Origin of the sequence: Streptomyces sp. NPDC018031 (assembly GCF_044327625.1) — a bacterium.
Taxonomy (GTDB): domain Bacteria; phylum Actinomycetota; class Actinomycetes; order Streptomycetales; family Streptomycetaceae; genus Streptomyces.
On sequence record NZ_JBIRFT010000001.1, the window covers coordinates 604,514 to 660,364 of the forward strand.

General features: G+C 73.5%; 53 protein-coding genes and 1 pseudogene (1 of these 54 running past the window's edge). 23 read left to right on the top strand and 31 right to left on the bottom strand.

The window, feature by feature from the left end; all coding sequences use genetic code 11:
• Together ACH4B3_RS02555 and ACH4B3_RS02560 are read left to right on the top strand one after the other, a co-directional pair.
• A pseudogene (locus ACH4B3_RS02555) lies at positions 1-382 on the top strand (DEAD/DEAH box helicase); the annotation flags it as partial.
• A 264-nt stretch (positions 383-646) separates the two neighbouring features.
• Positions 647-1,543: an alpha/beta fold hydrolase gene (locus ACH4B3_RS02560; RefSeq protein ID WP_398460863.1), complete on the top strand. Its 897-nt coding sequence runs from the start codon at positions 647-649 to the stop codon at positions 1,541-1,543.
• Between the two features lie 39 nt (positions 1,544-1,582).
• Here the strand turns inward: ACH4B3_RS02560 and ACH4B3_RS02565 are convergent, their stop codons facing one another.
• Positions 1,583-2,512 (bottom strand): NYN domain-containing protein, encoded by a 930-nt coding sequence (locus ACH4B3_RS02565; RefSeq protein ID WP_398460864.1) that lies wholly within the window; start codon positions 2,510-2,512, stop codon positions 1,583-1,585.
• A 254-nt stretch (positions 2,513-2,766) separates the two neighbouring features.
• On the opposite strand from ACH4B3_RS02565, the gene ACH4B3_RS02570 reads away from it, so the two are divergent.
• Positions 2,767-2,919: a hypothetical protein gene (locus ACH4B3_RS02570; protein WP_398460865.1), complete on the top strand. Its 153-nt coding sequence runs from the start codon at positions 2,767-2,769 to the stop codon at positions 2,917-2,919.
• 110 nt (positions 2,920-3,029) lie between these two features.
• Here the strand turns inward: ACH4B3_RS02570 and ACH4B3_RS02575 are convergent, their stop codons facing one another.
• The 4 genes from ACH4B3_RS02575 to ACH4B3_RS02590 form a co-directional block, all read right to left on the bottom strand.
• Positions 3,030-3,635 (bottom strand): MarC family protein, encoded by a 606-nt coding sequence (locus ACH4B3_RS02575; RefSeq protein WP_398460866.1) that lies wholly within the window; start codon positions 3,633-3,635, stop codon positions 3,030-3,032.
• 110 nt (positions 3,636-3,745) lie between these two features.
• On the bottom strand, positions 3,746-4,639 hold the full coding sequence (locus ACH4B3_RS02580; protein ID WP_398460867.1) for a PHP domain-containing protein: 894 nt from the start codon (positions 4,637-4,639) through the stop codon (positions 3,746-3,748).
• A 355-nt stretch (positions 4,640-4,994) separates the two neighbouring features.
• Positions 4,995-5,633, bottom strand: coding sequence for a DUF6758 family protein (locus ACH4B3_RS02585; RefSeq protein WP_398460868.1), 639 nt, complete (start codon positions 5,631-5,633; stop codon positions 4,995-4,997).
• Positions 5,634-5,866: 233 nt separating this feature from the next.
• Positions 5,867-6,460 carry a suppressor of fused domain protein gene (locus tag ACH4B3_RS02590; RefSeq protein ID WP_398460869.1) on the bottom strand — a complete coding sequence of 198 codons (594 nt, stop codon included), beginning with the start codon at positions 6,458-6,460 and terminating at the stop codon, positions 5,867-5,869.
• 546 nt (positions 6,461-7,006) lie between these two features.
• Between ACH4B3_RS02590 and ACH4B3_RS02595 the strand changes: the two genes are divergently transcribed.
• Positions 7,007-8,134, top strand: coding sequence for a magnesium and cobalt transport protein CorA (locus tag ACH4B3_RS02595; protein WP_398460870.1), 1,128 nt, complete (start codon positions 7,007-7,009; stop codon positions 8,132-8,134).
• A 134-nt stretch (positions 8,135-8,268) separates the two neighbouring features.
• Here ACH4B3_RS02595 and ACH4B3_RS02600 read toward each other — a convergent pair whose 3' ends face one another.
• On the bottom strand, positions 8,269-8,790 hold the full coding sequence (locus tag ACH4B3_RS02600) for a hypothetical protein (protein WP_398460871.1): 522 nt from the start codon (positions 8,788-8,790) through the stop codon (positions 8,269-8,271).
• Positions 8,791-8,890: 100 nt separating this feature from the next.
• Between ACH4B3_RS02600 and ACH4B3_RS02605 the strand changes: the two genes are divergently transcribed.
• Positions 8,891-9,898: a DMT family transporter gene (locus ACH4B3_RS02605; RefSeq protein ID WP_398460872.1), complete on the top strand. Its 1,008-nt coding sequence runs from the start codon at positions 8,891-8,893 to the stop codon at positions 9,896-9,898.
• A gap of 213 nt (positions 9,899-10,111) precedes the next feature.
• On the opposite strand, the gene ACH4B3_RS02610 is transcribed toward ACH4B3_RS02605, so the two are convergent.
• Positions 10,112-10,879, bottom strand: a complete 768-nt coding sequence (locus tag ACH4B3_RS02610; protein ID WP_398461559.1) for a hypothetical protein — start codon at positions 10,877-10,879, stop codon at positions 10,112-10,114.
• 218 nt (positions 10,880-11,097) lie between these two features.
• On the opposite strand from ACH4B3_RS02610, the gene ACH4B3_RS02615 reads away from it, so the two are divergent.
• The 3 genes from ACH4B3_RS02615 (at position 11,098) to ACH4B3_RS02625 (ending at position 14,134) form a co-directional block, all read left to right on the top strand.
• A complete protein-coding gene (locus ACH4B3_RS02615; RefSeq protein ID WP_398460873.1) occupies positions 11,098-12,435 on the top strand; it encodes a magnesium transporter MgtE N-terminal domain-containing protein in 1,338 nt (445 codons plus the stop codon).
• Positions 12,425-12,931, top strand: a complete 507-nt coding sequence (locus ACH4B3_RS02620) for a DUF1003 domain-containing protein (protein WP_398460874.1) — start codon at positions 12,425-12,427, stop codon at positions 12,929-12,931. Before ACH4B3_RS02615 ends, ACH4B3_RS02620 begins: the two co-directional genes overlap by 11 nt.
• 69 nt (positions 12,932-13,000) lie before the next feature.
• Positions 13,001-14,134, top strand: coding sequence for an Mrp/NBP35 family ATP-binding protein (locus ACH4B3_RS02625; RefSeq protein ID WP_398461560.1), 1,134 nt, complete (start codon positions 13,001-13,003; stop codon positions 14,132-14,134).
• Positions 14,135-14,265: 131 nt separating this feature from the next.
• Here ACH4B3_RS02625 and ACH4B3_RS02630 read toward each other — a convergent pair whose 3' ends face one another.
• The 5 genes from ACH4B3_RS02630 to sigE form a co-directional block, all read right to left on the bottom strand.
• On the bottom strand, positions 14,266-15,009 hold the full coding sequence (locus tag ACH4B3_RS02630) for a hypothetical protein (RefSeq protein WP_398460875.1): 744 nt from the start codon (positions 15,007-15,009) through the stop codon (positions 14,266-14,268).
• A 116-nt stretch (positions 15,010-15,125) separates the two neighbouring features.
• The gene (locus ACH4B3_RS02635) at positions 15,126-15,587 is read right to left on the bottom strand and encodes a sec-independent translocase (RefSeq protein ID WP_398460876.1); all 462 of its coding nucleotides are present in this window, start codon (positions 15,585-15,587) and stop codon (positions 15,126-15,128) included.
• 173 nt (positions 15,588-15,760) lie between these two features.
• Positions 15,761-17,773 (bottom strand): trypsin-like peptidase domain-containing protein, encoded by a 2,013-nt coding sequence (locus ACH4B3_RS02640; RefSeq protein WP_398460877.1) that lies wholly within the window; start codon positions 17,771-17,773, stop codon positions 15,761-15,763.
• A gap of 226 nt (positions 17,774-17,999) precedes the next feature.
• Positions 18,000-18,902, bottom strand: a complete 903-nt coding sequence (locus ACH4B3_RS02645; RefSeq protein WP_398460878.1) for a zf-HC2 domain-containing protein — start codon at positions 18,900-18,902, stop codon at positions 18,000-18,002.
• Positions 18,899-19,717 (bottom strand): RNA polymerase sigma factor SigE, encoded by an 819-nt coding sequence (gene sigE, locus ACH4B3_RS02650; protein WP_398460879.1) that lies wholly within the window; start codon positions 19,715-19,717, stop codon positions 18,899-18,901. Before sigE ends, ACH4B3_RS02645 begins: the two co-directional genes overlap by 4 nt.
• Positions 19,718-19,848: 131 nt before the next feature.
• Between sigE and ACH4B3_RS02655 the strand changes: the two genes are divergently transcribed.
• On the top strand, positions 19,849-20,514 hold the full coding sequence (locus ACH4B3_RS02655) for an O-methyltransferase (RefSeq protein WP_398460880.1): 666 nt from the start codon (positions 19,849-19,851) through the stop codon (positions 20,512-20,514).
• Positions 20,515-20,847: 333 nt separating this feature from the next.
• Here ACH4B3_RS02655 and ACH4B3_RS02660 read toward each other — a convergent pair whose 3' ends face one another.
• Positions 20,848-21,015 (bottom strand): DUF3117 domain-containing protein, encoded by a 168-nt coding sequence (locus tag ACH4B3_RS02660; RefSeq protein WP_003966491.1) that lies wholly within the window; start codon positions 21,013-21,015, stop codon positions 20,848-20,850.
• 309 nt (positions 21,016-21,324) lie between these two features.
• Here ACH4B3_RS02660 and ACH4B3_RS02665 point away from each other — a divergent pair, with 309 nt between their 5' ends.
• Positions 21,325-22,128, top strand: a complete 804-nt coding sequence (locus ACH4B3_RS02665; protein WP_398460881.1) for an enoyl-CoA hydratase/isomerase family protein — start codon at positions 21,325-21,327, stop codon at positions 22,126-22,128.
• Positions 22,129-22,296: 168 nt separating this feature from the next.
• Here the strand turns inward: ACH4B3_RS02665 and ACH4B3_RS02670 are convergent, their stop codons facing one another.
• Together ACH4B3_RS02670 and ACH4B3_RS02675 are read right to left on the bottom strand one after the other, a co-directional pair.
• On the bottom strand, positions 22,297-22,890 hold the full coding sequence (locus ACH4B3_RS02670) for a DNA-3-methyladenine glycosylase I (RefSeq protein WP_398460882.1): 594 nt from the start codon (positions 22,888-22,890) through the stop codon (positions 22,297-22,299).
• On the bottom strand, positions 22,887-23,657 hold the full coding sequence (locus ACH4B3_RS02675; protein WP_398460883.1) for a DivIVA domain-containing protein: 771 nt from the start codon (positions 23,655-23,657) through the stop codon (positions 22,887-22,889). The genes ACH4B3_RS02670 and ACH4B3_RS02675 overlap by 4 nt, the downstream gene beginning before the upstream one ends.
• Positions 23,658-23,895: 238 nt before the next feature.
• Here ACH4B3_RS02675 and folP point away from each other — a divergent pair, with 238 nt between their 5' ends.
• Positions 23,896-24,795 (top strand): dihydropteroate synthase, encoded by a 900-nt coding sequence (gene folP / locus ACH4B3_RS02680; protein ID WP_398460884.1) that lies wholly within the window; start codon positions 23,896-23,898, stop codon positions 24,793-24,795.
• Between the two features lie 16 nt (positions 24,796-24,811).
• Here folP and ACH4B3_RS02685 read toward each other — a convergent pair whose 3' ends face one another.
• Together ACH4B3_RS02685 and dapE are read right to left on the bottom strand one after the other, a co-directional pair.
• Positions 24,812-25,561 (bottom strand): TIGR00730 family Rossman fold protein, encoded by a 750-nt coding sequence (locus ACH4B3_RS02685; RefSeq protein ID WP_398460885.1) that lies wholly within the window; start codon positions 25,559-25,561, stop codon positions 24,812-24,814.
• A 204-nt stretch (positions 25,562-25,765) separates the two neighbouring features.
• Complete coding sequence (gene dapE / locus ACH4B3_RS02690) at positions 25,766-26,836, bottom strand: succinyl-diaminopimelate desuccinylase (RefSeq protein WP_398460886.1); 1,071 nt, start codon at positions 26,834-26,836, stop codon at positions 25,766-25,768.
• A gap of 130 nt (positions 26,837-26,966) precedes the next feature.
• Here dapE and ACH4B3_RS02695 point away from each other — a divergent pair, with 130 nt between their 5' ends.
• Together ACH4B3_RS02695 and ACH4B3_RS02700 are read left to right on the top strand one after the other, a co-directional pair.
• Positions 26,967-27,911 carry a hypothetical protein gene (locus ACH4B3_RS02695; protein ID WP_398460887.1) on the top strand — a complete coding sequence of 315 codons (945 nt, stop codon included), beginning with the start codon at positions 26,967-26,969 and terminating at the stop codon, positions 27,909-27,911.
• Between the two features lie 290 nt (positions 27,912-28,201).
• Positions 28,202-28,633 (top strand): ATP-binding protein, encoded by a 432-nt coding sequence (locus ACH4B3_RS02700; RefSeq protein WP_398460888.1) that lies wholly within the window; start codon positions 28,202-28,204, stop codon positions 28,631-28,633.
• 215 nt (positions 28,634-28,848) lie between these two features.
• On the opposite strand, the gene dapC is transcribed toward ACH4B3_RS02700, so the two are convergent.
• Both dapC and fdxA read right to left on the bottom strand, forming a co-directional pair.
• A complete protein-coding gene (dapC, locus tag ACH4B3_RS02705) occupies positions 28,849-29,946 on the bottom strand; it encodes a succinyldiaminopimelate transaminase (protein WP_398460889.1) in 1,098 nt (365 codons plus the stop codon).
• Between the two features lie 186 nt (positions 29,947-30,132).
• Positions 30,133-30,453, bottom strand: coding sequence for a ferredoxin (gene fdxA, locus ACH4B3_RS02710; RefSeq protein ID WP_398460890.1), 321 nt, complete (start codon positions 30,451-30,453; stop codon positions 30,133-30,135).
• A 138-nt stretch (positions 30,454-30,591) separates the two neighbouring features.
• On the opposite strand from fdxA, the gene ACH4B3_RS02715 reads away from it, so the two are divergent.
• The 3 genes from ACH4B3_RS02715 to ACH4B3_RS02725 all read left to right on the top strand — a co-directional run bounded on the left by ACH4B3_RS02715 (position 30,592) and on the right by ACH4B3_RS02725 (position 33,283).
• Positions 30,592-31,626 (top strand): GNAT family N-acetyltransferase, encoded by a 1,035-nt coding sequence (locus ACH4B3_RS02715; protein ID WP_398460891.1) that lies wholly within the window; start codon positions 30,592-30,594, stop codon positions 31,624-31,626.
• A 58-nt stretch (positions 31,627-31,684) separates the two neighbouring features.
• Complete coding sequence (locus ACH4B3_RS02720) at positions 31,685-32,551, top strand: tetratricopeptide repeat protein (RefSeq protein ID WP_398460892.1); 867 nt, start codon at positions 31,685-31,687, stop codon at positions 32,549-32,551.
• 156 nt (positions 32,552-32,707) lie between these two features.
• The gene (locus ACH4B3_RS02725; RefSeq protein ID WP_398460893.1) at positions 32,708-33,283 is read left to right on the top strand and encodes a GNAT family N-acetyltransferase; all 576 of its coding nucleotides are present in this window, start codon (positions 32,708-32,710) and stop codon (positions 33,281-33,283) included.
• Positions 33,284-33,503: 220 nt separating this feature from the next.
• Here ACH4B3_RS02725 and ACH4B3_RS02730 read toward each other — a convergent pair whose 3' ends face one another.
• The 4 genes from ACH4B3_RS02730 to ACH4B3_RS02745 form a co-directional block, all read right to left on the bottom strand.
• Complete coding sequence (locus tag ACH4B3_RS02730; protein ID WP_398460894.1) at positions 33,504-35,942, bottom strand: hypothetical protein; 2,439 nt, start codon at positions 35,940-35,942, stop codon at positions 33,504-33,506.
• 202 nt (positions 35,943-36,144) lie between these two features.
• Positions 36,145-36,825, bottom strand: a complete 681-nt coding sequence (locus ACH4B3_RS02735) for a DUF6113 family protein (RefSeq protein ID WP_398460895.1) — start codon at positions 36,823-36,825, stop codon at positions 36,145-36,147.
• Positions 36,822-37,730, bottom strand: a complete 909-nt coding sequence (gene mshB, locus ACH4B3_RS02740) for an N-acetyl-1-D-myo-inositol-2-amino-2-deoxy-alpha-D-glucopyranoside deacetylase (protein WP_398460896.1) — start codon at positions 37,728-37,730, stop codon at positions 36,822-36,824. The genes ACH4B3_RS02735 and mshB overlap by 4 nt, the downstream gene beginning before the upstream one ends.
• 252 nt (positions 37,731-37,982) lie before the next feature.
• On the bottom strand, positions 37,983-38,177 hold the full coding sequence (locus ACH4B3_RS02745; protein WP_398460897.1) for a hypothetical protein: 195 nt from the start codon (positions 38,175-38,177) through the stop codon (positions 37,983-37,985).
• A gap of 241 nt (positions 38,178-38,418) precedes the next feature.
• On the opposite strand from ACH4B3_RS02745, the gene ACH4B3_RS02750 reads away from it, so the two are divergent.
• On the top strand, positions 38,419-40,668 hold the full coding sequence (locus tag ACH4B3_RS02750; protein ID WP_398460898.1) for a prolyl oligopeptidase family serine peptidase: 2,250 nt from the start codon (positions 38,419-38,421) through the stop codon (positions 40,666-40,668).
• A gap of 51 nt (positions 40,669-40,719) precedes the next feature.
• Here the strand turns inward: ACH4B3_RS02750 and ACH4B3_RS02755 are convergent, their stop codons facing one another.
• Entirely contained in the window at positions 40,720-41,919 is a 1,200-nt protein-coding gene (locus ACH4B3_RS02755) for a hypothetical protein (protein WP_398460899.1), read from the bottom strand.
• A gap of 405 nt (positions 41,920-42,324) precedes the next feature.
• On the opposite strand from ACH4B3_RS02755, the gene ACH4B3_RS02760 reads away from it, so the two are divergent.
• The 5 genes from ACH4B3_RS02760 (at position 42,325) to ACH4B3_RS02780 (ending at position 48,571) form a co-directional block, all read left to right on the top strand.
• A complete protein-coding gene (locus ACH4B3_RS02760; RefSeq protein ID WP_398460900.1) occupies positions 42,325-43,353 on the top strand; it encodes an ABC transporter permease in 1,029 nt (342 codons plus the stop codon).
• A 16-nt stretch (positions 43,354-43,369) separates the two neighbouring features.
• A complete protein-coding gene (locus tag ACH4B3_RS02765; protein WP_398460901.1) occupies positions 43,370-45,172 on the top strand; it encodes an ABC transporter substrate-binding protein in 1,803 nt (600 codons plus the stop codon).
• A gap of 188 nt (positions 45,173-45,360) precedes the next feature.
• A complete protein-coding gene (locus tag ACH4B3_RS02770; RefSeq protein ID WP_398460902.1) occupies positions 45,361-46,338 on the top strand; it encodes an ABC transporter permease in 978 nt (325 codons plus the stop codon).
• A gap of 32 nt (positions 46,339-46,370) precedes the next feature.
• Positions 46,371-47,513, top strand: a complete 1,143-nt coding sequence (locus ACH4B3_RS02775; RefSeq protein ID WP_398460903.1) for an ABC transporter ATP-binding protein — start codon at positions 46,371-46,373, stop codon at positions 47,511-47,513.
• A complete protein-coding gene (locus ACH4B3_RS02780; protein ID WP_398460904.1) occupies positions 47,510-48,571 on the top strand; it encodes an ABC transporter ATP-binding protein in 1,062 nt (353 codons plus the stop codon). The genes ACH4B3_RS02775 and ACH4B3_RS02780 overlap by 4 nt, the downstream gene beginning before the upstream one ends.
• 20 nt (positions 48,572-48,591) lie before the next feature.
• Here the strand turns inward: ACH4B3_RS02780 and ACH4B3_RS02785 are convergent, their stop codons facing one another.
• Together ACH4B3_RS02785 and ACH4B3_RS02790 are read right to left on the bottom strand one after the other, a co-directional pair.
• Positions 48,592-49,098, bottom strand: a complete 507-nt coding sequence (locus ACH4B3_RS02785; protein ID WP_398460905.1) for a hypothetical protein — start codon at positions 49,096-49,098, stop codon at positions 48,592-48,594.
• Positions 49,099-49,509: 411 nt separating this feature from the next.
• Positions 49,510-50,025 (bottom strand): SRPBCC family protein, encoded by a 516-nt coding sequence (locus ACH4B3_RS02790; protein WP_398460906.1) that lies wholly within the window; start codon positions 50,023-50,025, stop codon positions 49,510-49,512.
• A gap of 144 nt (positions 50,026-50,169) precedes the next feature.
• On the opposite strand from ACH4B3_RS02790, the gene ACH4B3_RS02795 reads away from it, so the two are divergent.
• Positions 50,170-50,637 (top strand): lamin tail domain-containing protein, encoded by a 468-nt coding sequence (locus tag ACH4B3_RS02795; RefSeq protein ID WP_398460907.1) that lies wholly within the window; start codon positions 50,170-50,172, stop codon positions 50,635-50,637.
• A gap of 140 nt (positions 50,638-50,777) precedes the next feature.
• Here ACH4B3_RS02795 and ACH4B3_RS02800 read toward each other — a convergent pair whose 3' ends face one another.
• The 5 genes in view from ACH4B3_RS02800 to ACH4B3_RS02820 are tightly spaced (at most 11 nt apart) and all read right to left on the bottom strand, a layout consistent with a single transcriptional unit that may run on beyond the window.
• Entirely contained in the window at positions 50,778-51,935 is a 1,158-nt protein-coding gene (locus ACH4B3_RS02800) for an ABC transporter ATP-binding protein (RefSeq protein WP_398460908.1), read from the bottom strand.
• Entirely contained in the window at positions 51,925-52,968 is a 1,044-nt protein-coding gene (locus ACH4B3_RS02805) for an ABC transporter ATP-binding protein (protein ID WP_398460909.1), read from the bottom strand. The genes ACH4B3_RS02800 and ACH4B3_RS02805 overlap by 11 nt, the downstream gene beginning before the upstream one ends.
• 11 nt (positions 52,969-52,979) lie before the next feature.
• Entirely contained in the window at positions 52,980-53,957 is a 978-nt protein-coding gene (locus ACH4B3_RS02810) for an ABC transporter permease (protein WP_398460910.1), read from the bottom strand.
• On the bottom strand, positions 53,950-54,873 hold the full coding sequence (locus ACH4B3_RS02815) for an ABC transporter permease (RefSeq protein ID WP_398460911.1): 924 nt from the start codon (positions 54,871-54,873) through the stop codon (positions 53,950-53,952). The genes ACH4B3_RS02810 and ACH4B3_RS02815 overlap by 8 nt, the downstream gene beginning before the upstream one ends.
• A 4-nt stretch (positions 54,874-54,877) precedes the next feature.
• Positions 54,878-55,851, bottom strand: the 3' portion of a protein-coding gene (locus tag ACH4B3_RS02820; RefSeq protein WP_398460912.1) for an ABC transporter substrate-binding protein. It continues 691 nt past the right edge of the window; 974 of the gene's 1,665 nt are visible here — the last part of the coding sequence; its start codon lies off the right edge, out of view; its stop codon occupies positions 54,878-54,880.

Here is a 55,851-nt window from a genome sequence, read left to right on the forward strand (position 1 = left end):
GGCCCCCGCCAAGCCGCGCCGCCGCACCCGCACCACCAAGGCCAAGGCCGAAACGGCCGACGCCACCGCGGAGACCACCACCGAGGCCGCCGAGGCCGCCGGGGTCGAGGCGCCGGCCAAGCCGCGCCGCCGGACCCGGGCCACCAAGGCCACCGAGGCCGCCGAGGCCGTGGTGGACACCGTGGCAGGCGGCACCGCCGACGCGGCCGCGGAGGCCGGCGAGGCCCCCGCCAAGCCGCGCCGCCGCACCCGCACCACCAAGGCCAAGGCCGAAACGGCCGACGCCACCGCGGAGACCACCACCGAGGCCGCCGAGGCCAAGCCGGTCCGTCGTCGCCGCACCCGCGCGGCGGCCGCCGCGGAGGCACCGGCCGAGGGCTGACCGTCCCGCACCACGGCCGAGGGGCTCCTTTCCGATGGGGAAGGGGCCCCTCGGCCGTTCGCCGTCCCGCCCCCGCCGTCCCGGTCCCGGACCGCCACCGCGTTCGTCACGGCCACGGCCCCCGCACCGCACGGCACCGCCGGCGTCACGGCCACGGCTCCCGCACCGCACGGCACCGCCGCCGCCGGGAGCGCGGCCGGGCCGCCGGGGTACGGGAGCGGCCGGGCCTCCCCGGTGCCGGGCGGGGCCGATAACCTCGGCGTCATGAGCACGCCGCCGACCCTCGCCCTCCCGTCCTGCGCCCGCGCGTACCAGCTGGAGACCGGGCGCGGGCGGTTCGCCGTCCACGACGCGCGGCCGAGCGGCCCGGTGCGCGGGACCGCGCTGCTGGTGCCGGGGTTCACCGGCAGCAAGGAGGACTTCATCGCGCTGCTCGAACCCCTGGCCCTGGCCGGGTTCCGGGTGGTGGCGGTGGACGGCCGGGGGCAGTACGAGAGCGCCGGGCCGCGCGACCCGGACGCCTACGCCCCGGAGGAGCTGGCCAGGGACGTCCTCGCGCAGACCGCCGCGGTGGCCGCGGACGCGGGCGCGGCACCGGACCGCGACGGCACCGGCGGGGTCCATGTGCTGGGGCACTCGCTGGGCGGGCTGATCGTGCGGGCCGCGGTACTGCGCGACCCCGCGCCGTTCGCCTCGCTGACGCTGATGAGTTCCGGCCCGGCCGCCATCTCCGCGCCGCAGCAGGCCCGGACCAGGATGCTGCTGGAGGCGCTGGCGGTCCTCGACATGGAGTCCGTCTGGCAGGCCATGCGGGAACTCGATCCGCCGGAGGCGCCGGAGTCCGGTGACTCGGCGGAGATCCGGGACTTCCTCCGGCGCCGCTGGCTGAGCACGGTGCCGGAGCAGCTCGGCGCCACCGGGCGGCAGCTGCTCCACGAGCCGGACCGGGTGGCCGAGCTGGCCGCGGTGGCGCCGCCCACGCATGTGCTCTCCGGGGAGGTGGACTACGCGTGGCCGGTGCCGCTGATCGACGCGATGGCGGTCCGGCTGTCGGCCCGCCGCTCCGTGATCCCGGGTGCCGGGCACTCCCCCAACGCGGAGCGGCCCGCGGCCACCGCCGGCGCGCTGGCGGAGTTCTGGCTCGGCGTCACCGGCCGGTAGTCCGGGGGCGGACGCGGCGCCGCGGGCCGGCCGTCCCGCTCAGTACTGGGCCTGCAGGTGTTCCCAGAAGCCGTCCCGGAGGGCGCGGCGCAGGTCGGCGTGGGCGCGCAGGGACAGCCGCAGCAACCCCTCGGCCTCGATGAGCAGTTCCTGGTCCACCGAGCCCGGCAGGTAGGGGCGGCCGGGCAGCAGTTCGGCGAGGGTCTCGCGGCCCCGCGCGGCGAGCCACTGGGCGGCGACCTGCGCGCCGACGAAACGCACCTCGTCCCGGCCCGGTACGGGGCTGCCGGGCACCGGCTCGCCGTAGGGCTCGTAGGTCTCCGTGCGGCGGGCGACGTACGGCTTGCAGAAGTCGAGGTCGAAGGTGCGCTGGCTGTCCACTTCCCACAGCAGCGGCTCGGCCTGGTTGCGGCCCTCCGCCGCCTCGATGCCCCACAGGTGGACGCGGGCGCCGTAGCCCTGGGCCGCTTCGACAGCGGAGACCAGGTCCTCGTCCCCGCCGACGAGGACGGCGTCGCCGATGGCGCGGTGCCGGGCGAGGGACTCCAGGTCGCTGCGGATCAGCGAGTCGACGCCCTTCTGCTGGTTGTTGGCGTTGAGGTTGCCGAGCCGCACCTTCACGTCCGGAAGTTCGGCGATGCGCTGCTGTTCCGCGGTGTGGATGCGGCGCCGGGCGCCGTCGTACCAGTAGACGCGGAGCAGTCGGCTGTCAGGGAAGATCGTCCGGGCCCTGTCGATGAACGCCTCGATGAGCCCCTCGGCGTCGAGCGCGAAGGCCCTGCGGTCCTCGGTGCCGGCCACCAGCCGGCCGGCGGCGGCGTAGACGTAGCCGGCGTCGGCGAATATCGCGTGGGTGGACGGGGTGGTGGCGACCTCGGCGAGGACGCGCTGCAGCAGCTCGTTGGTGCGCTCGATGGCGGCGGCGATCGAGCTGAGGTCCGGGGACTGCGCGGGGCTGGCGTCGTTCATACGCCGTTCATTGTCCGGGGCGCGGTGCGCGGGACACAAACCGGCTGCCGTCGGACAAGGCGGTCCCGGGCCGCTGCGCAAGGGGCGCCGACCGGCCGATCACCGAACATATTTAGCCTCGCGAAAATTTTCCTTAGCGTAGGGAATGTTTGCATCATGCATCCCGTTGTACACCTGTGGAGCACGCGGCACCGTAGCCGTACGCCACCACTCCATCAGTTCTCCTCAGGAGGATCAGACGAAGGGAGAAGCCCGTGCGCTTCGAGATCATGCGCCTTGACGACATCGACGGCACCGCCGTGGACAGCACCGTCGTGGACGCCGCCTCCGTCAACCGGATCGTGCAGCAGGCCGCGGCACTGGGCCAGCGCATCTACATCCGCCCGGCCGATTCCCCGGCCTCGTAACCCGCTCGTCGCACGGGTGCGCGCCCCTCGGCGCCCGCCCGGCACCCCCGCAGCACAGCGCCCCCGCGCGGAACCGTCCGCACGGGGGCGCTGTGCCGTCGGGCGCCGGGTCAGGCGCCCTGGATGACCTGGGTGACGCCGTTGATGATCTGCTGCACGGCGATCGCGGAGAGCATCATCCCGGCGAGCCGGGTCACCAGGACCACCCCGCCGTCCTTGATCACCCGGATGATCAGCAGCGAGTAGCGCATGGTCAGCAGCAGCACCACGTGCATGGCGACGATGGCGGCCCAGACCGAGACCTGACCGCCGACGCCGTCCGCGTGCTGCACCGCGAGGATGACCGAGACGATGGCACCCGGACCGGCCAGCAGCGGCATGCCCAGCGGCACCAGGGCCACGTTCACGTCCTTGGTCTGCTTGGGCTCGTCCGTCTTGCCGGTCAGCAGGTCGAGCGCGATCAGCAACAGCAGCAGCCCGCCCGCGATCATCAGCGCGGGCACCGAGACATGCAGGTAGTCCAGGATCTGCTGACCCAGGATGCCGAAGACGGTGATGACCCCGAACGCCACGGCGACCGCCTGCCACGCCATCCGGCGCTGCACCTTCAGCGGCCGGCCCGCGGTGAGCCCCAGGAAGATCGGCGTGATGCCCGGCGGGTCCATGATGACGAAAAGGGTGAGGAAGAGGGATCCGAAGACGGCGACGTCGAACACAGTGATGCCTTGCGAGGAGAGTGGAGCGGAGACACGGGGGTGGGAAAGAGGAGACGCCGGACGCGCGAGGCGTGCGGCGGCCGCCGGCGCACGGCCGGCCGCACGGAGGACTACCGGAGGGCGCTTCCGCCCGTGCCCGGCACCGGGAACGCGCCGGTGGCCCGGCGCACGATCTCGCCGTAGACCTCCGGGTCGGTGGTGTACTCGCCGAGCCGGCAGGTCTTCCGGCTGCCGTGGTAGTCGCTGGAACCCGTGGTGAGCAGCCCGAGGTCGGCGGCGAGGCCGCGCAGCCGGGCGCGGGTGGGCGCGTCGTGGTCCATGTGGTCCACCTCGACGCCGTCCAGACCGGCCGCGGCCAGCTCCGCGATCACGCTCTCCGGGACGCACCGGCCCCGCTTGACGGCCAGCGGGTGGGCGAAGACCGCGACCCCGCCGGCCCCCTTGACCAGGCGGATCGCCTCGAACGGGTCGAGTTCGTGCTTGCGGACGTCGGCGCGCCCGCCGGTGCCGATCCAGTCGGCGGTGAAGGCGTCCGAGACGGTCGGCACCACGCCCAGTTCGACCAGCGCGGAGGCGACGTGCGGCCGCCCCACGGCACCGTCGGCGGCGATCCGCGCGACCTGCTCCCAGGTGATGGGCACTCCCAGCTCCTGGAGCCGGGCCACCATCTTCCGCGCCCGCGGTTCCCGGTCGTCGCGCACCAGCTCGCGCTCCCGGGCCAGCTCGGGCTCCTCGGGGTCGAACAGGTACGCCAGCATGTGCAGGCTCACCCCGTCGTCGGCGCCGGCCGTCCCGGTCGGGGCCAGCCGGCAGGACAGCTCCGCCCCGGTGACCAGGGTGAGCCCGGGCGGCAGCGCGGCGAGGGCGGCCCGGTGCCCCCCGACGGTGTCGTGATCGGTCAGCGCGACGACGTCCAGACCGGCCGCGGCGGCGTTCCGCACCAGCTCCGCGGGGGTGTCGGTGCCGTCGGAAGCAGTGGAGTGGGTGTGCAGGTCGATACGCACGACGTACTCCAAGCTGCGACCGGGGACAGAGGGGACCGCACCACTGTACCGGGCGCACGAACCTCACCCGAACGGCCCAATCGGGGCGAACGGGTTCGTCCGGTTCCGGTGATCCCGTCCGGCGGAACCCCGCGTCCGGTGCGCCGAGGCCGGGAAGCGAGCAGGTCGGGAGAGCGGGCGGGGCCGGGAGCCCACCGGCCGGGGCCGGCCCGGGAGCCAGGAGACCGGGCGGGCGGGGGCCACCAGACAGGGCAAGGCCCGAGGCCAGGAGACCGGCCGGGGCGAGGCCGGGGGCCGGGAGGCCGGGCGGGCCGGGCCAGCCGCGCGGGCCGGGCCAGGAGATCAGGCGGGGCGGTCAGGAGATCAGGCGGGGCGAGAGCGCTCCGCACGGCAGCAGATCGAGTTCCGCCCCGGCGTCCCGAAGGTCACCGAGCACCAGCTCGTCGTACATCAGCAGCCCGGTCTGCTCCGGCCAGACGATCGCCCACAGCCACAGGCCGCGGGCCTCGCCCGCGAAGACCGCCCGGTCGTCGGGCGTCCCCTCGACGTGCCAGAGCGGGGTGGGGCGCCCGGCGGCGAGCACCTTCACCGGCGGCGGCTTGTCCACGCTCATCCGGGCGCCGGGGTCCGGCCCCGGGATGCCCGCGAAGCGGGCGCCGAGCCCGATGCCCAGCTCCTCCGCGACGAGCAGCAGCTCACCGGCGCCGCCCAGCGGGCCGGGTCCGGAGCAGGCGACCACGGTGGCCCGGCCGCCACTGCGGTCGTCCCCGGCGGAGGCCACTCCGGTGAACAGCCAGCCGACCGGCAGCGGCCACGGCATCCAGACCGGTACCTGGGCGCGGCTCACCACGACCGCGAGCGCCTCGACGCTCGGCGGGACGACCGGCTGCAGCGGGTACACCGTGCCGTGCACCTCGCACTGCCAGGAGTCGGCAAAGAGACCGGGCGCCCGCACCCGGCCACCGCACTTCGGGCAACTGGGTTCGCCCCTCATAAGGCCCAACGGTCCTCCCCGGCAGTCGCCGCGTCAAGGACGATCACCCGTCCGGAGGTGGTATGCCGCAGGAAATTTCCACTGCGCGCTGCACCCGTTAGCCGGCCTAACGGGCCGGGCGGCGGCGGAGAGGCCGGCCCGGCGGCCCGGCGGCCCCGCGGCCCGCACCCGAACGCTGAGCACCCGTCAGCGGCTCCGCCGGGCCGCCCGGGACCGCCCCGGGCCCGGCCGGGTCAGTCGAGCGGCACTCCGGAGCGGAGCGGATCGCGCAGGTCCGTGCCGTTCCGCAGCCACCGGTCCTGGAGCTCCGCCGCCCCGTGCACCCGCTTCCACGCCGCCTCGTTCGGGGTCATGGGCAGCAGCGGCAGGAAGCGGACCGGGTCCATCGGCCCATCGAGCGTCAGGTCCTCGACCAGCCCGCCCGGTTCGGCGACCAGCACCGAGGTGAACGGCGCCCCGGGCCACAGCGGCCCACCGACGTCGAGCGACGCCCCGGGCGCCACGATCACCCCTTCCACCTGCGGGGAAGCGGCGAGCACGGCGAGCGGGCGGAGCACCTTGTCCAGGTCCTGGCCGGGCACCCGGCCCAGCCGTACCGAGAGCAGCAGTTCCGCGCGGGGGCCGCGCACCGGGTCGGCGACCGCGGCGGTGGGGTCGCTCATCGGCTGGGCCGACATCCCGAGCGTGGCGTAGCGCACGATGTCGCCGTCGGTGAACCGGAGCACTTCGATGCGGTCCGTGCCGAGAAAGGTCACGGCGGCGCGCGCGTCCGGTTCACCCAGCGCGGTGCCCAGCCGGGCCTCGACCAGCTCAAGAACGTCTGACATGCAGGCGACCCTACTGTGCGCCGGTGACGGACCGTCCGGCCGCGCCCGGCCGGAAGGACACCGCCCGGAGAGACATCTGGGCCGCGAGGGAACCGGAACGGGTGAACCCGGTGCGTATGGAACAGGCAAAGACGCACCGGAGGAGTTCTGGTGGCTGATAGCCTTGACGTCTGCCCAGGGAGTTACGTCGTCCCCCAGCGGGGACCGGCCGGAGGAGGTGGGGCTGCGGTGGATCCTAGTCGACCGTGCAGTACCGGCAGCTCTCCCGTTTTCCCGCTCGGATGCCCTCCCCGGTGATCTGAAACCTTCCGTACCCCACTGTTTGGCAGTGGAAACACGTGAAGTGTGGCGGCCTCCACAGCACAGACGGTTGAGCGTCCTCGTCTCGCTTTGATCTCCGTTTTCTGCGTTTCCCCGCCAGCCACGCGGAGGAGTGCCGCCCGCTTTGCGGATGTACGGCTCGCCGGAGCACCGTACGTCCACCTTCCGGGCCGTGCTGCGTCCCGCGTACCGTCCGCTGGCGGCCGGCCCGTGAAGGAGCCCGCCATGTCGATGATCCGCGACCTGCGCGCAGCCGTCCGTCCCGCCCTGCGCCGTGGCCACACCGCGCAGTCCTACGACGCCACCCGCGACCCGTCCGCGTCCAGCGCCATCGTGGACTGCGCCGTGTACCGGGACGGCAAGCGGGTCAGCGACCATGTCGGCCCGTCGGAGGCGATGGCCCGGGTACGGGCCGAGGGCGGGTTCGCCTGGATCGGGCTGCACGAGCCGACGGAGCGTGAGTTCTCCGGCATCGCGCAGGAGTTCGGGCTGCACCCGCTGGCGGTGGAGGACGCGGTCCACGCCCATCAGCGGCCGAAGCTGGAGCGGTACGACGACACCCTCTTCACGGTCTTCAAGACCATCCACTACGTCGAGCACACCGAGCTGACCGCCACCAGTGAGGTGGTGGAGACCGGTGAGGTGATGTGCTTCACCGGTCGGAACTTCATCGTGACGGTGCGGCACGGCGGGCAGGGTTCGCTGCGGGCGCTGCGGCACCGCCTCCAGGACGACCCGGAACTGCTGGCCAAGGGCCCGTCGGCCGTGCTGCACGCCATCGCGGACCAGGTCGTCGACGGCTACATCGCGGTCGCGGACGCGGTCCAGGACGACATCGACGAGGTGGAGATCGACGTCTTCTCGGCGAGCGGCGGCGCCGGGGCGGGCGGCAGCCGGGGCGCCCGGCGCGGGGGCGACGCCGGCCGGATCTACCAGCTCAAGCGCGAGGTGCTGGAGTTCAAGCGGGCGGTGTCACCGCTGCTGCGCCCGATGCAGCTGCTCAGCGAGCGGCCGATGCGGCTGGTCGACCCGGACATCCAGAAGTACTTCCGGGACGTCGCCGACCACCTGGCCCGGGTCAACGAGCAGGTGCTCTCCTTCGACGACCTGCTCAACTCCATCCTGCAGGCCAATCTGGCGCAGGCCACCGTCGCGCAGAACGAGGACATGCGGAAGATCACGGCCTGGGCGGCGATCGTCGCCGTGCCGACCATGATCTGCGGGGTCTACGGCATGAACTTCGACCACATGCCGGAGCTGCACTGGCGGTACGGCTACCCGACGGTGATGGGCGTCATCGTCGGCATCTGCTTCACCATCCACCGCAGCTTCAAGCGGAACGGCTGGCTCTAACCGGGCCCCCGGCCGGCTGCCCGGGGCGGTCCCGGCACGGCAGGCCGACCGGTCCGACCGGTCCACCCTGCCGTGCCGGGGCGCGTAGGAGGGAGCCGACCGGGCCGGGCCGCCCCCGATCCACGGCCGGCGGCTCAGCCCCGGTCGCGGCGGCGGCGCCCCAGCAGCCTCGGCAGCGCCGCGGGCATCGGGCGCCGGGTGACCGCGGGGCTCGGCAGCGGCCGGGCGGCGAGCGACCCGTCCGGCAGCGCGCACGCCGCGTCCGGCAGCGGCTCCAGTCGCAGCACCCGGCACTCGGCCGCCCACCGCCCGGCGATCCGCTCGGCGTCCGGTGCGTTCAGCCGCTTGCCCTTCAGCTCGTCCACCGCCGCGGTCCACTCCTCGCCGCCCGCGGCCGGTTCCGCCACTCGGGCCCGCCAGGCCACCAGCCGGCCGCCCTTGTCCTTGCTGCGCACCGTCACGGTGGCCGTCCCGCCGTCGGTCAGGCCGAGCCCGTCGAGCGGCTGCTCGCCGGGGCCGCCGACCACCCAGGCGGCGCCGTCGTGCCACACGTGCCACAGCGACCGCGGCGCGCCGTCCGGGCCCTGGACCCAGATGAGGCCGGACTTCTTGGTGGCCTCCTCGATGAGGGCGCGGTCCATCAGCGTCTGCGTCATGACGTTCACTGTATGACCCGCCGGCCGGTGCCCGCCCGGGCCCGTCCCGCAGAGCGGGACGACAGTTACATGGCACTGCCATGCGCCTTACTCTTGCGCTGTGACTGCCGCCCGTCCCAGCAACCGGACCACCACCGCCCCGGTCGCCCCGCCGGCAACCGGCGCGCGCGACGCCGCCCCGCCCGGGCCGCCGGCGTCCGCCGCGGTGCCCCTGGACGTGATGCTGCTCGCGGTCGCGATCGCCGGCGTCTCGCTGTCCGCCCCGCTGATCGCCGCCACCGCCGCCCCGGCCCTCGCCATCGCCTTCTGGCGCAACGCCATGGCCGTCGCCGCGCTCACCCCGTTCGTGCTGCTGCGCCGCTCGCTCCGCGCCGAGCTGCTCGGCATGGACCGCCGGACGGTGCTGCTCTCCGCCGCGGCGGGCGGGCTGCTCGCCCTCCACTTCGGGGTGTGGCTGCCCAGCCTCCACATGACCTCGGTCGCCTCCTCGACCGCGCTGGTGACCACCACGCCCATCTGGGCGGCCCTGCTGCTGCGGCTGCGCGGTCACCGCCCGTCCGCGCTGACCTGGGCCGGTATGGGGGTGGCCTTCCTCGGGGTGCTGCTGCTGACCGGTGTCGACCTGTCGGTGTCCCCGCGGGCGCTGGCCGGTGACGCCCTGGCCCTGGCCGGCGGTATGGCGGGCGCCGGGTACGTGGTGCTCGGCGCCGAGGTGCGGCGCACCGTGAGCACCACCGCGTACAGCTACGTCTGCTACGGCGTGACGGCCGTGCTGCTGCTGGCCACCGCCCTGCTCTCCGGCGCCGCGCTGGGCGGCTACAGCGGGGAGACCTGGCTGAAGCTGGCGGTGCTCACCGTCACCGCCCAGCTGCTCGGGCACACCCTGATCAACCGGGTGGTCAAGGGGCTCGGCCCGTCGGTCACCTCCACCGCGATCCTGCTGGAGACGCCGGGCGCCGCCCTGATCGCGGCGCTGTGGCTGGACCAGACGCCGCCGGTGATCGCCTACCCGGCGCTCGCGGTGATCCTCGCCGGCCTCGCCCTGGTGATCCTCGCGGACCGCCGCACCGGCCGCCCCGCGGCCCCGCCTCCGGAGCCCGCGGCCTGACCGCCCCCCGGAGCCCGCGGCCTGACCGGCCCGGAGCTCCGGCCGACCGTCTCCGGCCCGTGGCCGGCCCGTCTCCGGGGCCCGCGGCCCGGCCCGGTCGGCTCCGTCCCCCGCGCCCCGGCCCGGCAGGGTGGACCGATCCGCCCGGTCTGCCCGGTCCACCCGCGGCGCCGGGGCCGGTGACGGCATCCGGGGCCCGGGCGGCGGCGGCCGCTAGTCGTGGGACGGGAGCTGCTGCCCGTAGTCCACCACGTCCGTCTCGTCCGGCGCGGTGAGGGTGAAGTCCCGGTTCCAGTCGGCGAGCCGGATCACCCCGGCGTCGCCCGCGCGCTGGAGCCGCAGCGGGTACGGCGCCCCCTCCAGCGAGACGTCGACCGAACCACCGCTGCCCTCGCCGGCCAGCACCCGGATGGTGCGGACCCCGGCCACCTCGGCCCGGTCGCCGGTGGAGAGCGTGCCGTGCAGCCCGAGGAGCCCGTCCAGCAGGACCTTCTTGTCGGTGAAGCCGCCGAGCTGCTGGTACGAGGGGTCGCCGACCGGCACCTTCACGTACTTGTCCTCCAGCTTCTCGGCCGCGGCCCGGTCCGCCTTGGAGGCCCCGCCGGTCCCGCCCTCGGCACCGTTCCCGGAGCCGCCGGCGGTGTCGTCCTCGTGGATCCAGAAGTCCGCGTCGGCCTTGAGGTACAGCTCCTTGCCGACCCGCAGCAGCTCGAACGTTGCGTCCTTGGTGGAGACCTGCCCGGAGCCGCCGTCCTCCTTCAGCCGCATGTCGAGCTTGTAGGAGCGGCCCTTGCTCACCAGGGTCCCGGACAGGTGCACCGCCCGCGCGCCCTCGGCCGCCTTCCGCGCCTTGTCCTCGATCTTCGCGGCGGAGAGTTTGCCGACGCCGTTGGTATCCGCGTCGGGATCCTTCTCGCCACCGCCGCCGCAGCCCGCGAGCGTCGCGGCCAGTCCCACGCACATCGCTCCGGTGAGAGCCATGTTCCCGATGCGCACGTCTGCTCTGCCTCCTGATGCCGGTGCAGTACGGCAGCGTACCCGTGCGCTGCGGGGCCGCCCGCAGGGTGCCGTACCGACGGCGGCCCAGGACGGGGCGCGTTAGCCTGAATCCGCATTGTGGGGATATGTGGGACTACGGGTGCTGAGATCACGGTCACGGGTCACACGTCACGGGACCACGGGCTGCGGGAGGTGCGGGCATGGGAGCGGGCGGATCCAGGGTCTTCGTGTCGCACCTCGCGGGCATCGCGGTCTTCGACCCCAACGGCGACCAGGTCGGACGGGTCCGCGACGTGGTCGCGATGCTGCGCATCGGCGCCCGCCCGCCGCGCGTCCTCGGCCTGGTCGTCGAGGTGGCCAGCCGCCGCCAGATCTTCCTGCCGATGACCCGGGTCACCGGGGTCGAGTCCGGCCAGGTCATCACCACCGGCGTGATCAACATGCGCCGTTTCGAGCAGCGGGGCAGCGAGACGCTGGTGCTCGGCGAGCTGCTCGACCGGCGGGTGCACCTGCTGGAGACCGACGAGGAGGTCACGGTGCTGGACGTCGCCATGGTGCAGTTGCCGGCCCGCCGCGACTGGGAGATCGACAAGGTCTTCGTCCGCAAGGAGGCCGGGGGGCGGCGAACCGCCGGGCTGCCCTGGAAGGGGGGCCGCCGGCGGGCCGGGGAGACGCTCACCGTGGAGTGGTCGGCGGTCACCGGGTTCAGCGTGCCCGAGCACGGGCAGGGCGCGGAGAACCTGCTGGCCACCTTCGAGCAGCTGCGCGCCGCCGACCTCGCCAACGTGCTGCACCACCTGTCCGCCAAGCGGCGCTCGGAGGTCGCGGCGGCGCTCGACGACGACCGGCTGGCCGATGTCCTGGAGGAGCTGCCGGACGACGACCAGGTGGAGATCCTCGGCAAGCTCCAGGAGGAGCGGGCCGCCGACGTGCTGGAGGCGATGGACCCCGACGACGCGGCCGACCTCCTCTCCGAGCTGCCGGAGGACGACCAGGAGCGGCTGCTGGGCCTGATGCGGCCCCGGGACGCGGCGGACATGCGGCGGCTGATGTCGTACGAGGAGCGCACGGCCGGCGGCATGATGACCACCGAGCCGGTGGTGCTGCTGCCGGACGCCACGGTGGCCGACGCCCTCGCGCGGGTGCGCAACCCCGACCTGTCCCCGGCGCTCGCCGCCCAGGTGTACGTGTGCCGGGCGCCCGACGAGACCCCCACCGGGAAGTACCTGGGCACCGTGCACTTCCAGCGGCTGCTCCGCGACCCCCCGTTCACACTGGTCAGCGCCTTGTGCGACACCGATCTGCGGCCGCTGCCGCCGAACACGCCGCTGCCCGCGGTGACCGGCTACCTCGCCACGTACAACATGGTCGCGGCGCCGGTGGTCGACGAGAGCGGGTCCCTGCTCGGCGCGGTGACCGTGGACGACGTGCTGGACCACCTGCTGCCGGAGGACTGGCGGGAGCGCGAGCTGTACGGCGCGGACGTACCGGACGTGCGGACCGTGCCCCGGCGATCGGGGGTGACCGGTGGCCGGTGACCGGGTGCGGCTGGACCAGCCCAAGAGCCGGCGGCGCAGCTGGCTGCCGACCTGGGACCCGGAGGAGTTCGGCCACGCCTCCGAGCGCATCGCGCGCTTCCTGGGCACCGGGCGGTTCCTGGTCTGGATGACCGGGTTCATCACGCTGTGGGTGCTGTGGAACACCGCCGCCCCGGACGGGCTGCGGTTCGACGAGTTCCCGTTCATCTTCCTGACCCTGATGCTCTCGCTCCAGGCGTCGTACGCGGCCCCGCTGATCCTGCTGGCGCAGAACCGGCAGGACGACCGGGACCGGGTCAACCTGGAGCAGGACCGCAAGCAGAACGAGCGCAGCATCGCCGACACCGAGTACCTGACCCGGGAGGTGGCCGCGTTGCGGATGGGGCTGGGCGAGGTGGCGACCCGGGACTGGATCCGCTCCGAGTTCGAGGAGCTGATCAAGGAACTGGAGCAGCGCCGGGTATTCCCGGAAGAGAGTGAGGAACGCGACCGCTGAGGGACTTACCGGCGGGTCGCGGGCGCGCCGTACCATCGGTTCATGGCTACCGACACTCCCCCGGGCCCCGTGCCGACCGAAGAAGCGGTGCGCGCCGCGCTCGCCACGGTGAATGACCCGGAGATCCACAAGCCGATCACCGATCTCGGCATGGTCAAATCGGTCGGGATCGAGGCTGACGGCTCGGTCGCGGTGGTCGTCTACCTGACCGTGTCCGGCTGCCCGATGCGGGAGACGATCACCAGGAACGTCTCCGACGCGGTGGCCGGGGTGCCCGGTGTCACCCGCGTCTCGGTCGACCTGGACGTGATGAGTGACGAGCAGCGCCGGGAGCTGGCGGCGTCGCTGCGCGGCGGCCAGACCGAGCGCGAGGTGCCGTTCGCCAAGCCCGGCTCGCTGACCCGGGTGTACGCGGTCGCGTCCGGCAAGGGCGGTGTCGGCAAGTCCTCGGTGACGGTGAACCTGGCGGCCGCCATGGCCGCCGACGGGCTGAAGGTCGGCGTCGTGGACGCGGACATCTACGGTCACTCGGTGCCCCGCATGCTGGGTGCGGACGGCCGCCCGACCCAGGTCGAGAACATGATCATGCCGCCGTCGGCGAACGGCGTGAAGGTCATCTCGATCGGCATGTTCACCCCCGGCAACGCCCCGGTCGTGTGGCGCGGGCCGATGCTCCACCGGGCGCTGCAGCAGTTCCTGGCGGACGTGTACTGGGGCGACCTGGACGTGCTGCTGCTGGACCTGCCGCCGGGCACCGGCGACATCGCGATCTCGGTGGCCCAGCTGGTGCCCAACGCCGAGATCCTGGTGGTCACCACGCCGCAGCAGGCCGCCGCCGAGGTGGCCGAGCGGGCCGGCTCCATCGCCGTGCAGACCCACCAGAAGATCGTCGGCGTGGTGGAGAACATGTCCGGGCTGCCGTGCCCGCACTGCGACGAGATGGTCGACGTGTTCGGCACCGGCGGCGGCCAGCTGGTCGCCGACGGGCTCTCCCGCACCACCGGCACCACGGTGCCGGTGCTCGGCAGCATCCCGATCGACGTGCGGCTGCGCGAGGGCGGCGACGAGGGCAAGCCGGTCGTGCTGTCCGACCCCGAGTCCCCGGCGGGCAGCGCGCTGCGCTCCATCGCGGGGAAGCTCGGCGGGCGGCAGCGCGGACTCTCCGGGATGTCGCTGGGGATCACCCCGCGCAACAAGTTCTGAGCCCGGCCCGCGCCCCGGCCGGGGCGCGGGCCCGGTGAACCGGAAGAGGTGGCCACCCGGATGCCGGGTGACCACCTCTTCCGGTTCACCGGCGGCCGCCGCGGCCCGTCCGGGCCCGGCGGCGGGGCGGCTCAGCCGTAGCCGGCGATGTCCTTGATCACCGAGAAGCCCAGGCCGTACGCGCTCATCCCCCGGCCGTAGGCGCCGATGTGCACCCCGCCGCCGGTGCCGGCCGGGCCGGAGCCGCTCGCGCAGCCCCCCTCGTCCGCCGAACCCGCCAGCACCCAGCCGTACTCCGACTCGCGGTAGTGGAAGGTCGCGGGGACCCCGTCCACCGGCAGCGACAGCTGCGACCAGCCGGGACCCTCCAGGTCGTCGGCGAGTTCCCAGGCGATGGCGGTCTGCTGGTCCAGCCAGTCCTGCCGCAGCGCCCGCTCCATCTGCGACGGCCAGGTGCACGACAACAGTCCGGAGCCGGCCAGCCAGGCCGCCGAGGAGACGGAGGTGGCCTCCAGCACCCCGGTGCCGTCCGCGCTGTCCCGCAACGGCCGGCTGGCCACCGTGACCACCACCGCGAAGCGCTGCCTGGCCCGGCCGTCGGCGTCCGCCTCGGCCCGCAGCGACGGCTCGTCACCGTGACCGGTCGAGCCGTGCTCCACGGTGCCGTCCGCGCTCGCGCCGACCTGCATCAGCCAGCGCGGGCCGGTGTACGCCTCGTCCAGGCCGTACCAGGGGAAGGCGGCCATCAGGTAGCCGTCGATCGTGCGACGGGCCTCGGGGGGCATCCCGGGCGCGGCCGACGCGACTGGAGGGGCGGGCTCATCCGGCGTGCCGGTGCCCTCCTCCTGTACCCCTGCCCGACTCGTCGTCTCCATCTGCGCGGAGCCTCCTCGTTGCCCTGCTCGTGGGCGGCCCGCCCCCCTTCAGGCGACCTCACCCCGGACAAAGGGAGGATAGCCATACGGGGCGAGCGCGCCGGGCATGCGGTGGCTCAGGTGGCGTCGGCGTCGAACGGCGGGTGGTCCTGGGCCGCCGGCGTCTCACGCTTCCGCAGCAGGTCGGAGCCGTTCGCGGCACCACCCGAGGGGCCGATCGCGGGGGCGCCGGCGCTCTTGCCCGAATCGCTCTCCCGGCTGTTCACCGCGTCGGCGACCTCGGACATCTCCTTGCGCAGGTCGAATCCGTTGCGGATCTCCTTCAGCCCCAGCTCGTCCTTGTCCAGGATGTGCTTGCGGGCGAAGTTCTTGGGGTTGAGGTCCTCGAACTCGAAGTCCTTGAACTCCGGACCCAGCTCGGTCCGGATGTCCTGCTTGGCGCTGTCGGAGAACTCCCGGATCTTGCGGATGAACCCGGCGACGTCCTGGACCACCTTGGGCAGCTTCTCCGGCCCGAACACGAGCACCGCAAGGATGATCAGCGCGATCATCTCCAGGGGTCCTATGTCGAAGAACACCTTGCAGCTCCTTGGGATGTCGGTGGCCGCGGTCCAGGCCACTGAACACGGTACCTGGCCCCGGGGGCGGCACGGGAGACGCCCGGACCAACATCGGGCATCCGGCCGGGACCGCCCGGGGCGACACGCCGCCCCGGCCGCGGAGGCGTCCGGGGCGGGTCACCGCCCGGCGGTCAGCCGCTGTCCGCCGACCCCAGGGTGAGCGTCACCTCGCGCTCCTCGCCGCCGCGCTCCACGGTCAGCCGGAGCCGGTCGCCCGGGCGGTGGCTGCGGATCTTGACGATCAGCTCCTGGCCGCTGTGCACCCGGACGCCGTCCACCTCGGTGATCACGTCGCGCGGCCGGATCCCGGCCTGGTCCCCGGGCCCGCCCGGCTTCACCGGCGGGCTGCCGTCGGAGGTCCGGGTGTGCACCCGGGCGCCGTCGCCGGTGAACGCCATGTCGAGGGTGACGCCGATCACCGGGTGGGTGGCCCGGCCGGTGTTGATCAGTTCCTCGGCGACCCGCTTGCCCTGGTTGATCGGGATGGCGAAGCCCAGGCCGATGCTGCCGCCCTGGCCGCCGCCGAGCCCGCCGCCGTCGTCCGCGGCCCGGATGGCGCTGTTGATGCCGATCACCCGGGCCCTGGAGTCCATCAGCGGGCCGCCGGAGTTGCCCGGGTTGATCGGCGCGTCGGTCTGCAGCGCGTCGACGTAGCTGACGTCGCTGCCGTCCTCCCGCTCACCGCCCGCGGTGATGGGACGCTCCTTCGCGCTGATGATGCCGGACGTCACGGTGCCGGCCAGGTCGTACGGGGCGCCGATGGCCACCACCGGGTCGCCGACCCGGACCGAGTCGGAGTTGCCCAGCGGCAGCGGCCTGAGCCCGGACACCCGGTCGACCTTGACGACCGCCAGGTCGTACCCGCTGTCCCGACCGATGATCTTCGCGGCGGCCACCTCGCCGCCGTTGAAGGTGACCGATATGTCGCCGCCCGAGCCCGCCGGCTCCACCACGTGGTTGTTGGTGAGGATGTGGCCCCGGTCGTCGAGGACGAACCCGGTGCCGGTGCCCTCCTCGGAACCGCCCCGGACATGGATGGTCACCACACCGGGCAGCGCCCGGGCGGCGATCCCCGCCACGCTGCCGCGGTCCCGGGGCTGCTCCTCGGCGGGCGGCTGCGACAGCTCGACCTCGTTCCCGCCGATACCGCCGTTGCGCTCCAGGTACGCCCCGATGCCACCGCCGAGGCCACCCGCGAGCAGGGCCACCAGCAGCGCCCCGACCAGCAGCCGGCCGCGCCGGCCGCCGCCCCGGCCGGCCGCGGGCCGGGCGGGCGGCACGCCCGGGGCCGCCCAGGGGTCGTACTGCAGCCACTGGGTGCCGGTCCGGGTGTGCGGCTGGTGCGGGGCGGGGACATGGCTCCCGGCCGGATCGGCGGCCGGCCCTCCGGCGGGCGGCAGCACGGTGCCGTGCGCCGGGGTGACCTGGGCGGGCGGCAGCACGGTGCCGTGCGCGGGGGTGACCTGGGCGGGCGGCACCTGCTGCGGGGCCGGTGCGCCGTGCCCGGGCGGTACCGCGCCGGGCGGCAGCCGCGTGCCGTGCGCCGGGGTCGGCACCGGGCGCTGCACCGGTGGGGCGGGGGCCCAGGGTCCGGGCTCCCCGTAGGGCGGCGTGCCGTACGGGTCGGGGTCGTGCAGCGGGCGCCGGGCCGGGCCGCCGGCCGGGGCCGGGTGCGCCGGGGTGGCGGACGCTCCGGCGTCCGCCGGGGCGGCGGGTGCCGCCGCCGTGGCCCCGGCGGGCGGGGCGGCCGGCGCCGGTGTGCCGTGGGCGGGGGTCGCGCCGCCGGGGGCGGGCTGTTCGACGGCGCCGGCGGGGTGCTCCGCCGCCCGCTCGGCGGCAGGAGCGGCCCCGGTGGCGGCAGCGGGCGCCGGGGCGTCCTGCGGACCGGTGTCCCGGCCGGTGTCCCGGGCCGGGTCCGGCGCGGCGGCGGTCGCGGCCGGGCGCTCGGCGTCCACGGGGTCGCCGGCGACGGCCGTGGTCCCCGGCGCGCCGGCCGGCGGTGCGCTCGTGGTCGGCTCACCGCCGGCGGGGGGCTCGGTGGTGTGGCCCGGCCCCGGCCCGTCGGTCGCCTCCTGGCAAACGGTGCGGGCAGCCGGTCGGCTCCACCACTTCGGCTTGGGCCCGGGGGCCTTCCCCTCGTCCATGATCTCCCCAGATCTCTCCGCGACCCGGCACGGTGTGCCGGGTCGCGGACCGCGCGGCTGCGGGCAGTCGTCCCGGCCTCGGGTCACGCTGCCCGCCTGATTCAACCAGGTCCGGACCGCCGCGTGCAGGTCTCCCCGCGCGAGCGGGCGGGGGCGCCCGGCGGCGCGCCGGCCCGTGCCCGGGCCGGCGAGCGGCCGGGGCACGGTGTGCCCCGTACCGGTGCCGCTAGTCGGAACCCGTGGCCGCGGCCACGAGCGAGCCGGTCTCGCCGACGGCCTGGGCGGGACTCGCGGCCGGTGCGGGCTCCGGTGCGGCGACCCCCGGCCGGAGCGCGGTGCCGACCGCCAGCGCGGGCCGCATCACCGGCGGCAGCACACTGCTCACCGGCAGGCCCGAGGCCCGGTAGGCCTGGAGCAGCGTCTGGGGGGCCACGGTGGCCGCGGGGGCCGGAGTGGTGACCGGCCCCCGGGTACCGGTCCGGCCGTCGGCGCCGCCGGTGGCCAGGCCGCTGAGGGCGAGCAGCCCCATGTCGGCGCGGTGCACCCCCGGGTGCCAGGCCGCGGCCGCGGCGTCCCGGGCCGGCGGCGGGGTGACCGCGGCACCGGCACCGCCGGCGCGGTTCCGTGACGGATCGACGGACGTGCCGAGCGGCAGCGCGCCGCTGAGCGCGAACGCCGCGAGGGACACCGCGCCCGCGGCGGCGAAGGCGAACCTGCGACCGCGCGGGGAGGGACGCGTCACCTCGTGGATCCGGAACCCCCGCTCGCGCGGGGGCGTGGGCAGGAAGGCGAAAGCTTCCTCCCGTGCGCCGAAGACGCCCGGACCGCCGAAGAGGCGGTCACCGCCGCCCGGTCGGCCGTCCCGGTCGTCGTCGTCCCCGTCCAGGGCGGCGGCCGGGAGGTTGTGCAGCCGGGCCAGCAGGCTCTCCGAAGGCGGCGGAGCGGCCGTCCGTGCGAAGAGGCTCTTCACCTGCCGCTGTGCGTCGGCTTCCGCCTTGCACCGCGGACAGGTCGCCAGATGCGCGAGCACCCGCTCGCGCGCGTCATGTCCCAGTTCGCCGTCGACCAGAGCCGCTAGGCGGTCGCCGAGGTGGTGCTCGGCGGGGGACGGACCGCCTGATCGGGTCACGCGATCCCGACCTCCCCACTGAGCCCGGGGCCGGCGACGACCCCCGGGGACACCGAGGCGGCGGCGCGCTGCTCCGCACGGGCCACGGGCGAGCGGTGCTTGAGCGCCTTGCGGAGGTGGGAGCGGCCGCGGTGGATGCGGCTGCGGACGGTGCCGAGCTTCACGCCGAGGGTGGCGGCGATCTCCTCGTACGACAGCCCCTCGATGTCGCACAGGACGACGGCCGCGCGGAACTCAGGCGCCAGGGTGTCCAGCGCCTGCTGCACATCGGCGTCGAAGTGGGTGTCGTTGAAGTGCTGCTGGGGCGAGGGCTCCCGGCTCGGGAGCCGCTCCGCGGCGTCCTCGCCGAGCGCGTCGAAGCGGATGCGCTGGCGCCGGCGGACCATGTCGAGGAACAGGTTGGTGGTGATGCGGTGCAGCCAGCCCTCGAAGGTGCCCGGGGTGTAGGTGGACAGCGAGCGGAAGACCCGGACGAAGACCTCCTGGGTGAGGTCCTCGGCGTCGTGCTGGTTGCCGGTGAGGCGGTAGGCGAGGCGGTAGACCCGTCCGCTGTGCATGCTGACGATCTCCTCCCAGGTGGGAGGGGTCCACGCCTGCGAGTCCGCGTCTGTGGAGAAGGTCGCGGTGGTAGCGGGCTCGGCGACGGAGGTGATACCCATGCCGGTGGCGCTGTTCGGGCGGGAACGGTCAGCAGTGTCGGTCACGGATTTCGGCTCGCCCGCCGACCTGCGAAAGCGCCTCAGCACTCTCCGGTCACCGGCCGCAGCCGCACCTCCCCTGTCGGCTCTGGTGGTGTCCAGTAGAGCCCCTACCATATCCACCTCGCCCGTTAGCTCCGGATAAGCATTTTTGACCTGCATTTGGCCTTGGCCCATCTCATCCCCCCACCTCTCTCCAACGCCCGGTCCCATCTGCGGGTTCCCGGGCGCAGCGGATACAGTCACGCTTGCGTCAACTACGGGGACAGGAGAGGGCCATTACCGGCAACCGGCAGACGAGCTGGGCGTTCGCCGATGCGTTCGTCGCCGAGGACGCAGCCCTGCGCTGGGCCCGTGACCGGGCCCGCGAGGCGGGGCTGCGCTCGGTGTCGTCCGGCACCGGCGCGGCGCTGCGGCTGCTCGCCGCCGCGGCGGACGCCAAGGCCGTCGCGGAGATCGGCACCGGCACCGGCGTCTCCGGGATCCATCTGCTGCACGGCATGCGGCCGGACGGCGTGCTGACCACCGTGGACAGCGAACCGGAGCGGCAGCAGTTCGCCCGGCAGGCGTTCCGGGCGGCCGGCTTCGCCGGGAACCGGGCCCGCTTCATCCCCGGCCGAGCCCTCGACGTGCTGCCCCGGCTGGCCGACGGCGGATACGACCTGGTGTTCTGCGACGGCGACCGGATGGAGAGCCTGGACTACCTCGCCGAGGCCATGCGGCTGCTGCGCCCCGGCGGCCTGGTCTGCTTCGAAGGGGTGTTCGCGGACGGGCGGACCGTGGACTCCGCGGTGCAGCCCGCCGAGGTCCTCAGGATCCGCGAGCTGCTGCGCACCGTGCGGGAGAGCACGCTGCTCCAGTCGTCCCTGCTGCCGGTGGGCGACGGCCTGCTCTGCGCGGTCAAGCGGGGCTGAACCCGGGCCACCCGGTGCCGCCGGGGCGACCGGCGCCCTCGGGCGGGCCGATGCGGACCGGCCCGTGCCGCAGCCCCGCCGCCGCCCCACGGACGCCCCCCGGACGCCCCACCGAGCCCCCCGCGGGACGCCGTCGGGAGGCCCCCGCGGGACCGCCGCCGGGAGCGGCGTCTCCGGTCACCACACGACACCGCCGCACCGACGGCCGGACACCGCGCACCGGAGCTGCCCCGGCGCCCCCGGACACCGGGAAACGGAGCTGCCCCGGCGGCCGGCCCGATTCACTCGGACCACCCGCCGGGGCAGCTCACAGTCGCGCGGTGCCCAGGGGCCCTAGCCGACGACCTTCTTCAGGGCGTCACCGAGGGCGTCGGCCTCGTCCGGGGTCAGCTCGACGACAAGTCGACCGCCACCTTCGAGCGGAACGCGCATGACGATGCCCCGCCCCTCCTTGGTCACCTCGAGCGGGCCATCGCCCGTCCGCGGCTTCATGGCCGCCATGCTCGTTCCCCTTCCTGAAACCAGCTCATCGTCAGCCGATCGGCCCTCTGCATGGGCACGTGTCACCGGCATCGAACACATTGCTTCCCGCTCATTATCCCGCATGGCATGACCCGATGACCAACATCGAGCAGCAACCTCCCGGCAACGCGTTCCCGCAAAACCACCCAATTCGGCGACCGGGCTGCCATACTCCGCGCTCGCCGGGCCCGAACGATGGGTCGGTTCTTTGACGCAGGTCACATGTCGGCGATCCGCGATCTCCGGCATGCTGAGCGCTGACCACGCGACGGAGAGGACCCCCCTTCCATGGCCGACACCGTGCTCTACGAGCTCACCGACGGGCTGGCGACGATCACCCTGAACCGCCCGGACTCGATGAACGCCCTCAACATCGAGCTCAAGGAGGCGCTGCGCGACGTGCTCCGGCAGGCCGCCGACGATCCGGCCGTGCGGGCCGTGCTGCTCACCGCGACCGGGCGGGCGTTCTGCGTCGGCCAGGACCTCAAGGAGCACATCACGCTGCTCGCCGAGGCCGCCGGGGAGGGCGGCGGCGGCCGGGTCATGAGCACCGTCAAGGAGCACTACAACCCGATCACCAGGACCATCGCGGAGATGCCCAAGCCGGTGGTGGCCGGGGTCAACGGGGTCGCCGCCGGGGCCGGGGCGGGCTTCGCGTTCGCCGCGGACTACCGCGTGGTGGCCGACACCGCCTCGTTCAACACCTCCTTCGCCGGGGTCGCGCTGACCGCGGACTCCGGGGTGTCCTGGACCCTGCCGCGGCTGATCGGCCCCAGCCGCGCCGCCGACCTGCTGCTCTTCCCGCGCAGCATCAAGACCGAAGAGGCCCGGGAGCTGGGCATCGCCAACCGGGTGGTGCCCGCCGCCGAGCTGGCCACCGAGGCGGCCGCGGTCGCCCGGCAGCTGGCCGACGGCCCGACGGCCGCCTACGCGGCGATCAAGGAGTCGCTGGCGTTCTCCGCCGCCCACGGGCTCGCCGAGTCGCTCGCCAAGGAGGACGAGCTGCAGGTGCGGGCGGGTGCCTCGGAGGACCACCGGATCGCGGTGGAGGCGTTCGTGAAGAAGGAGCGGCCGCGGTTCCTGGGGCGCTGAGCCCCACCGGCCGGGCCCGGCCCGCGCCACCGGCTCCGGCCCGTCCCCGGACGGGGACCGGACCGGCCGGGCCGCGGAGCGCCGGCCCGGCCGGCCACATGTCGTCCCGCACCGGCCGCACGCGGTCCCGCACCGGCCCGCACCGGCGGGGCCCCGCCGGACACCCGGTCAGCCGCGCCGGACGTGGCAGTCGGCGAGGTGGTCGTCGACCAGCCCGCACGCCTGCATCAGCGCGTACGCGGTGGTCGGCCCGATGAAACGGAAGCCGCGCTTCTTGAGCTCCCGGGCCAGCGCCGTCGACTCCGGGGTGATCGCGGGCACGTCGGCGAAGCTGCCGGGCACCGGCCGTCCCTCCGGATCGGGCGCGTACGACCAGATCAGGGCGTCCAGTTCGCCGGGCTCCAGCTCTGCCGCCACCTTGGCGTTGGCGATGGTGGCGGCGATCTTCGCACGGTTGCGGATGATGCGCGGGTCGGCGAGCAGCCGCTCCGCGTCGGCGTCGGTGAACGCGGCGACCTTCGCGATGTGGAAGCCGTCGAAGGCGGCCCGGAACCCCTCCCGGCGGCGCAGGATCGTCAGCCAGGACAGCCCGGACTGGAACGCCTCCAGGCACATCCGCTCGTACAGCGCGTCGTCCCCGTGGACCGGGCGGCCCCACTCGGTGTCGTGGTACTCGCGGTAGTCGGCCATGGACTCCGCCTCCAGGCCCCACGGGCAGCGGGCGAGCCCGTCCGCCCCGGTCACCACGCCCTTGCCGGTCATGCACCGTCCCCCTTCGTTCCGTCCCCGCTGCCGGCCTCGTCCGTGTCCCCGGCCGCGGCCTCGTCCGTGGCCCCTGGTGTGGCCCCGGCTGTGTCCCCTGCTGCGGCCCCTGCTGTGTCCCCGGCTGTGCCCTGGTTCCGCCGCGGGCCCTGCCCGCCGCCCGGGGCGCCGCCGGGGCCCGTGCCGTCGTCGTCCGCGTCGCCCTCCGGCGCCTGCTGCGCCCCCGGCGGCGCGGCCTCGGGCCGCGGGGGCCCGGCCGGCCGGGGCGGAACGGCGGGCGGGGGCGGCGCGTCGGCCGGTTCCGCCGCCCGCTCCGGCGGGGGCGGCGGCGCGTCGGCCGGCTCGGGGGGCGGCCGGTGGCCGGGCCGGGCGGCGGGCGGCTCCACCGGACCGGACGGCGCGAAGCCGCCGCGGGCCGCGGGGCCGTACGTCAGGGGCCCGTGCGGCGCGATCGGGCCGCCGCTCGCCGCCGCCCGGGCACCGGCGAGCGCGTCCTCCAGCTCGGCGATCCGCGCGTCCCGCTCGGCGAGTTCGGCGCCGAGCCGGCCGAGCACGTCGTCCACGTCCGCCATCCGGTAGCCGCGCAGGGTCATCGGCAGCCGCACCGCCTCCACGTCGGCGCGGCCCAGCGGCCGGTCGGCGGGGAGCGGGTCGTCCAGCCGGTCGGGCAGCGCCTCGGCGAGCGGGCCGCTGTCGCGTCCCCCGACCACGGCGAGCGTGACCGCCCCGATCACCACGACGAGCGCGATGAGCAAAAACACGAACACGACGATCTTCTCCCCGGGGTGCGGACGGCAGCCGTTGGCACCGATCGTGCCATGCCCGGATCAGCACGCCGAGCGCAGTGGCGGTGGAGACGGTTGGGCCCCGCTCCGACGATCATGTTGGATCGAGGGGAACGAGGCGGTGGCCGGCCCGGTGGGCGGCCGCCGCACCGGCCCCCGGGGCCCGTGCCCACGGCACCGGCGCACGACGACGAACACGACCACGGGAGAAGGAGTACGGATGCTGCGGCTGGGACGGCGCGAGTTCGCGGAGCACGAGCAGGTGATCATGGCGATCGTGAACCGGACGCCGGACTCCTTCTACGACCAGGGGGCGACGTTCCACGACGAACCGGCGCTGGCCCGGGTGGAGCGGGCGGTGGCCGAGGGGGCGGCCATCATCGACATCGGCGGGGTGAAGGCCGGGCCGGGGGAAGAGGTCTCGGCCGAGGAGGAGGCGCGCCGCACGGTCGGCTTCGTCGCCGAGGTGCGCAAGCGGTTCCCGGACGTGGTGATCAGCGTCGACACCTGGCGGCACGAGGTCGGGGAGGCGGTCTGCGAGGCCGGGGCGGATCTGCTGAACGACGCCTGGGGCGGGGTCGACCCCGCGCTGGCCGAGGTCGCGGCCCGGTACGGGGCGGGCCTGGTGTGCACCCACGCGGGCGGAGCGCAGCCGCGCACCCGGCCGCACCGGGCGGCCTACGACGATGTGATGGCGGACATCCTCCGGGTCACCCTGGGGCTGGCGGAGCGGGCGGTGGAGCTGGGGGTGCGGCGGGACGGCATCCTCATCGACCCGGGCCACGACTTCGGCAAGAACACCCGGCACTCGCTGGAGGCGACCCGCCGGCTGGACGAGATGACGGCCGCCGTTCCCCGGGCTCTCGGCTTCGCTCGAGCAGGGGATACCCCACTGCCGGTCCTGGTCTCGCTGTCCAACAAGGACTTCGTCGGCGAGACGCTGGACAAGCCGGTCAAGGAGCGGGTCCTGGGCACCCTGGCGACGACCGCGGTCTCCGCATGGCTGGGCGCCCGGGTCTACCGGGTGCACGAGGTGGCGGAGACCCGGCAGGTGCTGGACATGGTGTCCTCGATCGCCGGTCACCGGCCCCCGGCGGTCGCCCGCCGGGGACTGGCCTGACCGGCGTCGCCGCCGGTCAGATGCCGATCTCCTTGCTCATCAGGGCGACCGCCTCGTCCACGTCGTCGGTGAGGTGGAACAGCTCCAGGTCGGCCGTGGACGCCTTGCCCTCGGCGACCAGGGTCCCCCGGAGCCAGTCCACCAGCCCCGTCCAGTAGGCGGTGCCGAACAGCACGATCGGGAAGCGGGTGACCTTCTTCGTCTGCACCAGGGTCAGCGCCTCGAAGAGCTCGTCCAGCGTGCCGAGCCCGCCGGGCAGCACCACGAACCCCTGTGCGTACTTCACGAACATCGTCTTGCGGACGAAGAAGTAGCGGAAGTTGACGCCGATGTCGACGTAGGGGTTGAGGCCCTGTTCGAAGGGCAGCTCGATACCGAGGCCGACCGAGACCCCGCCCGCCTCGCAGGCGCCCTTGTTGGCGGCTTCCATGGCGCCCGGACCGCCGCCGGTGATCACTCCGAAGCCGGCCTGCGCCAGGGCGCGTCCGATGCGCACCCCGGCCTCGTACTCCGGCGAGTCCCGCAGCGTGCGGGCCGATCCGAACACGCTGACGGCCTTGCCCAGTTCGGCGAGCGTGCCGAAGCCCTCGACGAACTCGGACTGGATGCGCATCACCCGGAACGGGTCCTCGTGCACCCATGCCGCCGACGGCTGGGTGTCCAGCAGCGCCTGATCGTCGGTGCCGGGCCGCATCTGCTCGCGACGGCGCACGACGGGGCCCATCCGCTGCTCATGCAGCGTTCGCTCGTCTTCAGCGTTGCCCATGGTGTGCTCCCTTCGCGTCCAACCTCCCCCTGGTCCCGGGCGGCCCCGGCACCGGGGAGGGATCTTTGGTTCAGCCTAGGCCCCGGGTGACCACGGAGAACGGAATTCCGGCGGTCCGGCCCGTGGCCGGGCGGTATCGGCGGGGCGGCGCGGCGGCCCGCCCGGTCGCGGCGCGGGCCGTGCCGGCCGGGCCGGCGGGCCGCGTCAGGCGGTGAGCCAGGCGCGCAGCCGCTCCTCGGCGGTCAGCACCGCGTCCACCGCCACGTGCTCCTCGCGGGTGTGCGCCAGCTTCGGATCGCCGGGGCCGTAGTTGACCGCCGGGACCCCGAGCGCCGAGAAGCGGGCGACGTCGGTCCAGGCGTCCTTGGGGGCCACCTCGACGCCGAGGGCCGCCACGAACGCGGCGGCGGCCGGGTGCGACAGGCCGGGCAGCGCGCCGGGGGCGCTGTCGGTGAGGGTGACCTCGAAGCCGTCGAACACCTCGCGGACGTGCGCCAGCGCCGCCTCCTCCGAACGGTCCGGGGCGAAGCGGAAGTTCACCGTCACGGCGCAGAAGTCGGGGATGACGTTGGTGGCGTGGCCGCCGTCGATCCGGACCGCGTTGAGCCCCTCGCGGTAGCGCAGCCCGTCGATGTCCACCTGGCGCGGCAGGTAGCCGGCGAGCCGGTCCAGGATCGGCGCGGCCTTGTGGATGGCGTTCTCGCCGAGCCAGCTGCGCGCGGAGTGGGCGCGCCGGCCGGTGGTCTCCACCCGGACCCGCAGGGTGCCCTGGCAGCCGCCTTCGATCTTGGCGTCGGTGGGCTCCAGCAGTACCGCGAAGTCGGCGGCCAGCCACTGGGGGTGCCGCTCGACCAGGCGCTTGAGCCCGTTGAGCTCGGCCGCGACCTCCTCGTGGTCGTAGAAGACGAAGGTCAGGTCGCGGTTGGGGGCGGGCACGGTGGCGGCGACGCGCAGCTGCACCGCGACCCCGGACTTCATGTCGGAGGTGCCGCACCCCCACAGCACGCCGTCCGCGTCCAGCCGGGACGGCACGTTGTCGGCGATCGGCACGGTGTCGATGTGTCCGGCGAGCACCACGCGCTCCGCCCGCCCCAGGTTCGTACGGGCCACCACGGCGTCGCCGTCGCGGTCCACGGTCAGGTGCGGCAGGGCGCGCAGGGCCTGTTCGATGGCGTCGGCGAGAGCCTGCTCGTCGCCGCTGACCGAGGGGAAGTCCACGAGCTGGGCGGTCAGCCGGGCGGCGTCCAGGGACAGGTCGAGTGCGCGGTGTTCCATGCCGGCGACCTTAGGCCATCGCGCGCCCGCCGGCGGGGCGTGCGACAACCGCCGGGCGCCCCGGGTGCGGCAACCCGCGGGCGCCGCCCTGCCCCGCCGGGGAGCGGGGCGCTCCAGTAGCGTGTGGCGGGTGCCCCCTGCGATCTTCTCCAGCCGCGCCCGGCTCCTGCGTGCGGGGGCGGCGTGTGCCGTGCTGCTGGCGCTGGCCGGGTACGTGGTCGCGCACCTGCTGACCGGCGGCGGGGGACCGCCGCGCTGCTTCGCGCGGACGGAGGGCGAGTCGGTGGCGCTCGATCCGGAGCAGGCCGTGAACGCGGCCACCATAACGGCCGTGGGTTCGGCGCGCGGTCTTCCGCAGCGCGCGGTGACCATCGCGCTCGCCACCGCGATGCAGGAATCCGGTCTGCGCAACATCAAGCGCGGCGACCGGGATTCCCTGGGACTGTTCCAGCAACGCCCGTCCCAGGGCTGGGGTACCGAGGAGCAGATTCTCGATCCGGTGTATTCGGCCGGGGCTTTCTACGATCAGCTGGTGCTGGTGCCGGGCTATTCGCGGCTGCCGCTGACGGTCGCCGCGCAGCGGGTGCAGCGCAGCGGATATCCGCAGGCGTACGCCAAACACGAGACGGAAGCCGTGGTGCTCACCGAGGTGCTGACCGGGCGCGCCGACGGCGCGTTCAGCTGCCCGGGGCCGCCGGACGACGGGACCGCGGGTGATCCGGCGCGGGTGCGGGAGGTGCTGCGCGAGGAGTTCGGGCCGCGGGTGACGGCGCCCGCGGGTACCGCACCGGAGGGCGAACCGGCCGGTCCGGGCGGGGATCCGGCGGACGGCGGTGCGGGCGCGGACCGGGACGACGACCGGGTGCTCGTGGTGCCGGTGCGGGGCACCGACGGGGACGACGCGCCGCGGCGGGGCTGGGAGTTGGCGCACTGGGCGGTGGCTCACTCGGCCGAGTTGCGCATCGAACGCGTCTCTTACCGCGGGCGGGAATGGTCCGCGAGGGATTCCGGAAAGGGCTGGCGGAACACCGGCCGGGCCCCCGAGCACGACGTGCGCATCACCGTCGCGCACTAGTGCGGCCGTTCGCTCCGGGGTGGCATGCCCGGCGCGTCGGAATTGACGCTCCACGGTCGGCGTGAAGACCGCTGCCGGATACGTCCGCCACACGGTCAGAGCAATGCCGAGACGTTTCCGCCGCCCCTTGTCGGACAGGAGGATGACCCGTTTTGCTCCGCAGCGGATTATCCGACGCATTGCTCATTCTTTACCCTCGCGCACCGAAACCTTCGCGCGGCTCAGGCGATATGCACTGCGTCCGCCCGCCGGACAGCAGATCCCCAACATCCCTCCGTCAAAGGAGCATCATGTCCCTCCCCCTCACGCGTCGGATCGCCCGAGCCGCGCTGCTGGTCGCAGCGGGCGCAGCTCCGGTGGTCGGCGTCGCCGGCGCCGCGAGCGCCGCGGAGCTGCCGAAGGTCACCAAGCTGGGCTCGATCAGCACCCCGGACCTCGCCGACGTGGGCGCCACCACCGAAGGCGCCACCAAGTCCCTCGGGAAGACGGCGGGCCAGGTGGGCGGCAAGGGCATCCCGGCCGCCGGAAAGACCCTGAGCAAGGCCACCAAGGCCGTCGGCGGCAAGGGCCTGCCCGGTGGCAAGGGCAAGGGCAAGGCCGCCAAGCACGGCGGGAAGGGGAAGGCGGCCAAGGGCCTGCCCACCACCGGGGACCTGCCCGTCGGCGGGCTGCTGTCGACCGACAAGCTGCCGGTCAAGACGCTGCCGGCGATCGGTCGCTGACCCGCGCCGGTACCCTCCGCGGATCCGGTCAGGCCGTCTCCGCACCGCGTGTGACCTCCGTGCGAAGGGCCCGGGGAGCGTCCGCTCCCCGGGCCCTTCGCCGTGTCTGCCGCGGGTCCGCCGGGGCGTGCCCCCGGGACCGGTCACCGCGCCGCGCTCCCGCCGGTCCGCGCCCGGCGGGCGGGCACCTGCCGCCTCCGGCCGGCCGCCTCCGGTCAGCCCGCCAGCCGGCGGACCGCCGCGGCCACCCGCTCGTCGGTAGCCGTGAAGGCGATCCGGACGTGCCGGCCGCCCGCGGGCCCGTAGAAGTCGCCCGGCGCCACGAGGATGCCGAGTTCGGCGAGCGCGCCCACGGTGTCCCAGCACGGCTCGTCGCGCGTGGACCACAGGTACAGCGACGCCTCGCTGTGCTCGATCCGGAAGCCGTACGCCTCCAGGGCCTCGCGCAGCGCGGTGCGGCGGCGGGCGTACCGCTCGCGCTGCTCCGCCACGTGGTCGTCGTCGCCCAGCGCCGCGACCGTGGCGGCCTGCACCGGGGCGGGCACCATCAGCCCGCAGTGCTTGCGCACGGTGAGCAGCTCGCCCAGCACCTCGGCGTCACCGGCGGCGAAGGCGCCCCGGTACCCGGCCAGGTTGGAGCGCTTGGACAGCGAGTGGACCGCGATCAGCCCGTCGAAGCCGCCGCCGCAGATGTCCGGGTGGAGCACCGAGACCGGTTCGGCGGTCCAGCCCAGCTCCAGGTAGCACTCGTCGCTGACCAGCAGCACGCCGTGCTCGCGGGCCCAGGCGACCGCGGCCCGCAGCTCGTCCTTCGCCAGCACCCGTCCGGTCGGGTTGGAGGGGGAGTTGAGCCACAGCAGCTTCAGCCCGGCCGGGTCCAGCTCGGTCGGGTCGTCGTAGGCGACCGGTTCGGCGCCCGCCAGGCGCGCCCCCACCTCGTAGGTGGGGTAGGCCAGCCGCGGGAAGGCCACCCGGTCGCCCGGGCCGAGTCCCAGCTGCGCCGGCAGCGCCGCCACGAACTCCTTGGAGCCGACCAGCGGCAGCACGTTCCGGTGGCCGGCGCCGGTGGCGCCCAGCCGCCGCTCCACCCAGCCGGTGAGGGCGTCCCGCAGCGCGGCGGTCCCCCACACCGTGGGATACCCGGGGGTGTCGGTCGCGGCGGACAGGGCCGCTTGGACCAGCTCGGGGACCGGGTCGACGGGCGTGCCCACCGACAGGTCCACGATGCCGTCCGGGTGGGCGGCCGCGGTCGCCTTGTACGGTTCGAGACGGTCCCAGGGGAAGACCGGGAGGCGGGCGGAGACTGCGGGCACGTGCTTCTTCTTTCTCGAACGATTCCGCCGGGGCGCCGGGCGCCCCCGCGGCGCGATACGCCTCGGCCCCGTACAACCCCGACCGCCTCCCCCGCCCAGGGGCGGTGGGAGGCGTGGGCGGTACGGGACCGGGGCGGCGCTGGAACTCGCTGCCGTCCTCGTTACCGGGTTACCGGTACTGCTGCGTCACTGGTTCTGCGGCCCGAGCGCGGCGATGAACGGGTGGTCCCGCTCGATCAGGCCGAGCTTGGAGGCGCCACCCGGCGAGCCGAGCTCGTCGAAGAACTCGACGTTCGCCTTGTAGTAGTCCTTCCACTCCTCGGGAGTGTCATCCTCGTAGAAGATCGCCTCGACCGGGCACACCGGCTCACAGGCACCGCAGTCGACGCATTCGTCCGGGTGGATGTACAAGGCCCGGGAACCCTCGTAGATGCAGTCGACGGGGCACTCCTCGATGCAGGCCTTGTCCTTCACGTCGACACAAGGCTGCGCGATGACGTAGGTCACGCTGTCGTTCCTCCTCGGTAGGGCCGGCGGACCGGTCTGCGGCTCCGCCGCGGGCGCGCGGGAGCGCGGCGTCGTCGATGCCCGCACCTAGTATCTCCGTTCTTGGGCACCAGTCGAACATGAGGGGCGGAGAGGGCAGTGGATTTCACCACCGGCGGACGGTACGAGGTCGGCATTACCCCCGCTGACGTGGGGAAACGCGTTTCCGTCCGGCGCCGGTACGAATCCGGTGAAGCTCCCGAAAGGTTTACCGATACGGTGGGCGTGCTCACATCCTGGACCTCAGGAGTGCTGGAGATCACACCCAGGTCCGGCAAAACCGTCCGTATCGCGGAATCCGCACTTGTGGCCGGAAAGATCGTTCCGGCCGCTCCCGCCCGCCGCCGCGGGCCCGCCGCCACCGCCCGGGAGCTCGACCTGGTGGCCGCCCGCGCCTGGCCGCCGCTGGAGAGCGAGACGCTCGGTGGATGGGAGCTGCGGGCCGCCGCCGGATTCACCCGGCGCGCCAACTCCGTCCTGCCGCTGGGCGACCCCGGGATACCGCTGGACGCCGCGCTGCGGCGGGTGACGGCCTGGTACGCCGAGCGCGGACTGCCCGCCTACGTCCAGACCAGCACCGGGGCGCAGGACACCCAGGAGCGGCTCGCCGCGGACCTGGAGGCCCGCGGCTGGGACCGGGAGATGTCCGCCGAGGTGCACATCGGGGCGCTCGCGCCGGTCGCCGACCTGACCGCGGACACCGGCCGCGTCACGCTGTCCCGGGACATCCCGCCCGGCTGGCTCGACCGCTACCAGCGGTTCGGCCGCCCCGGCCCCGAGGTCGTCCGGGTGCTGTGCGGCGGCCCCTCGGTCTGGTTCGCGACCGTCCCGGCCGCGGCGGCCGGCACCGGCGAGCCCGGCGGCACCGCGCCCGCGGCCATAGGACGGTGCGTGGTCGACGGCCGCTGGGCCGGGTTCACCGCGGTGGAGGTCGCCCCCGAAAGCCGTCGCACCGGGCTGGCCACCGAGGTGATGGCCGCACTGGCCCGCAGGGCGCTGGAGGAGGGCGCCTCGGCTGCGTACCTCCAGGTGGAGGCGGACAATGACGGTGCACGCGCGCTGTACGACGGCATGGGCTTCCGCCGCCACCACGCCTACCATCACTGGCGCGGGCCCCGGCGGGACCAGCCTTGACCGGGCCGGACGGACACCCACGGACGCCAGGCGGGCACGGAATGCAGGCAGGCACGGCATGAACGACACCCCCGGCACGGACGGCCCGGCGGACCCGGGCGGCGCCACCGAGCGGCGCCGGCGGTTCGCCGAGGCCGCTCGCGAGGAGCGCCCCGACCTGGCCCTGCTGTGCCTGCTGCTGGGGGCCGAGGCGGACCCGGAGCTGGACGAGGCCGGGCTGGACGCCGCCCAGATCGAACTCGACCGGCTCGCCGGGCTGCTGCCCTACGCCCCAGACGGCCCCGCCGGATGGGCCCGGGCGGTGGCCCGGGTGCTCGGCGAGGAGTGCGGGTTCCACGGCACCCCGGCCGACTACCGGCGGCTGGACTCCTCGCTGCTGCACGAGGTGCTGCGCCGCCGCCGCGGACTGCCGATCCTGCTCTCGGTGGTCTGGATGGAGGTGGCCCGGCGGGCCGGCGCCCCGGTGTACGGCGTGGCGCTGCCGGGGCACTTCGTGGTCGGCTTCGGCGACCCGTACGGGGACCACGTGCTGGCCGACCCCTTCGACGGCGGCCGGGTGCTGTCCGCCGAGGACGCGGCGCTGCTCGTGGCGGGAGCCACCGGCGCCCCGCTGAACCCCACCATGCTCGGCCCGGCCGGCCCGCTGGAGATCATGCTGCGCATCCTCAACAACATCCGCGCCTGGGCCGCCGCCCGCCCGGAACGCTCCGCGGTACAGCTGTGGGCGGTCGAGCTGGCGCTGCTGCTCCCCAGCCACCCGGCGCGGCTGCGCCTGGAGCGGGCGGAACTGCTCGTGCGGCGCGGCGACTTCGCGACCGGGGCCCGGGAGATGGAGGAGTACGCGGACGTGATCGCCGCGCTGGAACCGGACGCCGCCGACACCGTGCGGCAGCAGGCGCGGGCGGCCCGCGCGCTGCTGAACTGAGCGCCGCGCGGGCCGCGCCGGGCCACCGGGCCGCGCGCTTGCGCCACCGACCCGGCACCGCCCGGCCGGTGTGCGACGATGCCGCCCGGGGCGCGCGGCGCGCCGGTACCGTCCTGCCCGCGGTCGGGCAGGTCATCGGGGGTGTGGAGGAGCGGGATGTTCGCGATATCGCTGGGCGGGGACGGGGCCGAACTGGCGCCGCTGGAGCCGCGGCACGCCGAGGAGTACCTGGCCCACATGGACCGGTGCCGGGAGTTCGTCGGCCGGACCATCGCCCTGCCGGACCGGGCCACGGACCTGGCGTCGGCCACCGCCTTCCTGCGCGCCTACGCGGAGAAGGCGGCCGCCGACACCGGGCGGCTGTACGGGATCCGGGTGGACGGCACCCTCGTCGGCGGGGTCCTGTTCCGGACCTTCGACGCGCAGGCCGGCACCTGCGAGGTCGGCTGCTGGCTGGAGGAGTCGGCGGTCGGCCGCGGGCTGGTGACCCGCGCGGTCCGGGTGCTGATCGACTGGGCGGTCGACGAGCGGCGGATGCACCGCGTCGAGTGGCTGGCGGCCTCCACCAACACCGCGAGCATCCACGTCGCCGAGCGGCTGGGGATGGTCCGCGAGGGGGTCCTGCGGGAGAGCTACCCGCACCGGGGCGTCCGCCTGGACATGGAGGTCTGGTCGGTACTGGCGCCCGAGTGGCGCCGGCTGCGGGAGTCCCCGGCCGGCACCGCCCGCTGACCGCCCCGCCCGCGGCCCGCCCGCCGTGGCCGGGCCCGGCCGGCTCCCGGGCTACCGGGCCCCGCAGCGGGCCCCGAGCGCCCGGACGGCCCTCGGAGCCCGGTGCACCGTCCGCCGGGCCCTGGTGCCGCCCCCACCGGGCCCCGGACAGCGAACGGGGCCGCCCCGCCCTTCGGCGGAGCGGCCCCGTTTCAGCGATGCCCGGACGACCGGACGCCGGTCAGCCGCTCTTGGCCCCCTCGACCAGCGCGACGCGCTTGTCCGGCAGCGCCGGCGCGGTCTTCCGCAGCGCCTGGGTCATCGCCGCCGCCGCGTGCTGCGGGGTCATCGCGACCTGGCCCGCGCCCGCGTCGATCACGACGCTGTCGAAGGCGTGGCCGTACTTGGCCTTCAGCTTCTCCGGGTCGATCACCGGCTGCAGCCTGCCGTCGTCGCCGGCCTTCATCGTCAGGATCTCGCCGATGGTCTGCTCGCTGAAGGGCACCTCCACGCCGCCGGCCTGGAGATAGACCCAGCCCGACATGGCGGGCTCCGCGAACTCCTGCATCGCCCGTTCGACCTCGGCCTTGCCGACCTTGGGCTCGCGGGTCACGACGGGCAGTTCGACGGCCTTGTCCTCACCGGTCTCGGCCCGGTTCCGGTACGCCTCGGAGACCGCCGCGACGGCCTTCTCCACGTCCAGGCCCTTGCCGGGCTTGCCGTACACCGGTTCGGCCTCACCCGCGACGAACTTGATCGTTCCTTCCCGGGCCGAGCCGGACTCCCCGGCGAGCCGCTCCAGCGCGTCGGAGAGCTTCTCCTCGTCGACGATGACCGGGTCGCTCTCCGCGGTACGGGTGCCGCCGAACAGCGAACCGATGACGTTCACCGGGTTGTAGTCGCGCCCGGAGACCTCCCGGACGGTGCCCTCGGTGTCCAGCGACAGACCCGCCACGGACGGCTTGAGCTGGTGCTGCTCACCGTCCACGGTCACCTTCAGCGGAGCCTGCGCCCGCTTGCCGAGGCTGCTGTCGAGCTTGTCGACGGCCTCTTCCTTGGAGCTGCCGCCGATGTCCACGCCGAGGACGGTGGTGCCGTTGGGCACGTCCGCGTGGTTCATCACCAGCCCCGCGGCGTACGCGATGCCGACCGCGCCGACCAGCGCCGCACCGAGCAGGACGAGCTTGTTCCGCCCCTTCTTCCTCGGCTTGCCGGCCGGCTTGGGCGCGGCGGCGGGAGCGGGGGCGGCGGCCGGCGGGCTCGGCGGGGCGGCGCTGGCCGCGGTGAGCGCGTCGAGCGCGGAGGAGTCACCCTCGAACGTCGGGAACGGCGAGGAACCGGAGCCGGAACCCGAGCCCTGCTTCGGCCCGGCGCCGGACTTGTTCTTTTTCTTCTTCTCCGCCGGCGGGACCACCGGGATGCCGCTGACCAGGGTGTCGCCCGAGACGTGTGCGGGCACTTGGCCGCCCGGGGCCGGCTCGGGGTCGCGGAACAGGTCCGGACCCACCATCCGGCCGCCCTGCGGCGTCTCGGCGGTGGCTCCGGGGCCGCCCACGACCGGTGAGCCGTGCGGCGGGGTGGGCGTGGGCCCCAGCGGGCCGGGCGGGGCACCCAGCGGCGCGCCCGGGCCGGGCGGCGGCGTGCCCAGCGGTCCGCCGAGGCCGGGCGGCGGCGGCATCTCTCCGGTGCCGCTGGTGGTCGGTCCGGCCGGGCCGGGCGGGAAGTGGCCGAGCGGATGCTCGGCGGTCGTGCCGGACGGCCCTTCCGGGTGGAAGCCGGAGAGCGGGTCCGTACCCAGGTCGCCGCCGAAGCCGCTGCCGGGGCCCGCGCCCTGGTCCGCACCGAACCCGTTGCCGAACTCGTTGCCGAACCCACCGCCGAAGTCGTTGCCGGGCCCGCTGCCGAAGTCGTTGCCGGGGCCGTTACCGAAGTCGTTGCCGGGGCCGCTGCCGAACTCGTTGCCGAAGTCGCCGGCCATGGGGTCCGTGCCCAGGCCGTCGCGGCCGCCGCCGAGGTCCGGGGTGATCGCGGTCGGGCCGGTCTGGGCCGGGTCGCCGTCCCCGAAGTACGGCACGTCCGGGCCCTGGCCCGGACCGCCGGCCGGCGGCGGTGGCGGGGCCGGGAACTGCTGGGTGGTCTCCGGGGCCGGAGGCGCGGCCGGAGCGGCGTCCCCGGGCCGGCCCGCGGCCTGGCCGGCCGCGGCGGCCGGAGTGGCGCGGGCCTGTTTGCGCGGCGCGAACCAGTCGCTGGTCTTCTCCGGCTCGGCGTTCTCCGGCTCGGCGGCGGAGGCCTCGGGCGCGGCGGGCGGCTCCGGCCGGCGGCGGGTGGCGCCCATGTCCAGCGTCGCGTCGGGGCGAGCCGTGCCGCCGGTGTGCTCCTCCTCCACGCCGGAGCCCGCCGCTCCCTCCTCGCCCACCGGCTTGCGCATGACCAGCGGTGGGATGGGGCGCGACCCCGGAATGTTGATCTTGATCCGGGTGGTCAGCGTGGTCTCGGTCTTCGGTTCCTCCGGGAGGGCGGCGCCGCGCGGCTCCGCCTCGCCGGGGCCGTCCAACGGGGCCTGCTGCGTCGGATTCAGCGACGGGTACTGGCGCGATCCGTACGGCGGGGTCCCCGACGGGTACGCGGCGCCGCCGCTGCCCCGGGGTCCGGAGGACGAACTGTCAGATTCACGGCTCAATGCAGGTTCTCCCAGTTAGCTCCGCCGCCCGTCTCATTCGCGCGATGGGGTTCCCCATGCCGTAGGCGAGGGGAGGCTCGGCGGCGCGCACCACCATACTGGGCACCGGCCGCGCTCAGGCGGCGACCGCCGCATCACCCGAACCGACGGAATTCCGGCGCAGCACCCAGCATCTCAGGGACGTTATGCCGAAAACGCCCCGTCACTTACCAAGTCGGGCCGTCGAGCCGCCCGGTTGCGGCACCTTCGACATCGTGGCGCACATCACACCTACCACCATCCCGCCCAGCAGGAAGACGTAGGAACCCGCGCCGACGGTGAAGACGAAATCCCCTTCCGGCCGGCTCGCGGTGAGGAACAGCACCACGACGGCCCAGCCCACGGCGGGCACGACGCCGCCCAGCCGGGTGCGGGTGAGCTGCACCCCGCCGTAGGTGAGCGCCATCAGTCCGAGCAGCGCCAGCAGCAACCCGCCCGGGAACCAGGCGGCTTGGACGAGCGCGCCGGCGATGCCGGTGAGGACGCCCAGGACGGCCAGGAAGAGGTATCCGCCGATCCGCAGCGCGAGGGCGCCACCACCCGGTGGCACCGGCGCCGCGCCGCCCGGGCGCGCTCCGGCGCCCGGGCCTGAACCGGAGCCCCCGGGGCGTGCGCCCCCGGCACCACGGCCGGACGAGGCGACGCCCCGGCCGGACGACGAGCCCGCGGACGCCCGGCCCGCCGCCCGGCCGGCGGACGCCTTGCCCGACGTTCCGGCGGACGCCTTGCCCGACGTCTTACCCGACGGCTTGGCGGACGCCTTGCCCGGCGTTCCGGGGGAGGTCCCGGCGGATGCGGTGCCCGCGGTGGCGCGGGCCCGGTCCGAACGGTCGGCTGTGGTCATGCGGACACCCCCGCGAACAGGTCGTGCTCGGTACCGGCGGCCGCCTCGCCGCGCACCAGCCGGTAGTACTCGGTGGCCAGCAGCGGCTGCCCCAGCCCGTTGGAGAGGGCGAACCAGGGTTCGCTGACCTCGATCTGGGTGGCGTGCGCGCGCATCGCCGCCGCCTTCACCGCGCCGTACCCGGCGCCGTCGATCACCGTGGTCACCTCGGCCTCGTCGACCAGGCCGGGAACGTCCTCCGGCACCCCGACACCCGGGAAGGGCTGCGGCCGGGCCGCGCGCAGCCGGGCGAAGCCCTCCTCGACCAGCGGCCGCGGGACGCAGTTCCAGAAGATCCTGGCGATCTGGTGCGGTTCCCCGAGGTCCCGGCGGAACGCCCGCTCGCCGGCGAGGTCGGCGGCGCGCATCGCGACCCGGTGCGCCTGGATGTGGTCGGGGTGCCCGTAGCCGCCGTGCGGGTCGTAGGTGACCAGCACCTGCGGCCGCACCTCGCGGATGACCTCCACCAGATGAGCGGCCGCCTCGTCGACGTCGGCCTGCCAGAAGGCCCCGGGCCGGTCGTTCTGCGGTACGCCCATCATGCCGGAGTCACGGAACCGGCCCGGCCCGCCGAGGAACCGGTGGTCCGCGACGCCGAGCTCCTTCATGGCCGCCGCGAGCTCGCCGATCCGGTGTTCGCCCAGGCCGCCGTCGCGGTCGGCGGCGAGGTGCGCAAGACCGGCCGGGATGACCTCGCCTTCCTCACCCAGGGTGCAGGTGACCAGCGTGACGTGGGCACCCTCGGCCGCGTACCTGGCCATGGTGGTGCCGTTGTTGATCGTCTCGTCGTCCGGATGCGCGTGCACCAGGAGCAGACGGCGGCGCGGCAGGCCGTTGGCGAGGTCAGCGGGCGACGTACCTGTCACAGGGCGCGCCGCAGGCTCCCCCGGACGAAGTCCGGGGGAGCTTCCGTTGAGGGTGGGGGTGGGCGACGGGCCTGTCCCGGGGCGCGCCGGGGGCACCCCCGGACGAAGTCCGGGGGAGCTTCCGTTGAGGGTGGGGGTGGGCGACGGGCGGGCGGTCATGAGAACAGACTACGAGCCCGTCGGCACCCACGGTTAACCCGGTGCGAACGGTTGCCTACGGAGGGATGCCCGGAAGATCGCCGGACCCGCGGCTCAGATCTTGACGTCGCCGATCATGTCGGCGACGTTGGTGGTCAGGTCGTCGATCGTCGGCGCGACCGATGAACTGGCGAGGTAGAACCCCAGCAGCACACAGACGATCGCGTGCCCGCCCTTCAGCCCGGACTTCTTGATGAGCAGGACGACGATGATCAGCAGCAGCACTGCCGCCGAAATCGAGAGTGCCACAGCGGCTCACCTCCGGTAAGCGAGTTGACGGTCAACCTGTAGATGCTCGTGAGTCATACCCACTATGCGCAGTGGATCATAGCTATGACTCCGCGCGCATGACTCGGTGCACGGGAGCATGACAGGGGCGCATGCCTGTTCGCACTTGCGAGTTGAGCCCGAGCGGGACCGTCTGACGCAGGTCAGCGACGTCTACCCGCCAACCACTCCGTGGCCGGCTCTCGAGCCGTAGTCTCGGCATATGACACAGCAGACCACCGGAGATCTCTCGTTCCCCCGGCAGCACGCGCGTACCCAGCGCTTCACCCTGGGCGCCCCACGGGCCTTCACCGTCTCCCCCGACGACGCGCGGGTGGTCTTCCTCCGTTCCCGTACGGGTACGGATCGAGCCAATCTGCTGTGGGTGCTCGATCTCGCCGCGGGCCGCGAATTTGCGGCCGCGGATCCCGTCGCGCTGCTCGGCGGCGCGGCGGAGGAGTTGTCGGCCGAGGAGCGGGCGCGGCGCGAGCGGAGCCGGGAGGGGTCGGCCGGCGTGGTCGGCTACGCGGTCGACAAGGCCGTGGAACGGGCGGCGTTCGCCCTCTCCGGGCGGCTGTTCCTGGCCGACCTGCGGGGCGGCGGTGCGCGCGAACTGGCCGTGCCGGGGCCGGTGGTGGACCCCCGGCCGTCCCCCGACGGGCGCCGGATCGCCTACACGGTGCAGGGCGCGCTGCGGGTGGTGGACGCCGACGGCGGGGCGGACCGCGCGCTGGCCGAGCCGGAGTCGGCGACCGTCTCCTACGGCACCGCCGAGTTCATCGCCGCCGAGGAGATGGACCGGACGCGGGGCTTCTGGTGGTCGCCGGACGGGACGTCGCTGCTGGTCGCCCGGGTGGACGACGCGCCGGTGCGGCGCTGGTGGATCGCCGATCCGGCGCACCCCGGCCGGCCGCCGGCCGAGGTCGCGTACCCGGCCGCGGGCACGCCCAACGCCGAGGTGACGCTCTGTCTGCTGGGCCTGGACGGGACGCGTACCGAGGTGGAGTGGGACCGCGCGCGGTATCCGTATCTGGCCCGGGCGCACTGGTCGGCGTACGGCCCGCCGCTGCTGCTGGTGCAGACCCGCGACCAGCGGGCCCAGGCGTACCTCACCGTGGACACCGCCACCGGCCGGACCGAGACGGTGCTGGTGGAGGAGGACCCGATCTGGCTGGATCTTTTCCTCGGGGTGCCCGCCTGGACCCCGGACGGCCGGCTGGTCCGGATCACCGACCAGCCGGCCGGCGAGGGGGCGGAGCAGCCGGCCGGCCGGGTGCTGATGGTCGGGGACCGCGCGCTGACCACGGGCGAACTCCATGTCCGTGCCGTACTCGACGTGGGCGAGGACGACGTGCTGTTCTCCGCCTCGCCGGGCGCCGTGCCGGCGCCGGGGGCCCCCGGCGGGCAGGCGGAGCGGCCGGGTGAGATCACGGTGTACCGGGCTTCGTTCCGGGACCCCGGCGGCCCGGCCGGCTCCGAGCGGGTCGACGAGCGCGGGGCTCCGGCGGTCCAGTCGGCGTCCCGCGGCACCCGGGTGATCGTGCGCGTCCGGGCCACCCCGGACGCCCCCGGTGCCGAGTACGACGTGGTGCGGCAGGTCCGCGACGAGGCGGACGGCAAGGGCGGCTGGACCGAGGAGCGGCTGGCCCGCGTCGAGTCCCGTGCCGAGCGCCCGGTGCTCACCGCCCGGCCGCGGCTGCTGTGCGCCGGGGAGCGCCGGATCCCCTGCGCGGTGCTGCTGCCCCAGGGCTACCGCGACGCGGACGGCCCGCTGCCGGTGCTGATGGACCCGTACGGCGGTCCGCACGGGCAGCGCGTGGTGGCCGCCCACAACGCGCACCTGACCTCCCAGTGGTTCGCCGACCAGGGCTTCGCGGTGATCGTCGCGGACGGCCGGGGCACCCCGGGCCGCTCCCCGGCCTGGGAGAAGGCGATCCGCGACGACCTCGCCCAGGTGACGCTGGACGACCAGGTCGCGGCGTTGCACGCGCTGGCCGCCGAGCACCCGCTGGATCTGGGGCGGGTGGCCATCCGGGGCTGGTCGTACGGCGGTTACCTGGCGGGGCTGGCGGTGCTGCGCCGGCCGGACGTGTTCCACGCGGGCATCGTCGGCGCCCCGGTCACCGATCTGCGGCTGTACGACACCCACTACACCGAGCGGTACCTGGGCCACCCGGACGAGCAGCCCGCGGTCTACGCGGCCAACTCGCTGGTGACGGACGAGGGGCTGACCGGGGCCGTCGAGCCGGCCCGGCCGATGATGATCCTGCACGGGCTGGCGGACGACAACGTGGTGGTGGCGCACACCCTGCGGCTGTCCTCGGCACTGCTGGCGGCCGGCCGCCCGCACGAGGTGCTGCCGTTGTCCGGGGTGACGCACATGACGCCGCAGGAGCAGGTCGCGGAGAACGTGCTGCTGCTCCAGGTGGACTTCCTCAAGCGGTCCCTGGGGCTGCCCCGCTCCACCGCCTGAGCGTTCGGCCGGCGTCCGGCGCGCCCGGCCGGCCCGCGCCGGCCCCGCGGGTCACCAGCCGGGCGGCGGGGACGGGGGCGGCGGCGGGGACGCCGGGGGCGGCCCGGCGGGCGGCGGCGGTACGGCACCGCCCGGTACCGCGGGGCCGCCGGGCGTCCCGCCGCCGTACCCGGCCGGGGCCGGCCCGCCGTCCGCCGCGCCGTATCCGTAGCCCGGTCCGTACCCGTGTCCGGTCGCCCCGGCGTGGCCGCCCGGGGCGGCACCGGTCGGGTGGCCGGGACCCCAGCCGGCGCCCGGCCAGGACTCGCCGGGGCGCAGGCCGCGCTGGGCCAGCGCGACGAGGGCGACGAACCCGGCGAGCACCTCGAAGAAGGAGCTGAGCACGGCGAGCGTCTCGCGGGTGGGCAGGTCCTCGAAGTGCTCGATGTACTCCGTCTTGAAGTAGACCGAGGTGTCGGCGATCCCGTCGACGAGGATGATCGCGGCGGCCATCATGCCCAGCGGCCTGGCGTACGCCGTGCGGGCCCCGGCCGCGGCCGCCGCGACCAGGCTGAGCAGCACCGCCGCCCAGGCGGCCCAGGCGGCGGGCGGGGCGAGCAGGGTGACGAAGACGTGCTTGCCGCTGAGCAGGTGCCGGTAGGTGTCCCAGCCCAGTTCCTGCGCCCAGTAGATCTGCCAGGCCGCGATCACGCAGCCGACGGAGCCGAGGAAGAGCACCGCGGCGACGGCCGCGCCGGGCCCCGGCACGGTGGCCGGCCGGTCGGCGGGCGGGGCCCCGGGGACGCTGTCGGCCGGCTCGGCCGGGCGCCGTCCGGCGGCCGCGACGACCAGCAGCGCGACGCCCAGGAGCAGGCCGCCCCAGCCGGTGAGGGTGGCCCGGGTCCGCAGCCCGTCGGCGATGGGCGCGGCGTCCAGCCAGTCGGCCTGGACGGTCCACACCAGCGGCAGCCGGAGGACCACGGTGATCAGGCCCAGGGCGCCCAGGGCGCCGGCCGCGGCGGACGAGCGCAGTGCGGCGACGCCGGCGAAGACCGCCAGCACCAGCAGGATCGCGTCGAGGAGCGAGGAGCCGAAGACCCCGCCCCACGGGACGCGGTAGGGCAGTCCGGCCCAGGTCCACCACAGGTGGCTGGTCTCGTCGGCCTCTCCGAGGTCCCGGATGATCCAGGCGAGCGAGATCAGTGCCAGCGCCGCGCAGGCGACCGCTCCGAAGACGCGCGCTCCGCGCGTGAGTATCCGTCCCTGCCCCATGCCCCTAGGTATCCCCCCGGCACCGGCTCCCGGAACCGCGCGGGTGGGAAAAGAAAGCCGAAGGGTGACCGGCCGGGATGACACGGTGCACCCCGGCCGGTCTACGGCACCCGCACGGCCGTACGTTCCCCAGCGTGCCGCGTCCGTATATCGGTGCCGAGACGGTGAAGTTGCCGCTGTGTTAACGGGTTTGACGTCTTTTCGCCCCGGTATCGTCTCGCGATCATGCTCCTGTCAAGCACGCTCCCACCTCGATCCGCTCACCCTTCGACCAAGAAGGCCGGACCGGCCGCATTGCCCAACTCCGGCCTCTTGACCGGGTGTTGGAACCGTTGCGAAAGTCCGCTCTACCCGAGCGAGGGCTTCGGTGCATGACGCGAGTAGAACTGCGGGGGGCACTACGAGATGACGAGTCCGTCCCGTGCGGGATCCCCGGCGGCCGCCGGGGCTGCGTTACCGGCCGCCGGCACCACCCCGTCCGACCTTCCACCCCCGGCCGAGGGCCGCTCCCCCGGCCGGCTGATGTGGCGCCGGTTCAAGCGCGACCGCACCGGCGTGATCTCCGCGTACGTGGTCCTGGTCTTCTTCGTGCTGGCCCTGTTCGCCCCGGTGATCTCCCGGCTGTACGGCAAGGACCCGTACACCACCTACGGGCTGGACCGGCCGGGCCTGCTCAACGAGTTCTCCTACCCGGTCAAGCCGAACGGCGGGATCGACGGCGAGTTCTGGTTCGGCCTCGAACCCCAGCTCGGCCGGGACGTGCTCACCCAGCTGCTGTACGGCATCCGCACCTCGCTGCTGATCGCCACCGCGGTGACCGTGCTCTGCGTGATCACCGGGATCGTGGTCGGGGTGACCGCCGGGTACCTCGGCGGCCGCACCGACTACTTCCTCGGCCGGTTCATCGACCTGCTCCTCGCCTTCCCCGCCCAGCTGTCGTTCGTGGCCTTCACCCCGGTGGTGTACGCGCTGTTCGTGAGCCCGGAGAAGGAGACCCCGACCGCACTGCGGGTGATCACGCTGATCCTGGTGATGTGGGCGCTCGGCTGGATGGGGCTCGCCCGGCTGCTCCGCGGCCAGGTGCTCAGCCTGCGCGAGCGGGAGTTCATCGAGGCCGCCAAGGTCACCGGGGCCTCGCCCTGGCGGATCATCCGCAAGGAGCTGCTGCCCAACCTGTGGACCCCGATCCTGGTCCAGTCGACGCTGATGCTGCCGGCCTTCGTGACCGCCGAGGCGGGCCTGTCCTTCCTCGGCGTGGGCATCGTCGAACCCACCCCCGACTGGGGCCGGATGTTCGCCACCGGCGCCCGGCACTACCAGAACGACATCACCTACATGTTCTTCCCCGGCATCGCCATGGTGATCTTCGTGGTCGCCTTCAACCTGCTGGGGGATTCGGTCCGGGACGCGTTCGATCCGAAGACGAAGCGTTAGGCAGGTGCACACGACCATGACGTCATCCTTCAGACACCGGGCGCGGCTGACCGCCGTCGCCCTGGCGGCCGGGGCCCTGGTGCTCTCCGCCTGCAGCAGCGGCGGCGGGGGCAGCGGCGGGACGGACGGCACCCCCGACTCCGGGCCCGACAAGACCCGGGCCGAGAACTACTCCCTGGGCACCAAGGCCGACTCCACCGGCCCGGCCGCCCCGGTCGCCGGCGCCAAGGAGGGCGGCACGGTCAACGTCCTGCAGCGCGACGCCTTCACCTATCTGGACCCGGCCCAGATCTACTACGCCGACCAGCTGACCGCGCAGACCCTCTACAACCGGTCCCTCACCACCTACAAGGTGGGTACCGACGGGAAGGTCAAACTCGTCGGCGACCTGGCCACCGACACCGGCACCTCCTCCGACGGCGGCCGGACCTGGACCTACACCCTCAAGGACGGCCTGAAGTTCGAGGACGGCTCAGCGATCACCTCCGCCGACGTCCGGCAGAGCGTGGAGCGGCTGTACGCCGCGTGGGCCACGGACGGGCCCCAGTTCATCCCCCAGTGGCTCTCCGGCACCGGGCAGTCCTTCCGCAAGGCGCTGCCGGACGGCCCGTACAAGGGCGACCACCTGCCCGCCGACGTGCTGGACACCCCGGACGACAAGACGGTCGTCTTCCACTTCAAGGAGCCGCACGCGGACACCCCGTACGCGGTCGCCATGCCCAACATCGGGGCGGTGCCCTCCGAGCCCGGCAAGGACCCCGGCGCCACCTACGACCGGCGCCCGCTCTCCTCCGGGCCGTACAAGATCGGGACGCAGAAGGCCGGCAAGCAGCTGACGCTGGTCCGCAACGACCAGTGGGACCCCGCCACGGACGCCGTGCGCCACCAGTACCCGGAGCGGTTCGACATCCGGTTCGGCGTGCAGGAACCGGACTCCTCGCGGCGGCTGCTGGCGCAGCGCGGCAGCGACCGGGAGGCCATGTCGTTCACCAACGCGGTCACCGTGGAGACCGGCCCCTCGGTCCTGAAGGACTCCTCCACCGAGGACCGCACCTTCAACGAGGTGCAGCCGTACGTCGACTACATGGCCATCAACATGTCGCGGATCAAGGACAGGAAGGTCCGCCAGGCGCTGGCCTACGCGCTGCCCAACGGCCAGATCCTGGGCCAGTTCGGCGGCCCGCGCGCCGGCCAGGTCGCGGGCAACCTGCTCGCCCCCTCGCTCGCCGGCTGGAAGGACATCGACCCGTACCGGAAGAAGAAGTTCCCGGCCGGTGACGTCGCCACGGCGCGGAAGCTGCTGAAGGAAGCGGGCAAGGAGGGCCAGAAGATCGTCTACGCCTACCCCAACACCACCGAGTACCAGAAGGTGTCCGTGGTGGTGACCCAGGCGCTGGAGCGGGCCGGGTTCTCGGTGGAGAAGAAGGAGGTCGACTCCAACAACTACTCCACCGAGATCTCCAAGGTGGACAACAGGTTCGACATCTACCGGGCCTCCTGGGGCGCCGACTGGCCGGTCGGCTCCACGGTCGTCCCGCCGCTGTTCGACGGCCGCAACGTCTCCGACGGCAACCAGAACTACTGGCACCTGCGGAACAGCGAGGTCGACGCCGAGATCGACCGCATCAACCGGATCACCGACGTGAAGAAGGCGTCCGCCGCCTGGGTCGCGCTGGCCGAGCGGATCCTCGTGGAGGACGTCCCGGCGGTACCGATCTTCTACAACCGCCAGTGGAACATCTGGGGCTCCGGGATCGGCGGCGTGAAGTACCACCCCGTCTACGGCACCGCCGACCCGACCGGCGTGTACGTCAGGTAGCCCGGCACCGCCGACCCGACGGGCGGGTGCGTCCGGCGGGGCCGGCGGCCGGGCGGCCCCCGCCCCGCCGCCGGCCCCGCGCACCGGCCCGTCGACCCCGCGCACCGGTCCGCCGCCCGGCGGCGGGCCGGCCGCCCTCCCGATCCGTCTGGCCGCCACGGCGCCCGTACCGGAAGACCCGCGACGCCATGCTCCGATTCCTGCTGCGCCGCACCCTCGGCGCGATCGTCATCATCCTGCTGATCAGCGCGATCACGTTCTTCCTGTTCTTCGCCCTGCCCTCCGAACCCGCCCAGCTGGCCTGCGGGAAGAACTGCGGGCCGGACGCCCTGGCGATCATCAACAAGAACCTGGGGCTCGACGACCCGGTGCCGGTGCAGTACTGGCACTACCTGGTGGGGATCTTCGCCGGCCGCGACTTCGACATCGGCCACTGCTCGGCCCCCTGCCTGGGCTACTCGTTCCGCAACTCCCAGCCGGTGTGGGAGACCATCCTCGACCGCTACCCGACCACGCTGTCCATCGCCTTCGGCGGCGCGGTGGTCTTCCTGGTGATCGGCGTCTCCATCGGCATGATCGCCGCCGCCCGGCGCGGCACCTTCGTCGACAAGTTCTTCAGCTCCCTGTCGCTGGTCGGCAATTCGCTGCAGATCTACTTCGTCGGCACCATCGCGCTGTGGCTGCTGGTCGACTCCTGGGGTCTGATCTCCCGCCCGGAGTACGTCCCGATCAGCGAGAACCCGGCACGGTGGGCCGGCGGCATGCTGCTGCCCTGGCTGGTGCTGTCGATCATCTTCATCGCCAACTACAGCCGGATGACCCGCTCCCAGATGATCGAGCAGCTGAACGAGGACCATGTCCGGACCGCCCGCGCCAAGGGCATGTCGGGCCGCACGGTGTTCTTCCGGTACGCCTGGCGCGGCGCCGTCGCGCCCATCGTCACCATCGTCGGCATCGACCTGGGATCGCTGTTCGGCGGGGCGATGGTCACCGAGTTCACCTTCACCCTGCACGGGCTGGGCCGGCTCGCGGTGGAGTCGGTGACCGAGAAGGACCTGCCGATGCTGATGGGCGTGATGCTGTTCAGCTGCACCGCCATCGTCATCGCCAACATCGTCGTCGACGCGCTGTACGCCGTCATCGACCCACGTGTCCGCCTCGCCTAGGGGCGGTACCGGTGACCAGGAGCAGGATTCACATGACCACGGTGACCAAGCCCGGGGACCGCCCCGGCGACCCCGGACGCGCCCCGGACGCCCCGGCCGACGCCTTCCTCTCGGTACGCGACCTGCGGGTGCACTTCGACACCGAGGACGGCACCGTCAAAGCGGTCGACGGGCTCTCCTTCGACCTGCCCCGGGGGCGGACGCTGGGCATCGTCGGCGAGTCCGGCTCCGGCAAGTCGGTGACCAACCTCGCCGTACTGGGGCTGCACGACCCCCGGCACACCACCGTCCGGGGCGAGATCCGGCTGGCCGGACAGGAGCTGACCGGGGCGCCGGAACGCACCCTGGAGAAGCTGCGCGGCAACACCATGGCGATGATCTTCCAGGACTCCCTCACCGCCCTCTCCCCCTACTACACGGTCGGCCGGCAGATCGCCGAACCGTTCCGCAAGCACACCGGGGCGAGCCGGCGGGAGGCGCGGCAGCGGGCCGTGGAGATGCTCGCCAAGGTCGGCATCCCCGGCGCCGAGCGGCGGGTGGACGACTACCCCCACCAGTTCTCCGGGGGCATGCGGCAGCGGGCGATGATCGCCATGTCGCTGGTCTGCAACCCCGAACTGCTCATCGCCGACGAGCCGACCACCGCGCTGGACGTGACCGTGCAGGCCCAGATCCTGGACCTGCTCAAGGACCTCCAGCAGGAGTTCGGCTCCGCGATCATCCTGATCACCCATGACCTGGGCGTGGTCGCGGACATCGCCGACGACCTGCTGGTGATGTACGCCGGGCGGGCGGTCGAACGCGGCCCGGTCCGCGAGGTGCTGCGGTCGCCCCGGCACCCGTACACCTGGGGGCTGCTGGACTCCATGCCCCGGCTGGCCGGCCCCGTCGAGGTGCCCCTCACCCCCATCCCGGGCGCCCCGCCCAGCCTTCTCGCCCCGCCGTCCGGCTGCGCCTTCCACCCCCGGTGCGGCTTCACCGGCGAGGTCGGCACCGCCGCCGCGGGCCCCGCGGCGGACCCCGGCGGCGACGCGGACCCCGGACCGGCCGCCCCGGTCCGGGGCCGCTGCGCCACCGAACGGCCCGCGCTGCCCGCGGACCTGTCCCCCGGCGGCCGGGGGGCCGCCTGCCACCTCAACGCCGAGCAGCGGCGGAACCTCCGGAGGGGCCGATGAGCGAGGAACTCCTGGTCGCGCGGCAACTGGTCAAGCACTTCCCGGTGATGGGCGGCTTCCCGATCAAACGGCGCGTCGGCGCGGTCCGGGCCGTCGACGGCGTCGATCTGACCGTCCACGAAGGCGAGAGCTTCGGGCTGGTCGGCGAGTCCGGCTGCGGCAAGTCCACCACCGGGCGGCTGCTGACCCGGCTGCTGGAGCCGACCTCGGGCAGCCTCACCTACCGGGGGCAGGACATCACCCACGCCGGCCGCCGCGCGCTGGCACCGGTCCGCTCCCAGATCCAGATGATCTTCCAGGACCCGTACTCGTCGCTCAACCCCCGCCACACCGTCGGCACCATCATCTCCGGCCCGATGGAGATCAACGGCATCCGGCCGCCGGGCGGCCGGGAGAAGCGGGTCCGCGAGCTGCTGGAGACGGTGGGCCTCAACCCCGAGCACTACAACCGCTTCCCGCACGAGTTCTCCGGCGGCCAGCGGCAGCGCATCGGAGTCGCCCGCGCACTGGCCCTGGAACCCCGGCTGATCGTCGCCGACGAGCCGGTCTCCGCCCTGGACGTCTCCATCCAGGCCCAGGTCATCAACCTGCTCCAGGACCTGCGCCGGGACCTGGGCATCGCGTTCCTCTTCATCGCCCACGACCTCGCCGTGGTGCGGCACTTCTCGCAGCGGGTGGCGGTGATGTACCTCGGCAGGATCGTCGAGGTCGGCGACCGCGAGGCGATCTACACCCGGCCCCGGCACCCGTACACCCACGCCCTGCTCTCCGCCGTCCCCGAGGCCGACGCACTCCTCGACGCCGGGGGTGCGGGCGACGGCGGTGCGGGCGACGGTGGCGCGGGCCACGGCGGTGCCGGCCCGGAGGCAACCGGCCGCCGGACACGCATCCGCCTGGCCGGCGACGTCCCCTCCCCCATCGACCCGCCCTCCGGCTGCCGCTTCCGCACCCGCTGCTGGAAGGCGCGCGAGCAGTGCGCCCGGGAGGAACCGCCACTGGTGCGGGTGGAAGGCAACGGCGAGGGACACCTCACGGCCTGTCTTTTCCCAGAAGAGTGACGAACCTTGTGCGGGAGGGTTTAGGAGCCAGTAGATTTACCAACGGACATGCGATAGCACCTTGAGTACAAGGTCACCTCAAGCAGTGGTTTGTCGCCTCCGGGATCACTCAACCATGCCACTTCGAGCTTTGTCTGTGTCTTCACATGCACGGCATAAAGCTCAAGATTTCGATTCCTACTTTTGTCTCGCCCTCGGCGCACCACCTTCCAGTCTCCCTGCTCGGGCAGCTGTTGGAGAAGGTTCTCCCACCCCTTCTGGAGGATTTCCCGGTCCACCCCGTACATAGACCAGGGATGCCTGACCCAGCGCAGATCGTCTTCATATCGACTGCCTGGACACGTGGATGCGTAGGGGCCGGGCTCCGTCACCTTGGCCTTCACCCGGGTCATCTCCAGAATTCGACTGGACAGTCGACCCACTTCGTCCACGACTTCTCGACTGTTGCGCATCTCCGGTTCACTTTCACGCTTGCTCGAGGTTTCATCCACCGAGGCGCACCCTCCAGTCAACATCACAACGCTCACCAGCGCCAAGCTCACCCGGATCCGATTCCCAGCCCACTTTTTCACCAATGCGCCTCTGCATTCAGGGAGACGTCGCCATATCTGCCCGCTATGACCCCTGCGTGATTCTCCAGACCCGGATGAAATCACCGGCCGGCTCGTTCAGTTGCCGCCGCAGGATCTCGTGAAGAGCCCCGCCCACTCCTACTCGAAGGCACCATTCCCCCGCGCTTCCGTGATCAACGGACTACCGGACGTGATCCTAGGCGGCGGCCACGGACGCGATCATGAGTACCCGTACTCACATCGGACGGGAGGGCGCGAGGGCGGGAGGAACAGCGGCAGGGTGGCGGCTCGGGTCGCGCCGCAAGGGGCGGGCGGAGCGGGGCGCGGGCAGGCGAGCGGGCTGAGCGGGCGCCGCCGCCCGGGCTGTCAGGCGTCCGGCGGGCCGGGGTCGATCGTCGGCAGGGGTTCGCCGGTCTCCAGGAGCGTCTTGAGGCTGGAGAGGATGAACGGCCAGCCCTCGCTGACGCCCTTGAGCATCTCGCTGCCGGGGGCGAAGTCGTCGTGCACCACGGTCAGCCTGACGACCTCACCGAGGGGCTCGATCTCGAAGCTCACCTTGGAGATCGGCTCCTTGCGCAGCTCGGCGAGGGTCTCGTCGCTCCAGCCGAACATGGCGGCGATCTCGGGTTCGTAGTTGTGCCAGGTGTAGGAGAGCCGGCGGAAGGGCTCCGCCGCCAGCACCCGCTGGCCGTAGTCGCGGTACTCGCCGTCGGGGCTCATCTTCCAGCGCACCGGGGAGCCGGGGGCCCAGTCGGAGTCGGGGCCGGTGTTCTCGTGGTAGCGGCGGATGAGGGCGGGATCGGTGAGGGCCTGCCAGAGGCGTTCGGGTGTGGCGCGGATGGCCGTGACGTATCGGAAGTCGGTCCTGCTCGCTGCGGTCATCGGTGTCCTCCTGCCGGTTCGTGTGTCTGGTTTTCGCCCCTGGGACAACCGGAATCTCCATCTCCTCATCACTACATGGAGATTTTGTGTACGCTCCTGCCGCCGCCCCTCGACTCCGTCCGAGTGACTTCTCAGGAGCCTCCGTTGCGCATACGTTCCGCCCTGCCCGCCGCCGTCACCGCCGTCGCCGCGCTCGCCACCGGGCTGCTGCCGGCCACCGCCGCCCACGCGGCCCCGCACCAGGGCGGGCTGCACCTGGGCTACATCCAGTACGACAGCCCGGGCCGGGACACCCGTACCAACGCCTCGCTCAACGCCGAGTGGGTGAACATCCACAACAACTCCGGTTCGGCCGTCCAGCTGAAGGGCTACAAGCTCAAGGACGACACCGGCTACACCTACACCTTCGGCAGCTACCGGATCGGCGCCGGCAAGACCGTCAAGGTCCGCACCGGCAAGGGCACCAACGGGGCGGGCGTCGTGTACTGGGGCCGGGGCTCGTACGTCTGGAACAACACCGGCGACAAGGCCCGGCTGGTCAAGCCCAACGGCGACCTGCGGGACTCCTGCTCGTGGACCGGGCGCGAGGGCGGCGCCCGCAACTGCCACTGAGCGACGCCGGGCGCACCGGCCCCGCCCGCCGCGGTGGCGGGCCGGTCGCCGCTCACGGCACGGGCTCACGGGCCGTGAGACCGGTCGCTCGGGCCGTGAGCCCGGCCGCACGGGCCGTGAGATCCCGGGCTTGCCCATGATCAGGGGTCGTTCGGCGAGCGGGAGGGGGGCTCGCCGCCGCCCCGGAAGTCGTCGGGGCCGACGGCCTTGTGGGCACCGTGCGGCTCGCCCGCACCCGGCACCGGCACCACATGGCGTTCCTCGGCGAAGTGACAGGCCGAGGCGTGCTCCGCGGGGGTGCCGGTGCCGCGGAAGACCGCGGGGACGGCCAGCAGCGGCACCTCCAGGGCGCACCGCTCCCGTGCCTTCCAGCAGCGGGTGCGGAAGCGGCAGCCGGAGGGCGGGTTGGCCGGGGAGGGCACGTCCCCGGAGAGCAGGATGCGCTCCCGGCCCGCGCGGGCGTCGGGGTCGGGCACCGGGACCGCGGAGAGCAGCGCCTGGGTGTACGGGTGGGTGGGGTGCTCGTAGATCTGCGCGTCGGTGCCGATCTCGGCGAAGCGGCCGAGGTACATCACGGCGACCCGGTCGGAGATGTGCCGGACCACCGACAGGTCGTGGGCGATGAAGATGTAGGACAGGTCGAACTCGTCCTGGAGGCGCTCCAGCAGGTTGACGACCTGGGCCTGCACGGAGACGTCGAGCGCCGAGACCGGCTCGTCGGCCACGATGATCTCGGGGCGGAGGGCCAGGCCGCGGGCGATGCCGATGCGCTGCCGCTGTCCGCCGGAGAACTGGTGCGGGTACCGGTTGATGTACTCCGGGTTCAGCCCCACCACGTCCAGCAGCTCCTGCACCCTGCGGCGGCGGTCGCCCTTCGGTGCCGCCTCGGGGTGGATCTCGAAGGGCTCCCCGATGATGTCGCCGACCGTCATCCGCGGGTTGAGCGAGGTGTAGGGGTCCTGGAACACCATCTGGATGTTGCGGCGGACCGCCTTCAGCGCGCGCCCGGACAGCCTGGTGATGTCCTCGCCCTTGAAGCGGACCGTCCCGGCGGTGGGCCGCTCCAGGTGGACCAGGAGCCGGGCGACGGTGGACTTGCCGCAGCCCGACTCGCCGACGATGCCCAGGGTCTCGCCGCGCGCCAGGGCGAAGGAGACGGTGTCCACCGCCCGGACCGCGCCGATCTTCTTCTTGAAGACGATGCCCTGGGTGAGCGGGTAGAGCTTCGCCAGATCGCGGACTTCGAGGATGGGCTCGGCCCCGGGGGCGGGCGCCGGGCCGGACGCCTCAGCGGTCATGGAGCTCGTCCCTCCAGAAGTGGCAGGCGCTGGCCCGGCCCGGCAGTTCGGTGCCGTCGTCCTCGGTCACCGGGTACAGCGGTGGCCGGTCGGTGCGGCACACCTCCTGGACGCGCGGGCAGCGGGGGTTGAAGGGGCAGCCGGGCGGGATGGCGGTGAGGCTGGGCGGCAGGCCCTTGATGGCGTACAGCTCCCGGCCCTTGAGGTCGACCCGCGGGATGGAGTCGAGCAGGCCGCGGGTGTACGGGTGCGCGGGCCGCTTGTACAGCTCGTGCACCGGCGCGGTCTCCACGATCCGGCCCGCGTACATCACCGCGATCTTGTCGGCGACGTCCGCCACCACACCCAGGTCGTGGGTGATCAGGATCAGACCCATGCCGAACTCGCGCCGGAGCTCCGCGAGCAGGTCCATCACCTGGGCCTGCACCGTCACGTCCAGCGCCGTGGTCGGCTCGTCCGCGATGATCAGGTCCGGCTCCAGCGCCAGCGCCATCGCGATCATGATGCGCTGCCGCATACCGCCGGAGAACTGGTGCGGGTAGTCGCCGACCCGCTCCCTGGCGGCGGGGATGCGCACCCGGTCCATCAGTTCCGTCGCCCGGTCCCGGGCCTCCTTGCGGGACAGCCCCTGGTGGACCCGGAACATCTCGCCGAGCTGGGCGCCGACCGAGAGCACCGGGTTGAGGGAGGACAGCGCGTCCTGGAAGATCATCGCGAGTTTCGCGCCGCGCACCTTGCGGCGCTCCTCCGGGCTCGCCCGGAGCAGGTCCTGGCCCTGGAAGACGACCTGGCCGCCGGTGACGAAGCCGGGCGGGGAGTCGAGGATGCCCATGATCGCCTGGGCGGTCACCGACTTGCCGGAGCCGGACTCGCCGAGCACCGCGAGCGTCTCGCCCGCGGCCACGTCGTAGGTCACCCCGTTGACGGCCTTGGCCACGCCGTCCCGGGTGCGGAACTCCACGTACAGCTCGCGCACGTCCAGCAGGGGTGCCGCCGCCGCGGGCCCCGCCACCGGCTCCTCCGAGATGGTCATCTGCCCGCTCCTCAGCGCAGTTTGGGGTCGAGGGCGTCGCGCACCGCGTCGCCGAGCATGATGAACGCCAGCACCGTGACGCTCAGCGCGCCGGCCGGCCACAGCAGCATGTGGGGGGCGTTGCGGATGTGCGTGGAGGCGTTGGAGATGTCGATGCCCCAGGAGACGGTGGGCGGTTTCAGGCCGACGCCGAGGAAGGACAGCGTGGCCTCCAGCGCGATGTAGGTGCCCAGGGCGATGGTGGCGACCACGATGACCGGGGCGACGGCGTTGGGGGTGATGTGCCGGAGCAGCATGCGGGTGTTGCCGGCGCCGAGCGCCCGGGCGGCCTGGACGTAGTCGTGCTGCCGGGCGGTCACCACCGAGCCGCGTGCGATCCGGGAGATCTGCGGCCAGCCCAGCAGCACGATGAAGCCGACGACCGGCCAGATGGAGCCGCTGGTGACCACGGAGAGGAAGACCAGGCCGCCCAGGACGATGGGGATGCCGAAGAAGATGTCGGCGACCCGGGAGAGCAGCGCGTCCCCCCAGCCGCCGAAGAAGCCGGCCAGCCCGCCGAGGACGCTGCCGAGCAGGGCGGCCCCGGCGGTGGCGCAGATGCCGACGGTGATGGAGGCGCGGGCGCCGTACACGGTGCGGGTGTAGACGTCGCAGCCCTGGGTGTCGTAGCCGAAGGGGTGGCCGGGCTGGGAGCCCTCCTGGGCCTTGTCCAGGTTGCATTTGAGGGGGTCGCCGCTCGCGATGGCCTGCGGCCAGATCGCGATCACCACGAGGAACAGGATGATCAGGGCGGAGATCACGAAGATCGGGTTGCGGACCAGGTCGTGCCAGGCGTCGGACCACAGGCTGCGGACCTTGGTGGTGGGTGGGGGGCCCTGGCCGTGGCCGGGCCCCCGCTCCAGGCTCTCGGCCTCGCCGGTCGCCAGGTCCATCGCGCCGCCGCCGGTGGGCGCGATGGCCTCTTTGGGGTCGTAGGGCTGCTCAGGCATAGCGGATCCTCGGGTCGAGCACGGCGTAGAGGAGGTCGACGAGCAGGTTGGCCAGCAGGAAGACGATGACGAGGATGGTCACGAAGCCGACCACGGTGGGGGAGTTCTGCCGCAGGATGCCCTGGTAGAGCTGGTATCCCACGCCGTGGATGTTGAAGATCCGCTCGGTGACGATGGCGCCGCCCATCAGGGCGCCGATGTCGGTGCCGATGAAGGTGATCACCGGGATCAGCGAGTTGCGGAGCAGGTGGCGGGTGACGATGCGGCGGCGGGGCAGCCCCTTGGCGACGGCGGTGCGCAGGTAGTCGGCGCGGACGTTCTCGGCGATCGAGGTACGGGTGAGGCGGGTGGCGTACGCCAGGGAGGTGAGGGCGAGCACCACCCCGGGCAGCAGCAGTTCGTCGAACGGGGCCTCGGGCGAGACCGAGGGGCTCACCCAGTTCCACTTCACGCCCAGCAGGTACTGGAGCACGTAGCCGCTGACGAAGGTCGGGATGGAGACGACGACCAGGGTGAGCAGCAGCACGGAGGTGTCCAGGGTGCGGCCCCGGCGGAGCCCGCTGAGGACGCCGAGGGTGATGCCGACGAGGATCTCGATGGCGATCGCGACCAGGGTGAGCCGCAGGGTGACGGGGAACGAGGTGCGCATCAGGTCGAGTACCTCGTCGCCGTTGAAGGCGGTGCCGAAGTCGCCCTGGAAGATCTGCCCCATGTAGTGCAGGTACTGCTTCCACAGTGGCTCGTCGAGGTAGAGCTCGGAGCGGATCCGGGCCGCGGTGGCCGGGTCCGGGGCCCGGTCCCCGAAGAGCGCGGCGACCGGGTCCCCGAGCGCGTACACCATGAAGAAGATGAGGAACGTGCTGCCGATGAACACCGGGACCATCTGGAGCAGCCGCCGGATCACATAGCGGCCCATGCGGTCAGCTGACCTTGATCTCGTCGTAGACCGGGACGCTGAAGGGGTTGAGCGCCACCTCGCTGAGGCGGTCGGAGTAGCCCGCGCTGCCGTTCTGGTACCACAGCGGGATGGCGGCCATCTGGTCCCGGACCACCTTCTCGGCCTGCTGGAAGGTGGAGACCGCCTTGGCGGTGTCGGACTCGGCGTTGGCCTGGTCGACCAGGTCGTCGAACTGCTTGTCGCTCCACTTGCCGTCGTTGGAGGAGGCGTTGGTGTAGTAGAGCGGCTGGAGGAAGTTCTGGATCAGCGGGTAGTCCATCTGCCAGCCCGCCCGGAACGGGCCCTTCATCTGCTGGTCGGTGATCTGGTTGCGGAAGTCCGCGAAGGTGCCGACCGGGTTCCCGACGCACGCCTTGGACTCGTCCAGGGCGTTGTTGATGCTGTTGCACACCGCGTCCACCCAGTCCTTGTGGGAGCCGGTGTCGGAGTTGTAGGTGATGGTGAGCCGGCCGCCGGGCAGCCCGCCGCCCTCCTCGATCAGCTTCTTCGCCTGGTCGGGGTTGTACTCGCAGGCCTCGCCGCAGAGGCCGGCCTGGTAGCCGCCGTCCGCCCCGAGGACCGGGGAGGTCCAGTCGGTGGCCGGGGTGCGGGTCTGCTGGAAGATCCGGTCGGTGATCTGCTTGCGGTTGATCGCCATGGAGATGCCGCGGCGCAGCTGGTCGGAGTCGGGGCCGTTCCAGTCGTCGTCGTAGAACGGGAAGGCGAGCGTCTGCAGGATGCCGGCGGGCTGGTTGATGTACCGGTCGCCCAGGTCGCCCTTGACGTTGGTGAGCTGCGAGGCGGGGATGTCGTCGACCAGGTCCAGGTTGCCGGCCTGGAGGTCGGTGTAGGCGGTGTTGTTGTCGGTGTAGACGCGCAGGTCGACCCCGTCGTTCTGGGCCTTGTCGGAGCCCTGGTAGCCGTCCCACTTGCGGAGCTTCATCACCGAGCCCCTGG

Bases quoted from the DNA above. Each gene is read 5' to 3' on its own strand.
- ACH4B3_RS02560 (WP_398460863.1), top strand. From the start codon at position 647: ATGAGCACGCCGCCGACCCTCGCCCTCCCGTCCTGCGCCCGCGCGTAC.
- ACH4B3_RS02565 (WP_398460864.1), bottom strand. From the start codon at position 2,512: ATGAACGACGCCAGCCCCGCGCAGTCCCCGGACCTCAGCTCGATCGCC.
- ACH4B3_RS02585 (WP_398460868.1), bottom strand. From the start codon at position 5,633: ATGAGGGGCGAACCCAGTTGCCCGAAGTGCGGTGGCCGGGTGCGGGCG.
- ACH4B3_RS02590 (WP_398460869.1), bottom strand. From the start codon at position 6,460: ATGTCAGACGTTCTTGAGCTGGTCGAGGCCCGGCTGGGCACCGCGCTG.
- ACH4B3_RS02595 (WP_398460870.1), top strand. From the start codon at position 7,007: ATGTCGATGATCCGCGACCTGCGCGCAGCCGTCCGTCCCGCCCTGCGC.
- ACH4B3_RS02600 (WP_398460871.1), bottom strand. From the start codon at position 8,790: ATGACGCAGACGCTGATGGACCGCGCCCTCATCGAGGAGGCCACCAAG.
- ACH4B3_RS02610 (WP_398461559.1), bottom strand. From the start codon at position 10,879: ATGGCTCTCACCGGAGCGATGTGCGTGGGACTGGCCGCGACGCTCGCG.
- ACH4B3_RS02615 (WP_398460873.1), top strand. From the start codon at position 11,098: ATGGGAGCGGGCGGATCCAGGGTCTTCGTGTCGCACCTCGCGGGCATC.
- ACH4B3_RS02630 (WP_398460875.1), bottom strand. From the start codon at position 15,009: ATGGAGACGACGAGTCGGGCAGGGGTACAGGAGGAGGGCACCGGCACG.
- ACH4B3_RS02640 (WP_398460877.1), bottom strand. From the start codon at position 17,773: ATGGACGAGGGGAAGGCCCCCGGGCCCAAGCCGAAGTGGTGGAGCCGA.
- sigE (WP_398460879.1), bottom strand. From the start codon at position 19,717: ATGGTAGGGGCTCTACTGGACACCACCAGAGCCGACAGGGGAGGTGCG.
- ACH4B3_RS02660 (WP_003966491.1), bottom strand. From the start codon at position 21,015: ATGGCGGCCATGAAGCCGCGGACGGGCGATGGCCCGCTCGAGGTGACC.
- ACH4B3_RS02665 (WP_398460881.1), top strand. From the start codon at position 21,325: ATGGCCGACACCGTGCTCTACGAGCTCACCGACGGGCTGGCGACGATC.
- ACH4B3_RS02670 (WP_398460882.1), bottom strand. From the start codon at position 22,890: ATGACCGGCAAGGGCGTGGTGACCGGGGCGGACGGGCTCGCCCGCTGC.
- folP (WP_398460884.1), top strand. From the start codon at position 23,896: ATGCTGCGGCTGGGACGGCGCGAGTTCGCGGAGCACGAGCAGGTGATC.
- ACH4B3_RS02685 (WP_398460885.1), bottom strand. From the start codon at position 25,561: ATGGGCAACGCTGAAGACGAGCGAACGCTGCATGAGCAGCGGATGGGC.
- dapE (WP_398460886.1), bottom strand. From the start codon at position 26,836: ATGGAACACCGCGCACTCGACCTGTCCCTGGACGCCGCCCGGCTGACC.
- ACH4B3_RS02700 (WP_398460888.1), top strand. From the start codon at position 28,202: ATGTCCCTCCCCCTCACGCGTCGGATCGCCCGAGCCGCGCTGCTGGTC.
- ACH4B3_RS02720 (WP_398460892.1), top strand. From the start codon at position 31,685: ATGAACGACACCCCCGGCACGGACGGCCCGGCGGACCCGGGCGGCGCC.
- ACH4B3_RS02725 (WP_398460893.1), top strand. From the start codon at position 32,708: ATGTTCGCGATATCGCTGGGCGGGGACGGGGCCGAACTGGCGCCGCTG.
- ACH4B3_RS02735 (WP_398460895.1), bottom strand. From the start codon at position 36,825: ATGACCACAGCCGACCGTTCGGACCGGGCCCGCGCCACCGCGGGCACC.
- ACH4B3_RS02750 (WP_398460898.1), top strand. From the start codon at position 38,419: ATGACACAGCAGACCACCGGAGATCTCTCGTTCCCCCGGCAGCACGCG.
- ACH4B3_RS02755 (WP_398460899.1), bottom strand. From the start codon at position 41,919: ATGGGGCAGGGACGGATACTCACGCGCGGAGCGCGCGTCTTCGGAGCG.
- ACH4B3_RS02760 (WP_398460900.1), top strand. From the start codon at position 42,325: ATGACGAGTCCGTCCCGTGCGGGATCCCCGGCGGCCGCCGGGGCTGCG.
- ACH4B3_RS02765 (WP_398460901.1), top strand. From the start codon at position 43,370: ATGACGTCATCCTTCAGACACCGGGCGCGGCTGACCGCCGTCGCCCTG.
- ACH4B3_RS02770 (WP_398460902.1), top strand. From the start codon at position 45,361: ATGCTCCGATTCCTGCTGCGCCGCACCCTCGGCGCGATCGTCATCATC.
- ACH4B3_RS02775 (WP_398460903.1), top strand. From the start codon at position 46,371: ATGACCACGGTGACCAAGCCCGGGGACCGCCCCGGCGACCCCGGACGC.
- ACH4B3_RS02780 (WP_398460904.1), top strand. From the start codon at position 47,510: ATGAGCGAGGAACTCCTGGTCGCGCGGCAACTGGTCAAGCACTTCCCG.
- ACH4B3_RS02790 (WP_398460906.1), bottom strand. From the start codon at position 50,025: ATGACCGCAGCGAGCAGGACCGACTTCCGATACGTCACGGCCATCCGC.
- ACH4B3_RS02800 (WP_398460908.1), bottom strand. From the start codon at position 51,935: ATGACCGCTGAGGCGTCCGGCCCGGCGCCCGCCCCCGGGGCCGAGCCC.
- ACH4B3_RS02805 (WP_398460909.1), bottom strand. From the start codon at position 52,968: ATGACCATCTCGGAGGAGCCGGTGGCGGGGCCCGCGGCGGCGGCACCC.
- ACH4B3_RS02810 (WP_398460910.1), bottom strand. From the start codon at position 53,957: ATGCCTGAGCAGCCCTACGACCCCAAAGAGGCCATCGCGCCCACCGGC.
- ACH4B3_RS02815 (WP_398460911.1), bottom strand. From the start codon at position 54,873: ATGGGCCGCTATGTGATCCGGCGGCTGCTCCAGATGGTCCCGGTGTTC.